Below are 56,270 nucleotides of genomic sequence, written 5' to 3'. Positions count from 1 at the left end.
GCATCCCATGGACCAGTTCACCCGCTGGTTCAAGCAGGCCGCGCAGGCCGCCGTGCAGGGCATGGTCTACGAGCCGAACGCGATGATCGTCTCCACGGCGGACGCCGAGGGCCGGCCCAGCTCGCGCACGGTGCTGCTCAAGCAGTACGACGAGCAGGGCTTCGTCTTCTACACCAACTACGACTCCCGCAAGGCCCGCGAGCTGTCCGAGAACCCGTACGTCTCGCTGCTCTTCCCCTGGCACCCGATGGCCCGCCAGGTCATCGTCACCGGGACGGCCCGGCGCACCGGCCGCGACGAGACCGCCGCGTATTTCCGCACCCGCCCGCACGGCTCCCAGCTCGGCGCCTGGGCCAGCGTCCAGTCCTCGGTCATCTCCTCCCGGGACGAACTCGACACCGCCTACGAGGAGTTGAGCGCCCGCTACCCGGAGGGTGAGCAGGTCCCCGTGCCCCCGCACTGGGGCGGCTTCCGCATCGCCCCCCAGACGGTCGAGTTCTGGCAGGGCCGCGAGAACCGTCTCCACGACCGCCTGCGGTACGTGGCGGTGCCGGACGGCGGCTGGCGGGTGGAACGCCTCAGTCCGTGAGGCCGGCGGGGCTCAGCCCAGCGCCTCGTCGAGCAGCACGCTCCACTGCGCCACCACCCGCTCCCGCCGCCCACCGTCGTCCGTGAGGAGGTTGGCGAGGCCGAGGCCGCGGGACATGTCCAGGAGGCCCTGGACCGTTTCGCGTACGCCCGGGCGGGATTCGTCGGCGGCGAGGAGTTCCACGGCGATCCGGTGGGTCTCGCGGCCGACGCGGGCCTCCAGTTCGGTGACCCTCGGGCGGAGTTGGTCCTCGTTGGAGGCGGCGACCCAGAGGTGGAGGGCGGCGCGGAAGAGGGGGCCGGTGTAGAGGTCGACCAGGGCCGCGACCACCGCGCGGCGGTCGGCGGCGCCCTGCGGGAACAGCGCGCGCAGGGCCGTGGAGCGCTCCTCGGCGACGTACTCCACCGCCGCGGTGAAGAGGTCCTCGCGGGTCCGGAAGTGGTGCTGGGCGGCGCCCCGGGAGACGCCGGCGCGCTCCGCCACGACGGAGACCGTGGAGCCCGCCCAGCCGTGCTCGGCGAGACAGGCCACGGCGGCCGCCAGCAGCCGCTGCCGGGTGGCCCGGCTGCGGTCCTGCTTGGGGACATGCGGAACACGTGGAATGCGCGGAACATGTGGAATATGTGAGGCGTCTTCCGCTTCTTCCGTCGTGCTCACACCACCCATGCGGGATCCCGTCGTTCGAGGAAGGCCGTCATCCCCTCGCGGGCCTGTGCGGAGGAGAACAGTTCGGCCGAGAGCGCGGTCAGGGCGGCCGCGTCCCGGTCGAAGGCCTCCAGCACCCTAGCCGTGAGCAGCCGTTTCGTCTCGGCCAGGCCTTGCGGAGACGCCCGGCGCAGGCCGTCCAGGACGGGGGCCAGGGTCGCGTCGGCATCGTCCCCGGCCGCCGTCAGCAGTCCCGTGCGTACCGCCTCCGCCGCGTCGAAGCGCTCGCCGGTGAGGTAGTAGCGGGCGAGGGCCCGGGGGTCCGTACGGGGCAGGAGGGGGAGGGATATCACGGCGGGCGCGACGCCTATGCGTACCTCCGTGAAGGCGAATGTGGCCTCCCGGGAGGCGATCGCCATGTCGCAGGCGCCCAGGAGACCCAGGCCGCCCGCGCGCACGTGGCCCGTCACGCGGGCCACCACCGGCTTGTGCAGCTCGACGATCTGGCGCAGCAGGGCGACGAGCGCGTCGGGGTGCGGTGGGTCGCGCAGGTCGGCGCCCGCGCAGAACGTGTTCCCGGTGTGGGTGAGGACGACGGCGCGTACGTCGCGGTCCTTGCCGCATCGGGTGAGCCCGTCCGCCAGTTCGCCCACGAGGGCGGCGGAGAGGGCGTTGCGGTTGTGGGGCGAGTCGAGGGTGAGGGTGGTGATGGCGCGGTCGTGCGCCGCGTGCACCACCGGGACAACGGTCATGACCGGCCTCGCAGTTCCCGCAGTTCCCGGCGCAGGATCTTTCCGGAGGCCGCGCGCGGCACGCCGTCGATGAAGGTGACGCCGCGGACCCTCTTGTACGGGGCGACGCGCTCGGCGACGTACATCATGACCTCTCCTTCGGAGAGGCCGGAGGAATCGGTCGCGGAATCCGTCGCGGAACCGGTCGCGGACGGCTGGCGCACCACGAAGGCGTGCGGGACTTCGTTGTTGTCCTCGTTGTAGACCCCGATGACGGCGGCGTCCGCGATACCGGGGTGGGTGAGGAGCAGGGCCTCCAGTTCGGCGGGCGCGACCTGGAAGCCCTTGTACTTGATGAGCTCCTTGACCCGGTCGACGATGAACAGCCAGCCGTCGGCGTCCACGTACCCCACGTCTCCGGTGTGCAGCCAGCCGTCCGGGTCGATCATCGCGGCGGTCGCGGCGGGCCGCCCCAGGTAGCCCTTCATGACCTGGGGCCCGCGGATGACGACCTCGCCCGCCTCACCGACACCCAGGTCCTTGTCGGGGTCGTCGAGGGAGACGATGCGCATCTCGGTGCCCGCGACGAGCCTGCCGACCGTCCCCGGAGGCGCGTCCTGGACGGCGTCCAGGGACACCAGGTGCGTACACGGGGACAGTTCCGTCATCCCGTAGCCCTGCCCGATGGGCGGCAGCCCCAGCCGCTCGGCGCAGGCCACCGCGAGCTCGGCGTCCAGGGGTGCGGCGGACGAAACGATGTACTTCAGGGACGACAGGTCGTAGTGCGCGACGGCCGGGTGCTTGGCGAGGGCCAGCACGATCGGCGGGGCCACGAAGAGGCCGCTGATGCGGTACTTCTGGATGGCCGCGAGGAAGGTGTCGAGGTCGAAGCGGGGCAGTACGACGACGGTGGCGCCCTGCCTGAGGGGCGCGTTCATCAGGGCCGTCAGCCCGTAGATGTGGAAGAAGGGCAGCACCGCGAGGATGCGCTCTCCCTCGCCCATCGGCAAGCAGGGCACGAGCTGCGCCAGGTTGGTGGCGATGGACCGGTGGGTGAGCATCACGCCCTTGGGTATGCCGGTCGTCCCGGAGGAGTACGGGAGCGCCGCGACGTCCGTCACCGGGTCGATGTCGATCTCCGGTTCGGGTGCGGTCGAACCGAGCAGGTCGATCAGCGACCGGTGCCCCGGCGCGCTGTCGCAGACGAAGATCTCCCTGACCCCGCCGGCGAGCTCGGCGGCCTGCCGCGCCGCCTCCAGGAGGGGCGACACGGTCACGATCCAGCTCGCGGCGCTGTCCCGCAGCTGCTTGGCGAACTCCTCGGGCGTGGCGAGCGGGTGCACGGTCGTGACCGACGCCCCCGCGCGCGTGGCGGCGTAGAACGCCGTCGGGAAGGCGATGGTGTTCGGGCTGTGCAGGGCGAGAACATCGCCCTTGCGGACGCCCGCGTCGGCGAACGCGGCGGCCAGCCGGCGGTGGAACCGGTCCAGTTGGCCGTAGGTGAGCGTGGTGCCGTCGACTCCGTCGATCAGCGCGGGTGTGTCGCCGCGCTCGGCGGCGCGGCCCAGGACCGCCTCGTGGATGGGTTCCTCGACGGCCGGGACTTCGGCGTACTCGCTGCGGAACACGGTTCCTCCTGGAGCGGCTCGTGGAGCAACGGGCTAGTACGACTTGGGCAGGCCCAGAGTCTGGTGGGAGACGTAGTTGAGAATCATCTCCCGGCTCACCGGAGCAATACGAGCCACGCGCGAGGCCGTTATCAATGAGGCGAGGCCGAATTCTCGGGTGAGGCCGTTGCCGCCGAGGGTGTGCACGGACTGGTCGACCGCCTTCACACAGGCCTCGCCCGCCGCGTACTTGGCCATGTTGGCGGCCTCCCCGGCGGCGACGTCGTCCCCGGAGTCGTACAGGTACGCCGCCTTCTGCATCATCAGGCGGGCGAGTTCGAGGTCGATGTGGGCCTGTGCGAGGGGGTGGGCGACGGCCTGGTGGGCGCCGATGGGCTCCTTCCAGACGGTGCGCTCACGGGCGTACTCGACGGCCCTGGAGAGCGCGTACCGGCCCATGCCGATCGCGAACGCGGCCGTCATCACCCGCTCGGGGTTGAGCCCCGCGAAGAGCTGGAGCAGGCCCGCGTCCTCGTCGCCGACGAGCGCGTCGGCGGGCAGCCGTACGTCGTCGAGGGTCAGCTCGAACTGTTTCTCCGCGCTGTGGAGTTCCATGTCGATCCGCCGCCGTCCGAAGCCGTCGGCGTCGCGCGGGACGATGAACAGGCAGGGCTTGAGGCGGCCGGTGCGCGCGTCCTCCGTACGCCCCACGATGAGCGTGGCGTCCGCGATGTCGACGCCGGAGATGAACACCTTGCGGCCGCTGAGGACCCAGTCGGTGCCGTCCCGGCGGGCGGTGGTGGTGATGCGGTGCGAGTTGGAACCCGCGTCGGGTTCGGTGATGCCGAAGGCCATGGTGCGGGTGCCGTCGGCGAGGCCGGGGAGCCATTGTTGTTTTTGGGCGTCCGTACCGAAGCGGGCGATCACCGTGCCGCAGATCGCCGGCGACACGACCATCATCAGGAGGGGGCAGCCCGCGGCGCCGAGTTCTTCCAGGACGATGGAGAGTTCGGCTATGCCGCCGCCCCCGCCACCGTATGCCTCCGGCAGGTTGACGCCGAGGTAGCCGAGCTTGGCCGCCTCGGACCAGAGTGCGTCGATGTCGTAGTCGCGGCCGTGGCGTTTGCCGAGGGCGGCTACGGCTGATCGGAGTGCCTTGTGCTCTTCGGTCTCTGTTGCCGGGCTCATGGGGGCTCCTGGGGACGTCTTGACGGTGCGGGTCGTATGTGGCTGGTCGCGCCCACGCGGCGGAGCCGCATGATGTGACAGCCCCGCGCCCCTGAAAGGGGCGCTTGTCTCACGGAGTTGGATCTACTACTGCCAGCAGAGTCCCGACCTCCACCTGTTGGCCGGGGGTGGCGTGGAGGACCGTGAGCGTGCCTGTCGTCGGCGCGGAGATCTTGTGCTCCATCTTCATCGCCTCCAGCCACAGGAGGGGCTCTCCGGCCCGTACGGGGGCTCCTGCGGCCAGCCCCTCCGCCACCCGGACGACGGTTCCGGGCATGGGGGCCAGGAGGGAACCGGGGGCCTGTTGGGCGGCGGGGTCGGGGAAGCGGGGCAGTGCGGTGAGGGCGGTGGCGTTGACGAACACCTGGTCGCCGTAGCGCGCCACCTCGAACTTCCTGCGCACGCCGTCCGCTTCGAGTACGACGAGACGCGCGTCGGCGTGCACCACGCGCACGCCGTCGGCCGTCAGGCCCTCGCGGGTGTGGTGGTAGCGGACCTCGTGCTCGGTGCCGTGCATCGAGTAGTGCTTGATCTGCGGCTGGGACGGGAGATTGCGCCAGCCGCCGAACCGGGAGCGGGAGCGGCCGTGCGCGTCCGCCAGGGCGGCCGCCAGGGGTGCGTACGGGTCCGGAGTGGGCGTCGTGAGCGCGGCGAGGTGGCGGTCGTAGAACCCGGTGTCCATGCGGGCCCGGGCGAACTCCGGGTGGCGCAAGGAGCGTACGAGCAGGTCCCTGTTGGTCGCCGGGCCGTGGATGTCGGCCCGTTCCAGGGCGCCCGCCAGCTTGCGCAGGGCCTCCGCGCGCGTGGGTGCGTACGCGATCGCCTTCGCCAGCATCGGGTCGTAGTGGACGCCGATCGGGTCGCCGTCGGTGTAACCGGTGTCCAGGCGGACGCCTTCGGGGAGGGCGAGGCGGTGCAGGGTGCCGGTCTGCGGGGCCCATGCCCGCGCCGGGTCCTCGGCGTAGAGGCGGGCCTCGATCGCGTGGCCACGCGCGCGTGGCGGGTCGTTGTCGAGGGCCGCGCCCTCCGCGACCTGGATCTGGAGCGCGACCAGGTCGATGCCGAAGACCGCCTCCGTCACGGGGTGTTCGACCTGGAGGCGGGTGTTCATCTCCAGGAAGTGGGCCTTGCCGTCCGCGACCAGGAACTCGACCGTCCCGGCGCCCACGTAGTCGACGGCTCGGGCGGCGCGTACGGACAGGTCGTGGAGGGTCTCCGTGAGGTCTCCGAGGCCGGGGGCCGGGGCCTCCTCGATGACCTTCTGGTGGCGGCGCTGGAGGGAGCAGTCGCGGGTGCCGAGCGCCCAGACCGTGCCGTGCGTGTCGGCGAGGATCTGCACCTCGACGTGCCGACCGCCCTCTACGTAGGGCTCGACGAAGACCTCGCCGTCGCCGAAGGCGCTGACGGCCTCGGCACGGGCGGCCGCCAGCTCGGCATCGAGCGAGTCGAGTTCGCGTACGACGCGCATACCGCGTCCGCCGCCACCCGCGGCCGCCTTGACGAGTACGGGGAGGTCGGCCGCGGTGACCTTCTCCAGGGGCTCAAGGCCCATCAGCTTCTTGGCGCGCGTCTTGGAGGCCATCGCCTCGATCGCCTCAGGCGGCGGCCCGATCCAGCCGAGGCCGGCGTCGAGGACGGCCCGCGCGAAGTCGGCGTTCTCGGAGAGGAAGCCGTACCCGGGGTGCACGGCGTCCACGCCGGCGCTCAGGGCCGCCTTCACGATCAGGTCGCCGCGCAGATACGTGTCCGAGGGCGCCGCGCCCGGCAGCCGCACCGCCGCGTCGGCCACGCGCGCGTGGAGGGCGTTTTCGTCGGCGTCCGAGTACACGGCGACCGTCCGGATCCCCACCTCACGGCAGGTGCGGAAGACCCGGCAGGCGATCTCGCCCCGGTTGGCCACGAGAATGGAGCCGATCAGTTGGCTGGTCACTGGACTGGTCACTGGGCTGGTCACTGAAGAGACCTCACATCCGGAAGACGCCGAAGCCGCCGCGCGCGCCCTCGTAGGGCGCCGTGTGGATCGCGGACAGGCACAGGCCGAGGACGGTGCGGGTGTCGCGGGGGTCGATGACCCCGTCGTCGTACAGCCGCCCGGACAGGAACATCGGCAGGGACTCCGACTCGATCTGCTGCTCCACCATGGCGCGCAGGGCCGCGTCGGCGTCCTCGTCGTACGGCTGCCCCTTCGCGGCGGCCGACTGCCGGGCGACGATCGACAGGACACCCGCGAGCTGCTGGGGGCCCATCACGGCGGACTTGGCGCTGGGCCAGGCGAACAGGAAGCGCGGGTCGTAGGCGCGCCCGCACATGCCGTAGTGACCGGCCCCGTACGAGGCCCCCATGAGAACGGACAGGTGCGGGACCTTCGAATTGGAGACGGCGTTGATCATCATCGCGCCGTGCTTGATGATGCCGCCCTGCTCGTACTCCTTGCCGACCATGTAGCCGGTGGTGTTGTGCAGGAAGAGGAGGGGAATGTCCCGCTGGTTGGCGAGCTGGATGAACTGCGCGGCCTTCTGGGACTCGGCGCTGAACAGCACACCCTGGGCGTTGGCGAGGATGCCGACGGGGTAGCCGTGGAGCGTCGCCCAGCCGGTCGTGAGGCTCGTCCCGTAGAGGGGCTTGAACTCGTCGAAGTCGGAGCCGTCGACGATCCGGGCGATGACCTCGCGGGGGTCGAAAGGGTGCCTCAGATCGCCGGGGACGATCCCCAGGAGGTCGTCCTCGTCGTACTTGGGGGGCTCGGCCGGGCCGGGCTCGCCGTACGCCTTGCGGTGGTTGAGGCGGGCGACGACGCGCCGTGCCTGGCGGAGGGCGTCCTGTTCGTCGACGGCGAAGTAGTCCGCGAGACCCGACACGCGCGCGTGCATCTCGGCGCCGCCCAGCGACTCGTCGTCGCTCTCCTCACCGGTCGCCATCTTGACGAGCGGCGGCCCGCCCAGGAAGACCTTCGCCCGCTCCTTGACCATGATCACGTGGTCGGACATGCCGGGGATGTACGCGCCTCCGGCGGTGGAGTTCCCGAAGACGACGGCGACGGTCGGAATCCCGGCGGCCGAAAGCCGGGTCAGGTCGCGGAAAATCGCTCCCCCGGGGATGAAGATTTCCTTCTGGGACGGCAGATCGGCGCCGCCCGACTCGACGAGGCTGATGCAGGGCAGCCGGTTGGCGAGGGCGATGTCATTGGCCCGCAGCGCCTTCTTCAGGCTCCAGGGGTTGCTGGCGCCGCCGCGCACGGTGGGGTCGTTCGCGGTGATCAGGCACTCCACGCCCTCGACGACGCCGATCCCGCTCACGAGCGACGCGCCGACCGCGTACTCGCTCCCCCAGGCCGCGAGCGGCGACAACTCCAGGAAGGGCGTGTCCGGGTCGAGCAGCAGCTCGATGCGCTCACGGGCGAGCAGTTTGCCGCGTTTGCGGTGCCGGGCCACGTACTTCTCGCCGCCGCCCGCCAGCGCCTTGGCATGCTCGGCGTCCAGGTCGGTGAGCTTGGCGAGCATGGCTTCGCGGTTCGCCGTGTAGTCGGGGCTCGTGTTGTCGAGCGCGGTGGAAAGGACGGTCACAGGAGGGCCTCCGGGATGTCCAGGTGGCGGGAGCGGAGCCATTCGCCGAGGGCCTTGGCCTGGGGGTCGAAGCGGTGCTGGGCGGCGACGCCTTCGCCGAGGATGCCTTCGACGACGAAGTTGAGGGCGCGGAGGTTGGGCAGCGTGTGACGGACGACTTTCAGATGGCGGCTTTCGGTTATCAGATCCCGAAATCTGTCAGTCGTCAGCTCGTGTGCCAGCCAGCGCCATGCGTCATCCGTGCGCGCCCAGACGCCGACATTGGCGTTCCCGCCCTTGTCACCGCTGCGGGCGCCGACGACCAGGCCGAGGGGGGCGCGTTTCGTCGGCCCCGGGGGCAGCGGTTCGGGCAGGGCGGGTTCGGGCGCGGGTTCCAGTACGAGGGTGTCCTGGGCCGGAGCGACCGGGACCCGGCGCCCGTCGTGGAGAACGGCCACATGGTCCACGGCGTCCTGGGGGACGTGGACGTCCTCGAAGACCCCGTACGGGGAGCCCTTTCCCGGTGGGGCCAGGACGTGGAAGCCGGGGTAGCTGGCCAGGGCCAGTTCGATGGCGGCGCCGCTGAGGGCGCGGCCCACCGCGTCCTGGTCCGGGTCGCGTACGACGAGGCGGAGGAGGGCGCTCGCGGTCTCCTCGGTGCCGGCGTCGGGGTGGTCGGTGCGGGCGAGGTCCCAGCGGACCTCGGCGGGGCGCGACTTGGCCGTGTCGAGAGCCGCTTCCATCTGGTCCCGGACCAGGGCGGCCTTCGCCTCGATGTCGAGGCCGGTGAGGACGAAGGCGACCTCGTTGCGGTAGCCGCCGAGGCGGTTGAGGCCGACCTTGAGGGTGGGGGGCGGGGCCTCGCCGCGTACGCCGTCGATGCGGACGCGGTCGGGGGCCTCCTGGGTGCGGCGGATCGAGTCGAGGCGGGCGGTGACGTCGGGGCCCGCGTACCGGGCGCCGGAGGTCTCGTAGAGGAGCTGCGCGGTGACCGTGCCGACGTCCACCACGCCGCCGGTGCCGTCGTGTTTGGTGATGACGCTGGTGCCGTCCTCGTGGAGTTCGGCGAGCGGGAAACCCGGATGGCGCAGGCGCGCCGGGTCGTGGTCGGTGAGCTCTTTGAAGAAGGCGTAGTTGCCGCCGGTCGCCTGGGTGCCGCATTCCAGGACATGGCCGGCGACGACGGCGCCCGCGAGCCGGTCGTACGCGTCCGGCGTCCAGCCGAAGTGCGCGACGGCGGGCCCGGTGACCAGGGCCGCGTCCGTGACCCGCCCGGTCACCACGATGTCCGCGCCCTCGCGCAGACAGGCGGCGATCCCGGCGCCACCGAGGTAGGCGTGCGCGGCGAGGCTCCTGGGGTGACTGCCGGTCAGGTCGTCGCCCTCGACGTGGGCGACGCGCACCGGTATGCCGAGGCGGTCGGCCACCTTCCGTACGGCATCGGCGAGTCCGGCGGGGTTGAGGCCCCCCGCGTTCGCCACGATCCGTACGCCCCGCTCGTGCGCAAGGCCGAGGCACTCCTCCAACTGGCCGAGAAAGGTGCGCGCGTAGCCGCCGGAGGGGTTCTTGAGGCGGTCGCGGCCGAGGATGAGCATGGTCAGTTCGGCGAGGTAGTCGCCGGTCAGGACGTCCAGGGGGCCTCCGGTGAGCATCTCGCGCATCGCGTCGAAGCGGTCGCCGTAGAAGCCGGAGGCGTTGCCTATACGGAGGGGCGCGACGCTCACTTGGCGTCTCCCTTGGACTCGCGCCCCTGTCCCGGTGGGCCCGCGAAGGCCTGCGCGATGTCCAGCCAGCGGTCCGCGTCGGGGCCGTCCGCCCGTACGGCGAGGTCGGCGCGGTGGGCCCGCTGGGTGACCAGGAGGCAGAAGTCGAGAGCGGGCCCGGTGACGCGTTGGGGGGCGTCCTCGGGGCCGTACGTCCACACCTCGCCCTTGGGGCCGATCAGTTCGACGCGGAATTCGGTGGTGGGCGGCGTGAGCCCTCGTACGCCGAACGCGAAGTCACGGGCCCGTACGCCGATCCGGGCCACGTGGCGCAGGCGGTCCGTGGGGATGCGCACCGCGCCCAGCGCGTCCGCCACGTCCTGGCCGTGGGCCCAGGTCTCCATCAGACGGCCGGTGGCCATGGAGGCGACCGACATCGGCGGGCCGTACCAGGGGAAACGGGTGCCGCCGGGGGCCGCGCGGAGTGCCTCTTCCAGGGCCGTTCGCCCGGACCGCCAGTCGGCGAGCAGCGTGGCGGGCGGCAGTCCGGCGCCCTCCTCCGCACCCTCGTCCACGAATCCGCCGGGCGAGGCCATCGCCTTCTCGACCTCCTTCGCGAAGGCCTCGGGGTCGGTCACGGCGAGCAGTGCGGAGCGGTCCGTCCAGGCCAGGTGGGCGATCTGATGGGCGATCGTCCAGCCGGGGGCGGGGGTTGCGAGCACCCAGTGGCCCTCCGTCAAGTCCCTTACCAGGAGGTCGAGTTCTTCGCTCTCCTGGTGCAGATCGTCGATCACTGACGACGGGTCGGACACGATGGAGCTCCCCTCGGGGCACGGCGGTGTGCGGAGTCTTTCCGGGTGCGTTCTGGAGCATGGCAGCGGGGGAAGAAACAAGCAAGCATGCTTGCATTATTGATTCTCATGCCCGAGAGCGCTCGCATCGTTACTGTTGGCTACGACATGTGTGTTGTTCCCACCGGGCGGTGACCGCCCATGGTCCATATCCGCGCTCTCGATCCCAGCGCCTCTCCGTTGGACCACTTCGGGGCGGAGTTGCGCCGCAAGAGGGAGGAAGCGGGACTCAAGCAGACCGAGTTGGGTGCGTGCATCTTCTGCACGGGGTCCCTGGTCGGGCAGATCGAGACGGCGAAGAAGGTTCCCACCAGGGATTTCAGCGAGCGGGTGGATGCGGCGCTGGGGACGGACGGGTCCGGAGGTGTACGTGCGCATGTCGGCGCGACCGCAGTTCCGGGACATCGTGCGCGCCGCACCACCGGGGAGCGTCGACCCCGCCCTGGACCCGGACGACGTCTTCGACATGCTCCTCGGCGCCATCCTGACCCGCACGCTTCTGCTCAGCACCACGGCGCGCAACCGCCCTGTCGAGCGGACGGTCGAGATGATCCTCCGGCTGCTACGCCCCCTCGGCTGAACCGGCGTTCTTCACGGAACCGACGTTCTTCGCCCTGCCCCGCCCCACCTGTGTCCGTACCGCCCCCATGCTCGCCGCGATCACCAGCGCGATCGCGAGCGCCCCGGTCGCGGACAGGGCCTGGTCCAGGACGAGGAAGCCGGCGGTGGCGGCGACGGCCGGTTCCAGGCTCATCAGGATGGCGAAGGTGGAGGCGGGCAGGCGGCGCAGGGCGAGCAGTTCGAGGGTGTACGGCAGCACGGAGGACAGGACGGCGACGGAGGCACCCAGAGCCACGGTGGTCGGATCGAGCAGCCGGGTCCCGGACTCGCCGATCCCCAGCGGCAGGAACGCCACCGCCGCGACCACCATGGCGAGCGCCAGCCCGTCGGCCTGCGGGAAGCGCCGGCCCGTACGAGCGCTGAAGACGATGTACGCCGCCCACATCGCGCCCGCCGACAGGGCGAAGGCGACGCCGACCGGGTCGAGGGAGCCGAAGCCTCCGCCGCCGAGCAGGAAGACGCCCCCGAGGGCGAGGCCCGCCCAGAGGAGGTTCAGGGCGCGGCGGGAGGCGATGACCGAGAGGACGAGGGGGCCGAGGACTTCGAGGGTGACGGCGGGGCCCAGTGGGATGCGGGCGACGGACTGGTAGAAGAGGCCGTTCATCGCGGCCATGGTGAGGCCGAAGGCGACGACCGTGCCCCAGTCCGCCCGTGAGTGCCCGCGCACCTTGGGGCGGCAGACGGCCATCAGCACGATCGCGGCCACCAGAAGGCGCAGGGTGACGACCCCGAGCGCGCCCGCGCGCGGCATGAGGGTGACCGCCAGCGCGCCGCCGAACTGCACCGAGATGCCTCCGGCGAGCACCAGGCCCACGGGGCCGAGGGCGCCGCCCCATCGGCTCGGGGCGCCGTCGCCCGGGGTGGGCCCGGGTGCCGTCGCCGGGGCGACCGAGGCGGGGGACACCGGGGACGCCGGGGACGCCGGAGAGGACGGGGCGGCGCTGGGCGTGTTCACGGGGCCTTCCAGGGGCTCGACTCAGGAGTCGTGCATCAAGGTGCACTTCTCAGTCCACAGTAATGGACCAAGTCAGGCACGTGAACCCCTTATACGCCTGTCCAGGGCGCCTCGTCACGGAAGAGGGGCCGACCGTCGGGCAGATAGCCCTTGAGAGGGTCCCGCAGAGGATCGGGATCAGGGAGGGGGTCGGGGAGGGGATCGGGAAGCGCGCTGGGGAACCAGGCTCCCTCCGGCCCGTACTGCCCAGCGGCCCCGTAGTACGCGTACTGCGGAGCCGCTTCCGCCACGAAGCCCCCCGCGTAATCCACATCCATACCCATATTCATATCCATATTCATCGGCACCCCTACAGGCACGCCCGTCTCCACCCCCGCCTGCGCCGCACCGCCCACGGGGACCTCCGCCTCCGTGAACAGCGGCAGCCGCAGCTCGCCCGTGTCCATCAGCGCGTTGTTCTGCGAGCGGTGCAGGCGGGCGTACGCGCCGCCGCGGGCCAGGAGTTCGTCGTGGCGGCCGGTTTCGACGACCCGGCCGCGGTCGACGACCAGGATGCGGTCGGCGTCGGGCGCGAGGTTGAGGTCGTGGGTGATCATGATCGTCGTACGGCCCTGCATCAGGCGCCGCAGCGGCTTGATCACGCGGCGCGCGGCCATCGCGTCCAGGCCGGTCGTCGGCTCGTCGAGGACGAGGACCGGGGCGTCGCGCAGGATGGCGCGGGCGATGGCGAGCCGCTGGAGCTGACCGCCGGAGAGGCGGGCCGAGTTGGGGTCGATCCTGGTGTCGTACCCCTCGGGCAGCTTCATGATGAAGTCGTGCGCGTCAGCGGCGCGCGCGGCCTCGACGAGCGCCTCGTCGCTCGCGCCGGGGCGCCCGCAGCCGATGTTGGCGCGGACGGTGTCGTGCAGGACCAGGGTCTCCTGCGGCAGCAGCGTGACGTACTCGCGCAGCCGGGCCAGCGGGAAGTCGCGCACCGGGACGCCGTCGAGGAGGACGGAGCCGGAGTCCGGGTCATAGAAGCGCAGGAGGAGCTTGGAGACGGTGGACTTGCCGGCGCCGCTGGGGCCGGTGACGATCACGAGCTCGCCGGGGCTGACCGCGAAGGACAGGCCGCGCAGGGCATCGGCCTCCGCGCCGGGGTAGCGGAAGGTGGCGTCGCGCACCTCCACGGCGCCGTCGGGGCGGCCGAGCCGGCTCTCCTCGGAGCGCGCCGGGTCGGCGACCGCGGGCCGTACGTCGAGAATCTCGATCAGCCGTTCGGCACCGGCGGTGGCGGCGGAGATGGTCAGACCGAGCTGGGCCAGGCCGCGCACGGGCGGGTAGAGGTAGCCGAGGAACGCGGCGAAGGCGAGCAACTGGCCGAGGGTCATCCGGCCACCGGAAATCTCCCACACGCCGAGCCCGATGACCGCGAGCACGCACACCGTCTCGATGACCTGGACGAGCTGCTCGTACAGCTCGTTGAGACGCCCGGAGCGCACGGAGGCCTTGAACCAGGCGTTCGCCTCCTGGTTCAGCCGCCGCCGCTCGGCGTCCCGGCGGTCGTACACCTGGGTGAGGACGATGTTGCCGAGGGACTCCTCGACGACGGAGGTGATCGCGCCGTCGGCGACCCGGCCGTCGCGCGAGACGGACTTGATGGAGCCGGAGAAGCGGCGGGCGGCCAGCCAGAACAGGGGCGCGAGGACGAAGGTCGCCGCGGCCAGATCCCAGCGCAGCCAGAACGCGGCCGCCGCGTAGAAGAGCGCGCTGAACGCCGCCGACGCGGCGCCGACGAGCCCGGACACGACCATGATCTCGATCGACTCGACGTCGCTGGTCAGCCGGGACAACAGGTCGCCCTGGCGGTGGCGTTGGAAGAAGTGCGGCGGCAACTGCTGTACGTGGTCGAAGACGTGCTCGCGCAGCCGCATCACAAAACGCTCGGTGACCCAGTTGGCGAGCGAGTTGCCCGCGTAGGCGACGGCGGCGCCGAGCACGGCGACGGCCAGCCACTCGGCGGCCGGGGCCCAGAACGCGGCCAGTGAGCCCTGTTGCAGGGCGTGGTCGGTCAGATCGCTGAAGAGGAGGATGGCGGCGGTCTCGGCGAGGGCGGCGAGCACCGTGCACAGCCAGATGGCCAGCAGCCAGCTCCGCAGCCCCTTGGTCAGGGGCCAGAAGCGGCGGAAGGCGGTACGGGCGGGGATGGTCGGGGTGTCGTGGTCGAGGTCGTCCTCATCCTCGTACTCGTCGTCCGCGTCCACGTCCACGTCCACGTCCGCGTATCCCTCGTGCCCCTGACGCTGCCTTTGCTGGGTCATGGCCCTCCTCATTGAAATTGCAGGCCGTGCCGTTGATTTTCCGTCCGCTGCCGGAATTACCCGTGGTCAGCTTTATGAAAAAGGGCCGACGGCGCACCGTCGGCCCTTTCTCTTATCGCCCGATCAGCCCTCGTTGTTGGGGAAGGGCTTGGGGAGCGGCGGGTGCGCCCTCTTGCGCGGCTTCGGCTCCGGCGGGGGCGGAAGCTGCTTCGACTTGGGCTTGGGGGGCAGGGGGGCAAGCTTCTTGAAGCTCATGCCAACTCCTTGAGGTTTCTGGCGACGCAAGTGCGAGCGCAATAGTGCGGTGGAGCGAGAATTCTCTACGGAAACGAGCGGGAATTCCTGGTCGTCACCTTGGATTTCCCTGCCGCCCGACATGAAGGAACCTACACGCCCCGCGCCCCATGGCACAGCAAAATGCAGCACATGGAGACTGTGAATCCCCTTATGAAACCTGAGAGTTGCCTAAAAACCCTGAGTATTAGTTATCCGTCGGGTGGCGGGCGGACCTCGGCGCCTGGCCTCGGCGCCGGACTCAACGCCGGGACATGTACAGGTCGAGCGCCTTGTGGAGCAGGCGGTTGAGGGGGAAGTCCCACTCGCCGAGGTACTCGACGGCCTCGCCGCCCGAGCCGACCTTGAAGCGGAGGAGGCCGAGGAGGTGGTTGGACTCCTCCAGGGTGTCGGTGATGCCGCGGAAGTCGTAGACGGCGGCGCCGAGTTCCCCTGTGTGCGGGCCGAAGGCCTCAAGCGCCTCCGTGTCCCTGGCGAGGACCTCTCGCGCGGCCCCGTCGGTCCAGCTCTTCGGCCAGCACCTCCGCCAGGTGCCGCCCCTTCCGGCCCGCCAGCTGCTCCAGCTGGGTGCGGCAGGAGAAACCGTCCGCCAGGAGCACCGTGTCGTCCGTGGCCTCCCGTACCGCCGGGAGCAGCTGTTCCTCCGCGCAGGACACCGACACCCCGTAATGGCCCTTCTCGAAGCCGAAGTTGCCCGCCAGGCCGCAGCAGCCGCCCGCCAGGGAACCGGTCAGGCCCGCCGCCTCGCGCAGGCGCCGGTCGGCGGCGTCGCCCAGGACGGCGTGCTGGTGGCAGTGGGTCTGGCCGGCCACCGGGCGGTCGAGGGACGGGGGTGACCAGTCCGGGGCGAGACGCTCCAGGGCCTCGGCGAACGTCACCACCGCCGACGCCAGACGCGCCCCGCGCGGGTCGTCGTGGAGGAGCTCCGGGAGGTCCGTACGGAGGGCGGCGGCGCAGCTCGGTTCCAGGACGACGACGGCGGGCGGCTGCGGGTAGATGTCCGGGTCCAGGAACACGCCCATCAGGTCGAGCGTGCGGCGCATCACCGTGCGGGCGCGGTCGAGCTGGCCCGTGGAGACGTACGTCAGCCCGCAGCAGACGCGGCCCCGGGAGCCCACCGACCACGGGTTGGCGGAGAGCGAGACGTTCTCCCCGGCCTGCGGCTCGCGCTCCTCCCCTACCTGCGGCTCGCGCTCCTCCCCGGCCTGCGGCTTCCGCTTCCGCATCGCCACCGTCGGCGGCAGGATCACGCCCACTCCCGCCGCCTCCAGCACCCGTACGGCCGCCTGGCCCACGGACGGTGAGAGGTACTCGGTGAAGGTGTCCGGCCAGAGGAAGGCCACCTCACCCGATCGTCCCTCGGCGCCGCCGGACTCGTACGCCCCCTCCCGCATCATCCGCAGCGCCTGTTCCTTGAACCGCCGCCTCCACCACCGGCTGAACGTCTCCGGTGCCAGGCGCGGGATCTCCCGCTCGGGCGCGATCCCGCCCAGCCGCTTGGCCACCGCCGCCAACGGCCGGACGGAGGCCAGGGCGTTGACCGGCCCGGCCGCTCTCGTCCGGGCGACCAGGCGCAGCCACACCGGCAGCCACCCCATCGTGTAGTGCGCGGCGGGGCGGCGCCGCCCCTCGTAGTGGTGGTGCAGGAACTCCGCCTTGTACGTGGCCATGTCGACGCCCACCGGGCAGTCGGACCGGCAACCCTTGCAGGACAGGCACAGGTCCAGCGCGTCGCGGACCTCGGTCGAGCGCCATCCGTCCGTGACCACCTCGCCGGCGAGCATCTCGTGCAGCAGCCGCGCCCGCCCCCGCGTGGAGTGCGCCTCCTCTCCCGTCGCCCGGAACGACGGGCACATGACACCACCGCCGGACACCGAGGTCGTACGGCACTTGGCGACCCCCACACATCTGCGCACCGCCGCCGAGAAGTCCCCGCCGTCCGCCGGATACCCGAACGCCACGTCCACCGGCTCGCGCGGCAGCACCGCGAACCGCAGGTTCTCGTCCAGCCGGTGCGGTCGTACCAGCATCCCGGGGTTGAGCAGGTCGTCCGGGTCCCAGAGGTCCTTCGCCCGCTCGAAGAGGCCGACCAGCTCCGCGCCGTACATCTTGGGCAGCAGTTCGGCCCGCGCCTGCCCGTCCCCGTGCTCGCCCGAGAGCGAGCCCCCATGGGAGACCACCAGTTCCGCCAGCTCCTGCGAGAAGCGGCGGAAACGGCCGATGCCGTCCGCCGTCAGCAGGTCGAAGTCGATGCGGACGTGGATGCAGCCGTCGCCGAAGTGCCCGTACGGGGTGCCGCGCAGGCCATGGGCCGCCATGAGGCCTCGGAAGTCGCGCAGGTACGCCCCGAGCCGGGCCGGCGGCACCGCGCAGTCCTCCCACCCCGGCCATGCCTCGGTCCCGTCCGGCATCCGGGTCGCCGTGCCGCTCGCGTCCTCGCGCAGCCGCCACAGGGCGCGCTGCCCGGCCGGGTCGGTGACCACGAGGGAGTCGAGGACGTCGGCGGACCGCACGACGGCATCCGCACGCGCGCGTGCCTCCGCCGCGTCCGCGCCGCCCGTCTCGACGAACAGCCAGGCTCCGCCCCGCGGCAGCCCCGCATCCGCCCGTACGAGGTCCGCGGCCATCCCCTCCACCGTGAGCGGCCCCAGCGGCAGCAGCCCGGCCGCCGCCTCCGCCGCCGCGCTCTCGTCCGCGTACGCCAGCACGGCCAGCGCCTGCGCGCGCGGCGCCTCGACCAGTCGTACGACCGCCTCCGTGAGCACCCCGAGCGTGCCCTCGGAGCCGCAGAAGGACCGGGCGACGTCCGCGCCCTTCTCGGGGAGCAGCGCGTCGAGCGCGTAGCCGGAGATACGGCGGGGCAGCTCCGGAAAGCCCGTGCGCAGGCGCGCCAACTCGCCCTCCACCAGGGCCCGGAGACCGGGCGGGGCGCCCTGCCAGTCACGGCCGAGCCGTACGACCGACCCGTTCCCCCTCACCACCGACAACTCGTGGACGCTGTCCGCCGTCGTGCCCCAGGCCACCGAGTGCGACCCGCACGAGTTGTTCGCGATCATGCCGCCGAGGGTGCAGCGGCTGTGGGTGGAGGGGTCGGGGCCGAAGCGCAGGCCGTGCGGGGCCGCGGCCTCCTGGAGGCGGTCGAGGACGACACCGGGCTGCACGACGGCCGTCCGGGCGTCGGCGTCGAGCGCGACGACCCGGTTCATGTGGCGGGTGAGGTCGAGGACGACTCCGGTGCCGGTCGCCTGTCCGGCGATCGACGTGCCGCCGCCGCGCGGCACGACCGGCACCCCGTGGGCCCGGCACACGGACAGGGCGGCCGCCACGTCGTCGGCGTCGCGTGGACAGACGACGCCGAGCGGGACGCGGCGGTAGTTGGACGCGTCCATGGTGGTCAGCGCCCGCGCGGTCACGTCGAAGGCGACCTCGCCGCGCACGTCCGCCACGAGGGCGGCCCGCAGTCCGTCCACATCCGGCGTGTCCGCCGCGCCCTTCGCCCCAGGATTCGCCCCACGATCCGTCATGTCTCCAGGATGACCCCGCGGACCGACGACGGTCCGTAACCGTGACGCACCGATCACCGGGCGATCACCGGTCGATCGCCCTCGGATTATGAGGCCGCTTCCCGAACCTTCCCAATACGATCACGAAGTCTCATATAGTGACCGCCAATTGAGCATCAGGTGTCGCCTCTCGCCTAAGAACCTCGCCCAGGACACGACCGAGGACACGATTCATGACCGCGCCCATCCCCTCCGGCGAACGACCCACCCTCCGCGCCATAGCCCCCGCACCCCTGTTCACCGCCGTCGCGGCGGCGCTCGCGGTCGTCGGCGCGGTCGCGATGGCACCGAATTCCGAGCGCGTACCCGTCGCCTGGGGCGCGAGCGTCGCCGCCGTGCTGCTGTGCGTCGCCGTCGCGGTCGCCGCCCGCGCCGTCCAGACGGCGAAGCTGGCCCGCCGCCGCCTCGACGCGGTGGCCCAGGACGCCGGACGGCTGCTGCAGGAACGGGCCCGGATGGCCGAGGAGTTCAACCAGGAGCGCTCCCGGCTGACGGAGGAGTCCTCCCGCGACCGCGCGCGCGTGGCCGACGCCGCGGCCCGCGACCGCGCCCTCCTCACCCAGGAATTCGAGGCCGAGCGGCAGCGCCACGCCGCCGACATCGCCGAGGAGCGGCGGCGGTTCGCCGAACTCGCCGAGGAGAAGGCCGGGCTGCACCAGCAGGTCCGCCAGGCCACCGGCGACCGGGCCGCCGCGGTCTCCGCCACCGCCAACGCGGCCGGCCGTATGCAGGCGCTGGCCACCGGCATGCTCGCCGACCTGCGCGCCATGGAGGAGAAGCACTCCGACGAGGAGGTCCTCGCCGACCTCCTCCACCTCGACCACCGCACCGCACAGGCGGGCCGCCTCGCCGACTCCGTCGCCGTCCTCGCGGGCGCCCGCTCGGGCCGCCGCTGGGCGCGCCCCATCGTCATGGAGTCGATCCTGCGCGGCGCCATGGGCCGCATCGGCGGCTACCAGCGCGTGCGCGTCCACTCCGCCAGCGACGCCGCCGTCGCGGGACACGCCGCCGAGGGCGTGATGCACGCGCTGGCCGAACTCCTCGACAACGCCGCGAACTTCTCGCCGCCGACCGCCGAGGTCCATGTGTACGTCGAGGAGGTCCCGGCCGGTGTCATCGTCTCCGTCGAGGACAGCGGCCTCGTCATGGGCGACGTCCAGCTGCGCCGCGCCGAGCGTGCCGTCTCCGGGGACGCCGAGAACACCGCAGAACTCGGCGGCCTCACCGGTACCCGGCTCGGCCTCGCGGTGGTCGGCCGGCTCGCCCGCAAGCACGGTCTGAAGGTGTCCTTCCGGCCCTCCGCGCGCGGCGGCACGGGCGTCCTGGTGCTCATCCCCCAGGACATCCTGAGCCTCCCGTCCGCCCCGGCCCCGGCCTCGGCCCAGACCCTGACCCTGCCCCCGGCCTCGACGGAATCCGAGGCCAGGCCCACTGTGCCCGCCCCGGCCGCCGCCGAGGGCGTGACGCACGCGCCGCTCGCCGAACCGCGCTCCCAGGCGTCGTACGCCGCCGCCCGCACCCCCGGAGACCTCGACCCGGACCCGGTCCCCACCCACGACTCGCCCCGGCTCGACAGCGACGCCCCGTCGACCGACACGCCGTCGACCGACGCCCCGTCGACCGGTGGCCTCCCCAAGCGCCGCCGCGGCCGCACCCTCGCGGACGCCGAGCGCAGCCGCGCCCATCTCGCGAACCAGGCCGCCCCCGAACCCCGTACCACCGACTCCCAGACCACCGCCGCCCGCTTCAGCAGCTTCCGCCAGGCCGTCCGCGGCACGGCACCGGACCAGGCTGCCGTCCAGGGCACGGTGCCCGAGGGCGACTCCGTACGGGACTCCGTACGGGACTCCGTACGGGACTCCGTACGGGACTCCGTACGGGACGAATCCGAAAACGCCGTACGAGGCGAAGAAGCCGTACGGAACACCACCCCCGCGAATCCCTCGCACGCTCCCTCGCACCCGGAAGGCGACACCACTTCATGACCGGCACCACCACCGCCGACGAGAAGCTCTCCTGGCTCATCGAGGGCCTCCTCGAGCGCACCCCGGGCGCCCGGCACGCGCTCGTGCTCTCCCGGGACGGCCTGAAGCTGTGCCGCACGCCGGAGCTCACGGTCGACCGCGCCGACCAGCTCGCCGCGATCGCCGCCGGCATCCAGTCGCTGTCCCACGGGGCGTCCGTGGAGTTCGGCGACGGCAGCGGGGGCGTGCGCTCGGCGATGACCGAGTTCTACGGCGGGGTCCTGTTCATCGTGGAGGCGGGCGACGGCGCCCACCTCGCCGTGGTCACCGCCGAGGACGCGGACGCCGGTCTGGTCGGGCACAACATGAGCGAACTCGTGGAACAGCTCGGCGAACACCTGAGCGCGCAGCCCCGGACGTCATGAGCCGTCCGGGCAGGGACGACGCGCCCGACCGGCTCTACACCCTCACCGGAGGGCGCAGCCGGTCCGCGCCCGACACCCCGTTCGACCTGGTGACGCTCGTGGTCGCCGAGTGCGATCCGGTGGTGGGCATGCAGTCGGAGCACACCGCGATCCTGCGGCTGTGCGAGCGGCCGACGGCGGTCGTGGAGATCGCCGCCGTGCTGAAGCTGCCGGTGTCCATCACCCGCGTCCTGCTCTCCGACCTCCTCGCCGCGGGCCGCGTCAGCGCCCGCCACCCGCAGAAGGCCGCTCTTCCCGATCCCGACATCCTGGAGCAGGTGCTCGTTGGACTACGCAACCTCTGACGCGAGGACTCCCGCGGACGCTTCCGCGAACGCTCCGGCGAGCGCTCCCGACAGGACTCCGCTGGGCGCCACCGCCGACAACGGCCTGAAGATCGTCGTCGTCGGCGGCTTCGGCGTGGGCAAGACGACCCTGGTCCGCTCGGTGAGCGAGATACGTCCGCTCAACACCGAGGAGACGATGACCCGGGCCGGCGAGGCGATCGACGACATCAGCGAGGTGCGCGGCAAGTCCGCGACCACCGTCGCCTTCGACTTCGGCCGCATCACGCTCGACGCCCGCAATGTGCTGTACCTGTTCGGCGCGCCGGGGCAGGAACGCTTCTGGTTCCTCTGGGACCGGCTCTTCTCCGGCACGCTCGGCGCGGTCGTGCTCGTCGACACCCGGCGCATCGACGACTCCTGGTACGCGATCGACCGCCTGGAGCACCACGGCACGCCGTTCATCGTCGCCTGCAACGACTTCGGCGGCCCGACGCACACCCCCGAGCAGATCCGCGAGGCCCTCGACCTCGACCCGCACGTCCCGCTCATCGACTGCGACGCCCGCTCCCGGGAGTCCAGCAAGCGGGTACTGATCACGCTGGTCGAGCACTTGAAGACGGTGTACGCCGCCCAAGCCGCGCAGAGCACCCAGACCACCCAGACCACCCAGAGCTCCCAGAGCTCCCAGAGCTCCCCAGCTACTGTCAAATCACCGGAGTTGGCCCTGTGACCCCCGCCCCCGTGCCCCTCAGCGGGCCCCGGTTCCAGACCGAACCCGCCGCGCTGTACCGGGAGATGCGGCGCGACCACGGTGCCGTGACGCCCGTCGTGCTGGACGGCGACATCCCGGCGTGGCTGGTGCTCGGCTACCGCGAGCTGCACCAGGTCACCGGCGATCCCGTGCTGTTCAGCCGCGACTCCGAGCTGTGGAACCAGTGGGACCGCATCCCCGACGACTGGCCGCTGCTGCCCATGATCGGCCGCAAGCAGCCCTCCATCCTCTACACCGTCGGCGAACGCCACCGCGAGCGCGCCGCGATGATCAGTGACGCGCTGGAGGCCGTCGACCCCTCCGAACTGCGCTCCCATGCGGAGAAGTTCGCCGACGAGCTGATCGACGCGGTGTGCGCCAAGGGCGAGACGGACATCGTCGGGGACTACGCCGCCCTGCTGCCCGTACGCATCCTCGCCACGCTCTACGGCTTCGCGGAGGAGCAGGGCCCCGGCCTGGTCACCGCCCTGAACGACATGGTCAACGGCCGGGAGAACGCGCTGGCGGGACAGCAGCACCTGGCCACTTCCATGGCACAGCTCATCGCCGACCGGAAGGCCGCGCCCGCGAACGACGTCGTGTCCCGCATGCTCGCGAACACGGCGGGCTTCACGGACGAGGAGATCATCCAGGACCTGATGGTCATGATGGCCGCGGGCCACCAGCCGACCGCGGACTGGATCGGCAACTCGCTGCGCCTGATGCTGACGGACGAACGCTTCGCGGCCTCCCTCTTCGGCGGCCGGCACAGCGTCGCCGAGGCCATGAACGAGGTCCTCTGGGAAGACACCCCCACCCAGAACGTGGCAGGCCGCTGGGCCTCCCGCGACACCCAGCTCGGCGGCCGCCGCATCCGCACCGGCGACCTTCTCCTCCTGGGCCTCCAGGGCGCCAACTCCGACCCCCAGGTCCGCACCGACGGCTCCGCCCTCACCGGCGGCAACAACGCCCACTTCTCCTTCGGCCACGGGGAGCACCGCTGCCCGTTCCCGGCGCAGGAGGTCGCGGAGGTGATCGCGCGGACGGGGATCGAGGTCGTACTGGACCGGCTGCCGGACATCGATTTGGCGGTACCCGCCGAGTCCCTCACCCGACGCCCCTCCCCGTGGCTGCGGGGCCTGACCGAACTGCCCGTGCGTTTCACCCCCACCCCGGCCCTTGGAGGCTCCCCCGCATGACCAGTCGTATAGCTCTGGACCCGTTAGTGTCCGACCTCGACGGCGAGAGCGCTCGGCTCCGGGAGGCGGGCCCGCTCGTCGCCGTCGAACTGCCCGGCGGCGTCCCGGTGTGGGCGGTCACCCACCACGCCGAGGCGCGCGCCCTGCTCACGGACCCCCGGCTGGTCAAGGACATCAACGTCTGGGCCGCCTGGCAGCGCGGCGAGATAGCTCCCGACTGGCCGCTGATCGGACTCGCCAACCCCGGCCGTTCCATGCTCACGGTGGACGGCGCGGACCATCGCCGGATGCGCACCCTGGTCGCGCAGGCACTCACCCCACGCCGGGTGGAGCAGATGCGCGAGCGGATCACGAAGCTGACGGAGGGCCTGCTGGACGGGCTGTCCGGCGATGTGGTGGATCTGAAGGCCGACTTCGCCTACCCCCTCCCCATGTTCGTCATCGCCGACCTCATGGGCATCGACGAGTCCCGCCTCCCCCGCATCAAGGAACTCTTCGAGAAGTTCTTCTCGACGCAGACCCCGCCCGCGGAGGTCATCGCCACGCTCACGGAGCTGGCGGGCATCATGGCGGCGACGGTCGCCGCGAAACGCGCGGAGCCCGGCGACGACCTCACCTCCGCCCTGATCCTGGCCTCCGAGGACGGCGACCACCTCACCGACGAGGAGATCGTCTCCACCCTCCAGCTGATGGTCGCGGCAGGCCACGAGACGACGATCTCCCTGATCGTCAACGCGGTGGTGAACCTCTCCACCCACCCCGAGCAGCGCGCCCTCGTCCTCTCCGGCGAGGCGGACTGGTCGGCGGTGGTCGAGGAGACCCTCCGCTACTCCACCCCGACCTCTCACGTCCTGATCCGTTTCGCTACGGAGGACGTCCCGGTCGGCGACAAGGTCATCCCTGCGGGTGACGCGCTGATCGTGTCGTACGCGGCGATCGGCCGGGACGAGAACGCCCACGGTCCGACGGCCGGGGAGTTCGACATCACCCGTACGACGGAGAACCGGCACATCTCCTTCGGCCACGGCCCGCACGTCTGCCCCGGCGCCGCCCTGTCCCGTCTGGAGGCGGGGGTCGCCCTCCCGGCCCTGTACGCCCGCTTCCCGTCCCTGGACCTGGCCGTCCCGACGTCGGAGCTCCGCAACAAGCCGGTGGTGACCCAGAACGACCTGTTCGAACTCCCGGTACGCCTGACGACCGGCTGACCCGGGCTCCGCCCCATGGAGCGGGGTGGCGGGGGGGGGCGAAGAACCCCACCGCACCCCGCTCCATCCCGTCTCACCCGCCGGACGATGTGTCCGCCACGTTTCGCACAACCGATACGCTCCCTCCGTGGCTGATATCCAGATTCCCGCTGACATCAAGCCCGCCGACGGACGTTTCGGCGCGGGCCCCTCCAAGGTGCGCACGGAGGCGCTGGACGCGCTGGCCGCGACCGGCAGCTCCCTGCTCGGTACGTCCCACCGCCAGGCCCCGGTCAAGAACCTGGTCGGCAAGGTGCGCGAGGGCGTGCGCGAGCTCTTCTCGCTCCCCGACGGCTACGAGGTCATCCTCGGCAACGGCGGCTCCACCGCCTTCTGGGACATCGCGACCCACGGCCTGATCGAGAACAAGTCGCAGCACCTGAACTTCGGCGAGTTCTCGTCGAAGTTCGCGAAGGCCGCGAAGCTCGCCCCCTGGCTGGCCGAACCCACCGTCATCGCCTCCGACCCCGGCACGCATCCCGAGCCGGCGGCCGAGGCGGGCGTCGACGTCTACGCCTTCACCCACAACGAGACCTCCACCGGTGTCGCCGCCCCCATCAAGCGCGTCAACGGCGCCGACGAGGGTTCGCTCGTGCTGGTGGACGCCACCTCCGGCGCCGGCGGCCTCCCGGTCGACATCGCCGAGTCCGACGTCTACTACTTCGCCCCGCAGAAGTCCTTCGCCTCCGACGGCGGCCTGTGGATCGGCGTCTTCTCCCCGGCCGCCATCGAGCGCGCCGAGCGCATCCACGCGAGCGGCCGCCACGTGCCGGAGTTCTTCTCGCTCCCCACGGCGATCGACAACTCCCGCAAGAACCAGACGTACAACACCCCGGCCCTCGCCACCCTCTTCCTCCTCAACGAGCAGCTGGAGTGGATCAACGGCCAGGGCGGCCTGAGCTGGTCCACGGCCCGCACGAAGGACTCCTCGACCCGCCTGTACACCTGGGCCGAGGACAGCAAGTACGCGAGCCCCTTCGTCGCCGACCCGGCCAAGCGCTCGCAGGTCATCGGCACGATCGACTTCACGGACGAGGTCGACGCAGCCGCCGTCGCCAAGGTGCTGCGCGCCAACGGCATCGTCGACACCGAGCCCTACCGCAAGCTCGGCCGCAACCAGCTCCGTATCGCGATGTTCCCGGCGATCGACCCGGCGGACGTCGAGGCGCTGACGAAGTGCGTCGACTACGTGATCGAGAAGCTGTAACCGTCACCCGTACGAGAACGGGGTCGGCGAGTCCGCCGCCTGGGACACCCTCCTCGGAAACCGTGAACACTTTGGAGGAAAGTGTTCACGGTTTCCGGTAGCTGTGCGGTGGAGCGGGCACAGCCGACCGGATTCACCCACAGCGTCGGCAGTCATCGGGACCTGTCACGGTCGGCCCGAACGCGCGCCTGGCGCAGCGCCGTCCGCAGCTCGGCTGCCGTCGCGCAGTCCTTGCCGTGGCACCGGCATTCAGCGGTGCAGGACTTCACATGATCGAGCCATGCAAGCCATTCCGGCTCCTCCTGCGCAACAGATGCGTGCACGATCTCCTCGCTCATCTCACTCATCGGGTAACTCCCCACCACCTGGGCGCCACGTCTCCCCTATGGCCTGCCGCACATACGGCCGGACAACGTCGTCGCCGCAAACGCCCAACTCCCGTTGCCAGCAGGTATCTTCGCCGGGGTGTGACATGGGTCGGCCGGTGGCGCGGGCGCGTTCGAACCAGCGGAGCCGGCGTGCGTCCCTCGGGTGCGGCAGGCGCAGCACATACGGGTCCGGGGCTCGTACGGGCCGGGCGAGGTCGCGCGGGTCCGGCGGCGCGGCGCGTCTGCCTTCTCCGCCCCGTCTGCGCGGCCGAAGCGGCAGCAACACGCAGTACAGGACGCCTGCCCACAGAACAGTGTTCTGCATGTCATGGCTCCCTGGTCTGCAGCGCCGTTGAGGAGCACGCCTCGGGTACCGGGAACGTGGCCCACACGCACTTGGCGAACCGGCGCAGATCGCACCCCCAGTTCTCCGCCAGAGCCGCCACGACGACCAGCCCTCGCCCACCCTCTTCCTGATCCCCGCAAGCACGGAGTTCGGGAATCCTCGTTCTGTCGGGATCGGACACCTCGACCAGCAGATGAGCGTCCCGGACAGAGAGAGACACCTCGATCCGGGCGAACGACACTCGGCAGTGCCGCACGGCATTGGTCACATACTCGGTGGTCACGGCGGCGACATCAGCGGCGAGTTCGTCGCCTACGCCCCAGTCCGCAAGGATCTTCCGGACCCGCGCCCGGGCTTCCGGAACGTGTCTCCCGCGCTTCAGCACGTGGAAGGTCTCCCGGCGCGGCTGTGACGCAACTGCGATGGGCATATGGGCAGTTCCCCCTGACACATAGTCAAGTTCACGCCGTGTAGCAGCGGCGCATGCCAATGAGGCTAGGCCTGGATTCCCCACTCCTGCAATCGAATCCCATGCACACGTGCACAAGAGACCACTATCGAGTGACCCGGCTCTGCGGGGCCCCAACAAACGGTCGGATTTGGCAGACTGAGGGGTCGAGAGAGGGAGGCGGCCAGATGCCCGCAGGTGGGAAGCCGACTGTGCGGAGTAGGCGGTTCGGCCGCAAGATGCAGCGCCACAGGGTCAAGGCCGGTTTCGATCAGGCACAGGCAGCGGTCTTCATCTACGGCTCACGCTCCAAGATCAGCCGCATGGAAGACGGCATCACCACAGCCAAACCCGCGGAAGTCCTCCTGCTCCTGGACAGGTACGGCGTCCACGACGAGACGGAACGCGAGCACCTTGTATGGCTCGCGAAGAACAGCAATCACCGCGGCTGGTGGCTCGAACACGCCGAGCACCTACGGCCCGACTACCTCGATCACATCGCGCTGGAGGACGACGCCACCTACATCCGGGAATGGCAGCCGGTGTTGTTCCCCGGCCTCCTGCAAACCCCGGCCTACGCGGAAGCGATCATCACGACGGGCCCCAACTACGTTGCCCCTGAACGCGTCACCCATTTGGTGAAAGCGCGGGAGGGTCGACAGGCCAAGATCGACGAAGGCGGAACCGCGTACACCGCCATCCTCTGGGAAGCGGCGATCGTGCACCCCTTGGTGAGCGTCGAGATTCACCGGGAACAGCTGTCCGCGATCCTTGAGGTGGGGAGAAGGCCGCATGTGACCGTACAGGTACTGCCGTTCACAGCGGGAGCGACAGGCTCGACTTCCGCGTTCTCCTCCTTCAGTTTCGATTCGGAACCGACTGTCGAGGCGGTGACACTGGAGAACCTGAGGGGTACGTCGGTCCTTGAGGGCGCGGAAGATCTCGCGGCTTACGCCAACGCGTTCGACCTACTACGATCGTCAGCACTGACGCCGGAGGCGAGCGCAAGACTCATCCGGCGCGTACTGCGGAGCAGTAAGGAAGACGCATCGTGACCGAGCCCATAGGCCCCTTCCGGAAGTCGTCGTATTCCGGGCAGGAGGGCAACTGCGTAGAGGTTGCCGCCACCGCCGGGGGCGGTCGTGCCGTACGCGACAGCAAGAAGCAGAACGGACCGCTGCTCTCCTTCACCCGCAACGGATGGCAGGCATTCGTCACCGGGGCGCAGGCCGGCGCGTTCAGTCACCTCACCCACCAGGGCTGACCTCCGCACAAACTCGCGAGGCGCCCGGCGATCCAGCGATCGCCGGGCGCCTTCTTCTCACGCCGCCGTACAGCTCACGCTCGGCACGGCCCCACCCCCCGGCGCTCCCCCGAACCCGAAGCTCACCGAACCGCCGACCGCCACACTCCCGTTGTGATCAGCGTTGGAGGCGGTGACCGTGGCTCCGCTCTGCGTGTAGCTCGCGTTCCACATGCTCGTGACCTGCTGCGACCCGCCCCACGTCCAGCTCACCTTCCAGGACTTGATCGCGGCCGTCCCCGTATTGGTCACCGTCACATCGGCGTTGAAGCCACTGCCCCAGTCACTGCTCACGGTGTACGTGGCGGCACAGGCGCCCGTACTGCCGCCGCCCCCGCCACCACCGCTCCCCCCACCGGTGCTCGGAAACCCGGGCGCCTTGACGCTCGCCAGATACGCGTCCTTCACCGCGTCCACAGTCACCCAGTCGTCCTTCAGAATCCCGCCCGTGTCACCGGAGTTGGGGTTCCACGACCAGAAGGTCCAGGAGATGCTGTCGGCGCCGTAGGTGGCCGTCGGCCGCAGGTAGGAGACGAGCGCGGCCAGCCACTTCTGATCCACGGTCGACTGGAGTGTCGTACCGAATTCACCGACCCACACCGGCGCGATGTTCTGCTTGAACAGATAGCCCCAGTACTTGTCCCACACGCCTGGCATGTTGTCGGGGAAGGACGGATCAGTGAACCAGCTCTGCTGGGCCACGCTGGTCGCGTAGTCGTGCGCGGAGTACACGACCCGGTTGGCGACGCTCAACTGCACCGGATACTGCCCGGCGCCCATCAGATTGCCGCCCCACCACCCGGAGACACCCGCATACGTCTGCACGCCCTCCACGAAAATCAGCAGGTCCGGGTTCACGGACAGAACGGCGTTCCCGGCCCGTTGCGCCGCGAGCCGCCAGTCCGTAGCCGTGTCCCCGCAGCCCCAACAGGCCGGATCGTGCGGCTCGTTGTGCAGATCGATGCCGATGACGGTGTTCTGCCCCGCGTAACGCGCCGCCAGGGCCTTCAGGTCGGCGATCCACGTCGACTCGGGGACGGCGGAGGTGTACCAGAGCGCGGACTGCCCGCCCGCGTCCGGCCGGTGCCGGTCGAGGATGACCTTGAGGCCGTCCTGACCGGCGTACGCCACGATCTTGTCCATGACCTGCAATGAGTTCAGCCCCTGCAGGTCGGCGTTCTTGCCGCTGGAGAAGTCGATGCTGTTGGGCACGGCACCGGCGCCCTTGAAGAGGTCGTCGCTGTACGGGAGCCGGATGGTGTTGTAGCCCAGCGACTTCATCTGGTCGATCATGCTCTTGTAGTCGCGGGACCAGAGTCCGTGAACGACGTAGTTCCCGGTCTCGAAGCCGAACCAGTTGATCCCGGCGATGCGGACGGGCTGCCCCGCCGCGTCGAGGATCTGACGGCCACTGGTGTGCCAGTACCCTGCGCCGGGAGCGGCCGCCGAGGCGGCGTGCGCCGCGTGGACGCCCGCCAGGGGCAACAGAAGCCCGGCGGCGACAGCACACAGCGCTCTTCGCAAACTGCGGAACATGTGCGGGTTCCTCTCGGGGAGGCGCGGCCCCGGAACGGATGGGAGCGCTCCCATGCACCGCGTACCCCTATGGGAACTGACATACCATCAGCAAGTCAAGGATGTCGTACGGCATTCACGCGAACGCCGGATGCGGTGGGCGCGCCCCGTCAGGGGCACGGGGAACTGTGCGACAAGCCCCCACCGGCCCGCGGACCCGAACTCCACCGCACCCCGCATCCCGCACCCCCTACGACTTACGCAGCAACCGCTTCATCCCGAACCCGACCACCAGAACAGCGGCAACGGCCAGCGCCCCCACCTTGGCACCCGAGCTCATGCCCCCACTGCCGCCCCCGTCCGCCGACGCCGAACTCCCGCCCCCGGACGGCGACTTGGAGCTCGAACCCCCGCCCGGCACGGAGCCGGGCTGGACCGGGCTGTCCTTGCCCTCGCTCCCGTACAGCAGCTTGGACCCGTCAGGGGTGTACGTGACGGACTCGCCCTGCCTCTGCAGGGGCACGTTCAGCCGCGCCTGCCGCTTGATCTTCCCGTCGTTCCAGGCGTACGCGATCCCGCCGAAGTACCCGCGTACGACCAGTTGCTTGCCGTCGGGCGAGAAGGCGCCGTCGGTGACCCAGAGATCGATGGGGGCGACGGACCGGAAGATGTTGGTGCCCGACGTGGAGAGCTGGGCGGGACCCTCGTACAGGTGGCCGCCGTCCTCGTTCTTGTCGGCGATGTAGACCCGCCCGGTCTTCGGATGGACCATGAGCGCCTCGGCGTTGCGGGGCCCGTCCGCGTACTTCACGACGTACTGCGTGGCGCGGATCGTCTGGTCCTTGAGCACCTTGGGCTCGGGCAGCTTGTAGATCCACACGTACGACCACTTGCCGCCGAGGTTGTCGCCGATGTCGCCGGCGTAGAGGTCACCGTCGGGCCCGAGGGAGATCGCCTCGACGTCACGCGGCGCACCCACCCCGCTCATGGTGACGGTGGCGACGGTCTCGCCGGTCCTGCTGTCGACGGCGTAGAGGTACGGCCCGTCGCCGCTGTCGTTGTGGGTCCAGTAGATGCCGGGGTGGAGGTGCGAGGCGGCGAGCCCACTGGACTCGGTGATCCGGGGATCCTTGATGGTGAACCCCCCGTCCCCGCTCTCGGCGAGGGCCGGCGCCGACAACGCGAGCACGAGGACGGCAGTGGCAGCGGCGGAGGCGGCTCCGGCGAGGAACGAGGGCGATCGGCGCATGGGCCAAGCCTGCCATCCCGGCGCGCCGGAGCCCGGACGCGCCTACGGGGAAACACCGACCCCGGCGTGTCCATCCTCACACCGCACGGCCCATACGACCCGTATTGATCGCCCATCCGATCATCCATGATGAGCGGATGCTCAGGTTCATGCCCGTCGGCGACTCCATGACGATCGGAAGCGCGGGCGAACACACGTGGCGTTACCGAATGTGGCAGCACCTGCGCGCGACGTACGGGGGACCGTTCCGGATCGTCGGCCCGCGCGAGACGCTGTACGACAAGGCGACGGAGTCCCCCGACTCGCACGAGTACGCGGACCCGGACTTCCCCCGCGCCCACCTCGCGGGCTGGGGCGAGGGCTGGCAGCACATGGTCCCGCTGATCGGCGAGGCGGTCCGCACCCAGCGCGCGGACATCCTCCTGGTCTCCCTCGGCCTGATCGACCTGGGCTTCTACACGAACGCCGAACAGACGGCGGCGAACGCCCGCACCTTCATCGCTCAGGCCCGCGCGGCGAACCCGCGCATCCACATGGTCCTCCTCCCGGTGATACCGAACGTCCGCGCGGAGTCCGACGTCCCCTTCGCCACCGAGGTCGCCGCCTTCAACGAGCTCCTGGAGAAGGCGGTGGCCGACCTGGACGAGCCCCGCTCCCCGGCCCTCCTCGCTTCCCCGCCCCCCGCCTACGACATCCACCTCGACACGTACGACGGAACCCACCCGAACGCGAACGGCGAACACAAGATCGCGGAGGCCTTCGCGGAGGCGATGTACCAGGCCTGGGACCTGGGCGAGCCCTACTCCCCCTGACCGGCGACGCCGACGGCCTGACCGGCGAGGGCGACGGCCTGACCGGCGAGGGCGACCGTCCGACCGGCGAGGGCGACCGTCGGGCAGCCTTCCGCGAGCCCGCCGATCACAACCTAGGACAGTCCCTGGCTAGTCCAGGCTGCGCATGGCCGCCGTGATGGCCGATTCGAGGAACTCCCGTCCGGCTCGGGCCTTCCCCATCACGCGCAGTCCCTGGATGAACGTGGTCAACAGGCGGGCAAGTTCGACGGGATTCTTGTCCGCCGAGAGTTCACCGCGGGCTTTGGCCCGTTCCAGCGCGCCGGCGATGGTCGATTCGACGAGCCGCAAGGTCGCGGAAACCTGTTCGCTCGTGCGCGGATCGTCGGCGCGTTCCGTGGCGGCGTTGACCAGCATGCAGCCCTGGTCCGGATCACACAGATCCGCTTCGACCATGGCGGTGAGGACGGCGCGCAGCGCCGGGCGCACCGCGTCGGCCGACTCCAACCGCGCCACCAGGTCGGCGGCGTTGTGAGAGGTGTACCGCTCCAGGGCACGGGCGTAGAGCTCCTCCTTGGAGCCGAACGCGGCGTACAGGCTTCCGCTGCCTATGCCGAGCGCCGACGTGAGGTCGGACAGCGACGTCGCGGTGTAGCCCTGATGCCAGAAGACCTCCATCGCCCGCTCGACAGCTTGATCGATGTCGAACTCCCGAGTGCGTGCCACGTCCGCATGGTATTCGTTGTGGATTGAATAATCAAGTATCGCTCTGCGTGTCCGGCCCATATGCGTAACCATTCTTGAATGTTTAATCCAGAACTAGTAGGGTCGGTGTCGCACGGCGGTCCGCGCCGCGCTTGTCACCGGGCCCGCAGGCCCTTGCCGAGAAACGGAAACGTCATGTCTCACCTGCTCCACATCGACTCCAGCGCACGCAGCGAGGGATCACTGAGCCGTCAGTTGTCCGCCCAGTACGTCGCCGCCTGGCAGAGCGAGAACCCCGAGGGCACGGTCACCTACCGTGACCTGGCGTCGGAGGTTCCCGCCTTGGTGAGTGAGGACTGGATCACCGGGGTCTTCGCCCCGCCGGAGCACCACAACGAGGGCAGCCGAGCGGCGGTGTCCGCGTCCGAGGCCCTGATCCTTGAGGTCGAAGCGGCGGACGTCCTGGTGCTCGGTGTGCCGGTCTACAACTTCAGCGTCCCGGCCGTCTTCAAGGCGTGGATCGACCAGATCTTCATGGCCGGGCGGACCTTCTCCTACGGCACCGACGGCCCGCGCGGGTTGCTCACCGGCAAGAAGGTCATCGTGCTCCGTGCCTCCGGCAGCGACTTCGACAACCCCGCCTTCGCCACGATGGACTTCCACGCTCCCTACATTCGCAGCGCGCTCGCCTTCGTCGGGATCGAGGACGTGGAGATCATCTCGGTCAACGGGATGGACCCCGAGCAGGTCAAGCTGGCGCTCGAGAAGGGTGCCCGAGCGATCGAGGCCTCCCTCGCGGCCTGACTTCGGGGCTCAGCGCCGGGGGGGCCGAAGGGTGACGTCCGACGGAAGATGTCGAGCGTGGGGCTGCCTGCGGCGCTGGACGGCCTCGACCAGGCACGTAACCAGGTCACCGTGCGTATCGTTGTACCGCGCGGCTGCACTCGACCGGGTTGCGGCCGGGGAGGAGCGCCACGATGACCGTCCTTGAAGACAGGATCGAGATGGCCGAGGAAAGCGGCGAACTGACTCTGGACGTCATGTTCGAGTGTCTCGAGAAGATGCCCATCCCCGAGGGAACGAAGGTCGAGATCGTCGGGGGGAACATCTTCATGTCACCGCAGCGGCAGCACCACTGGGAGATCATCCTCGACATCGTGGAGCAACTGCGTGGCAAGTACCCGCGCAAGCGGCTGGCGTCGGACGTACGCATCGACTTCCCCGGACACCTGAATGGTTTCGCCTGCGACGTGGCCGCGATGGCCGATCGATCGGTGAAGGACAGCAAGGGCCGTTGGCGCTACCAGGACGTCGAGTTCGTGGCCGAGGTGATCTCCAAGGACACCGCCGCCAACGACTACGGCCCCAAGAAGCTCACGTACGCCCTCGCCGAAGTCCCTGTCTACCTCATCGCCGACCCCTACCAGGGCAGGTGTCACCTCTTCACCGAGCCCAAGCGCGGCGACTACACAGTCGAGGCGAAGATCGTCTTCGGTGACCCTGTGGACCTCGCCACCACCGTGGTCGGCCTCACCCTCCAAACCGAAGAGTTCCCCCGCGACTGACCCGCCACACGGAGCACCTCCCTTGCCTAGAGCGCACTCCACCCCGTTGGCTAGGGAGTCATGAAGTACACGCAGCTCGGACGCACGGGACTCAAGGTCAGCCGACTCGTCCTCGGCACCATGAACTTCGGTCCGCAGACCGACGAGGCCGACAGCCACGCCATCATGGACGCGGCGCTGGACGCAGGAATCAACTACTTCGACACCGCGAACGTGTACGGCTGGGGCGAGAACAAGGGCCGTACCGAATCGATCATCGGCAACTGGTTCGCGAAGGGCGGCGAGCGGCGCGACAAGGTCGTGCTCGCCACCAAGGTGTACGGGAACATGGCCGCCGACGGCGATGCCTGGCCCAACCACGACAAGCTGTCGGCCCTCAACATCCGACGGGCCGTGGACGCCTCCCTCAAGCGGCTCCAGACCGACTACATCGACGTCTACCAGTTCCACCACGTCGACCGCCGCACTCCCTTCGAGGAGATCTGGCAGGCCATCGACGTACTGGTGCAGCAGGGGAAGATCCTCTACGTGGGGTCCTCCAACTTCCCCGGCTACAAGATCGCCCAGGCCAACGAGATCGCCTCCCGGCGCCACGGCACCATCGGTCTCGTCAGCGAACAGTGCCTCTACAACCTCGCCGAGCGGCGCGCCGAGATGGAGGTCATCCCGGCCGCGCGGGAGTACGGGCTCGGGGTCATCCCCTGGTCGCCGCTGAACGGCGGACTGCTCGGCGGGGTCATCAAGAAGGAGGTCGAGGGCGGGCGCAGGGCGAGCGGCCGGGCCGCCGACTCCCTCGCCAACACCACCATCCGCGCGCAGATCCAGTCGTACGAGGATCTGCTCGACAAGCACGGGATCGAGCCCGGCGAGGCAGCCCTGGCCTGGCTGCTGACCCGTCCCGGCGTCACCGGCCCCATCGTCGGCCCGCGCACCGCCGAACAGCTCGACTCCGCCCTGCGCGCGGTCGAGCTGGAGCTGAGCGAGGAGCTCCTGACCGGCCTGGACGAGATCTTCCCGGGCCCGGGGCCGTCCCCGGAGGCCTTCGCCTGGTAGGGCGGCAGCGAAGGGCCCCGTAGGGGCGCGAAGCTGCGGACGTATGCGGCTCCGCCGCGTGGGCGCGACCAGCCACGAACGGCCCGCAGAAAACGAGCCACCGCAGCGGTCCGTCTCACCCCGGCGGAGCGCGACGGCGGTGGCGGTCGACTACTTGACCGCCGCCGCCAGCGCCACCACGACGAACATCAGCACGAGCACACCGGCCATGATTTGGTTTCGGGTCTTCGGGTTCACGCCATCGAGGTTAACCGGCCGCCCCCGGCCGCCTTCAGTCGCCCGCCCCGTCCAACGGCCACCGCGCCACCGTCTCGTAGCGCGGCTGCTCCCCCGGTACTCCCGACCTCGGCAGATTGCTGCGTACGAGACACAGTTCCCCGGCCGTCCAGTCCCGCCCGGCGAAGGCGTTCAGGGCGGCGACGTACGGGGAGAAGTCCGCCGTCTCGCGGCTGCGGGCCACCGTCAGGTGGGCGCGGTAGCGGCGGTGCTCGCCCATCTCGACGCCCGCCTTCCGCGCCGCCGCCTCCGCCCGGTCGGCCAGCAGCCGCAGCGTACGGACGCCTCCCGACACCCCGACCCACAGCGCCCGGCCGCCGAAGTGGCCGCCGCCGTGGAGGGCGAGCGGGAAGGGGGGCGTGCGGTGGGCCGCGCGCGCCAGCCGCTCCGACAGGGCCGGGACCACGTCCTCCTCGACCTCGCCGTAGAACGCCAGCGTGAAGTGCCAGCCGGGACGGCCCGTCCAGCGCAGGCCGTCCGCGCCGGGCAGGCGGTGCAACTCGTCCACCACCGTGCCGAGTTCACGTACCGCACCCTCCGGCGGCAGCACGGCCGCAAAGAGTCTCATGCACGTCACCCTTCCAGGGAATGGATCACCGAGCCATCGTCACGGACGATGAACACGGAACACGGGTGCGCGCCCGCGCGGGCGTGCCGTCCTCACGCCACCGTGACCAGCTGCTCCTTCTGTTCCCTCTGTGCTCTCGGTACGAGGCTGACCCGGGGATGGCCGTGGTGCCAGCCCACCGACATACGCAGGCCGCCGACGCGGGCCAGGACCAGGCCGATCGTGGTCGCGGCGGCGGCCGAGACCAGACCGCCGAGGGCGAAGCCGACGCGCGGACCGTAGGCGTCGGTGACCCAGCCGACCAGGGGCGCCCCCAGCGGCGTACCGCCCATGAAGACCATCATGAACAGCGCCATCACGCGGCCGCGCATGGCGGGGTCGGTGCCCATCTGGACCGCGGTGTTCGCGGTGACGTTGACCGTCAGGCCGAAGATCCCTATCGGGGGCATGAGGAGGGCGAAGAGCCAGAGGGACGGAGCCGCGGCCGCGACCACTTCCAGGATGCCGAAGGCCATGGCCGCCGCGATCAGGATGCGCAGCCGGGCCGTGCCGCGGCGGGCGGCGAGCAGCGCGCCGGCCACCGAGCCGACCGCCATCAGCGTGTTGAAGAGGCTGTACGCGCCGGCGCCCGCGTGGAAGACGTCGTCCGCGTACGCCGAGAGCCAGACCGGGAAGTTGAAGCCGAAGGTGCCGATGAAGCCGACGAGGACGATCGGCCAGATCAGGTCGGGGCGGCCGGCCACGTAACGCAGGCCCTCACGGAGCTGACCTTTGCCGCGCGGTGCCCGCTCGACCATGTGCAGGTCACGGGTGCGCATCAGCAGCAGGCCGGCGATGGGGGCCACGAAGGACAGGCCGTTGAAGAGGAACGCCCAGCCGGTACCGACGCCGGTGATCAGCACGCCCGCGACGGCGGGGCCGACCAGGCGGGCGGACTGGAAGTTGGCGGAGTTGAGGCTGACCGCGTTCTGCAGCTGCTCCGGGCCGACCATCTCGGAGACGAAGGACTGCCGGGCCGGGTTGTCGACGACCGTGGCGAGGCCGACGGCGAAGGCCGCCAGGTAGACGTGCCAGACCTGGACGTGGCCGGAGAGGGTCAGGAAGGCGAGCGCGAGGACCGTGAGGGCCATCGCCGTCTGGGTCACCAGAAGCGTGGGGCGCTTGGGGAGGCGGTCGACGAGAACACCGCCGTACAGCCCGAAGAGCAGCATCGGCAGGAACTGCAGCGCGGTGGTGATGCCGACCGCGGCGGAGGAGCCGGTGAGGCTCAGCACCAGCCAGTCCTGGGCGATGCGCGCCATCCAGGTGCCGGTGTTGGAGACGACCTGGCCGATGAAAAACAGGCGGTAGTTCCGGATCTTCAGCGAGCTGAACATCGAGGAGCGGGAGGAACCCTCAGGGATGGTGGGCTCGGTGGTGGGCGGGGAGTCGTGGGTGGCCGGTCCGGGGGCGGAAGTTATTCCGGGTCCCGTACTCAAAAGAGTTCGCCTCCTAGCGATGGACGTCTTGGCACGCGGGCGGCGCCGCGTCTGCCACGGTGAGGTTCCGGCACGGCGATGTGTGCCGGACAGTGCGCACGGCCGTCACGGCGTGCCCCTCGCGATGCAGGGGACGCCGCGACCGGCGCACGCCCGGCGGCCGGCCGTGCGCGGGTGCGACCGCCACGCGGCGCCCGCGCCGAAGCTGCGCCTGCCGCGTGCGCGCCCGGTGGGCCCGGTGGGCCCTGCGAGGGCCCGTGTCACAGCTGTGCGAGCTTCTCGAGGACCGGGGCGGCCTCGCGGACCTTCGCCCATTCGTCCTCGTCGAGGGCCTCGACCAGACCGGCCAGGAACGCGTTCCGCTTGCGGCGGCTCTCCTCGAGCATCGCCTCGGCCTTGTCGGTCTGCGTGACGACCTTCTGGCGCCGGTCCTCGGGATGCGGCTCCAGTCCGACCAGGCCCTTGGCTTCGAGCAGCGCGACGATGCGGGTCATCGAGGGCGGCTGCACATGCTCCTTGCGGGCGAGCTCGCCGGGCGTGGCGGTGCCACAGCGGGCGAGGGTGCCGAGCACCGACATCTCGGTCGGGCTCAGCGACTCGTCGACCCGCTGGTGCTTGAGTCGACGCGACAACCGCATCACTGCGGAGCGCAGGGCGTTCACGGCGGCAGCGTCGTCGCCATGGGTGAGTTCAGCCATGTCTTTAGGGTAACTCATTACTCTCGCTAAAGAGCCGCGGGATGCCCGTGACACGGGCCACTGAAGCTTCACATCACTCATATGAGTGAGTCGCATCCAGAAAGTGACCCATTCCCCGCCGTGGTCCGGCGACCCTCGACCCCATGGGGACCAGTGTGCTCAGCCTGCGGATAGACGGGGAGCTGCTCGAACGGCTCCGGGACCATGCGGCGAAAAGGGGAATGAGCGTCCAGGACTATGTGGTCCGGACTCTTGTCCGGGACGACTTCGACGAGCGGTTCCAGACCGCCGTCGAGGAGACGGAGAAGTTCTACAAGCTTGCGTAACGCTTCTGGTCGGCACGACCAAGGCATCAGGTAGTAGGTCAATCGCTCCCTGGCCGCTATGGCCAGGCCCCGTCCGTCATGGAATCGGAGGGCCAGGTTGACCAGCTCAAGTCATCCGCGAATGGAGGTGCCATGGATGACTACGTTTCATGCAGGTGAGAAGACCCACCCCGCCGTGCTTCCTCAGCGGCGGGCTCTGGAATCCGTGGGAGCAGACACCCCTGAGAGCAGGGACGAAACGGCCCACGGACACCCCGGCGCCGCGCAGGGCACCGACATGGAACATGAGCGAGGGGAGATCTCTGGCAGCGGCACCCGCCGCCAGTGGCGTCACCCTGTTGCTCCGGCTACGGCCGAGGCCTCAGGAGAGACCAGGAACGATGACGTTCCCGTCAAGAGCAGCACCAACCGCGGAAACACGGGGGACGGACGAGTCTTCGTCCTCGCCAAGAACGGCTCACCTCTGATGCCCTGCCATCCCGCTCGGGCACGCGCACTGCTTGGCGAGGGCAGGGCGGTGGTGGCCCGCCACAGTCCGTTCACCATCCGTCTCAAGGACCGTACCCGGGAGCAGTCGGAGGTCGAGGGTGTACAGGTGAGGATCGATCCGGGCTCAAGGGCCACGGGCATCGCCATCACAGACGAGAAGAAGAAACTCGACCAGCACGGCAACTGCGTCAGCGTCCGGCGGGGACTGGTCAGCGTCGAGCTCCAGCACCGCGGACAGCAGATCAGCAAGGCACTCAAGCAGCGCTCGGGGTATCGGCGCAGGCGTCGCTCCGACAACCTCCGCTACCGGGCACCACGTTTCGACAACCGAACCCGCCCGTTAGGGTGGCTGGCCCCGTCCCTGCGGCACCGCATCGACACCACCGTGGCCACGGTCGACCGGCTACGTCGCTTCGCGCCGGTGAGAGATGTCCATCTGGAGCGGGTTTCGTTCGACGTTCACGCCATGAGCGCAGGACGAGAACTCAACGCGGCGGAGTATCAGCGCGGCACTCTCGCCGGTACTGAAGTCCGCGAATACCTACTCGCCAAGTGGAACCGCACTTGCGCCTATTGCGGCGCCACCGGGGTACCGCTGAACATCGACCACATCCAGCCCCGAAGTCGCGGCGGCAGTGACCGCATCTCGAACCTCACCCTCGCCTGCGTTCCTTGCAACCAGGCCAAAGGATCCGACCGGATCGAGGTCTTCCTCTCCGACGATTCCCGACGTCTGGCCAAGATCCTCGGTCAGGCCAAGACCACGCTGCGGGATTCCGCCGCCATGAACGCCACCAACAGGCAACTCGCCGAAGCACTCAAGACCCACGGGGCTCCCGTGTACTGCTGGTCGGGCGGCCGAACGAAGTGGAACCGCACCGCCATGGGTCTTCCAAAGACCCACACCCTCGACGCTCTTGCCGTTGGTTCTCTCGACCATGAACAGGGAGACGCCATTGTGCGCATCCCCAACCAGGTGCTCGTCATGAAAGCCACCGGCCGCGGTTCATACGCTCGCACCCGACCCGACAAGTACGGGTTTCCTCGGTTGAAGCTCACCCGCACCAAGCGGCACTACGGCTTCCAGACCGGCGATCTTGTACGGGCCACCGTGTCCACCAAAAAGCGGAGGGGCACATGGACAGGACGCGTCGTGGTGCGCGCGACGGGAAGCCATACCGTCACCACCCAACACGGACGCCTGTACACCTCCTACAAAAACCTCCGCCTCCTCCAGCGGTCCGACGGATATGCCTACGTCGTCAGGAAGGAAGCGGAGGTCTGACTCAGCGATCTACGTAAGCCCCAGCGCAGGCATGGCGTAGTAGAAACCGAACACGGCGGATACGACATACATCGCGACCGGGATCTCGCGGCCGCGACCGGCGGCCAGGCGCAGCACCACGAAGGTGATGAAGCCCATCCCGATGCCGTTCGTGATCGAGTAGGTGAACGGCATCATCATCATCGTCACGAAGGCCGGGATGGCGATCGTGTAGTCCGCCCAGTCGATCTCCTTGATCGAGTGGGACATGATCAGGAAGCCGACCGCGAGGAGCGCGGGGGTGGCGGCCTGGGACGGGACCATCGTGGCGACGGGGGTGAGGAAGAGCGCCACGGCGAAGAGCGCGCCGGTGACGACGTTCGCGAAGCCGGTGCGGGCGCCCTCGCCGACGCCCGCCGTGGACTCGACGAAGCAGGTGGTGGCCGAGGAGGAGGTAACGCCGCCCGCGGCGACGGCGATGCCGTCGACGAACAGGACCTTGTTGATGCCGGGCATGTTGCCCTGCGCGTCGGTCAGCTTGGCCTCGTCGCTGATGCCCATGATCGTGCCCATCGCGTCGAAGAAGCACGACAGCAGCACGGTGAAGACGAAGAGGACGCCGGTCAGCACACCGACCTTGCCGAAGCCGCCGAAGAGGCTGACCTTGCCGACCAGCCCGAAGTCCGGGGTGGAGACCGGGTTGCCGGGCCACTTCGGGGTGGTCAGACCCCAGGACGGGATCGTCGCGACGGCGTTGACGATCACCGCGACGACCGTCATCGTGACGATCGAGATGAGGATCGCGCCCGGCACCTTGCGCACCATCAGCGCGAGGGTGAGCAGCGTGCCCAGGATGAAGATCAGGACGGGCCAGCCGTTGAGGTGACCGTCGCCGCCGAGCTGGAGCGGGACCGTGGTCTGGGCGACGTCAGGGATGCGCGTGACGAAGCCCGAGTCGACCAGGCCGATCAGCATGATGAACAGGCCGATACCGATCGCGATGCCCTTGCGCAGACCCAGCGGCACGGCGTTCATGACCCGCTCGCGCAGACCGGTGGCGACCAGCAGCATCACGACGAAGCCGGCCAGTACCACCATGCCCATGGCGTCCGGCCAGGTCATCCGGGGGGCGAGCTGGAGCGCGACGACCGTGTTCACGCCGAGGCCCGCGGCCAGCGCGATCGGCACATTGCCGATGACACCCATGAGCAGCGTGGTGAAGGCCGCGGTGAGGGCGGTCGCGGTGACCAGCTGGCCGTTGTCCAGGTGGTGCCCGTACATGTCCTTCGCGCTGCCCAGGATGATCGGGTTCAGCACGATGATGTAGGCCATCGCGAAGAAGGTGGCGAAACCGCCGCGGATCTCGCGCGGGATGCTGGAGCCCCGCTCGGAGATCTTGAAGTAGCGGTCCAGCGCGCCCTGCGCGGGGTTGGGTCCCGGCTGCTCCGGGGCGGCGGGGGCCTTGGTGGTGGCCGAGGTGGACATGGGTGACCTCATACGTGCGGGGCCTTGCGGGCCAGGACTGGCGCCGGGCGGGACGGCGCCGGGCTGGGGAAACATGATCGAGTCTGGCTGTTACGCGATCACCAACAGGTTTCTCAGATGTTTCTGTTGGTGTTTCGTACGAACAGAAAGAGCCAGACTCAGACCGTTTCAGTATGAACATATGAGTTCGAAATCGCTATCTCCGCGCGTAGACCGTTGGTATACAAGGCCGCGCGCAGGGTCGGGCGAAGCCGGACGCACGGCCTCGTAAGCTGTGCCCATGGCGAAGTGGACCCCCAAGCACGAGGCGCCGGAGCCCCTGGAGGGGCCCGTCGTCGCCACCATCACGGGCGGCACGATCCTCTGGTTCGTCCTCTTCCTCGTGCAGCTGCCGTTCTACGGCTGGTTCGACGCCCACGGGCACCTGTGGTGGCTGTGGACCTGCCTGGCCGGAGCGGGCCTCGGCCTGATCGGCATCTGGTACGTCCGGGGGCGTGACGCCGCCCTCAAACGGGCCGCCGCGGACGCGCAGCGGTCCTCGTCCACCACTGCGGAGTAACCGGCCGCTCCTGCGGAGTGACCAGCTCCCCCTGCAACCACGGCATCACTCGCCGCCGCCCCCGTCCTCCCCTGGTCGGATCTTTGGGGCACTCGGCAGGTGAAGCCCTATTTCCGCACGTACCGTCGAATGCATGACGCACATCGACGCGGGCGCCGAACTCGACCCTGTTCACCCCGTGCCCCTGCCCGCCCCCGCGCGGGCGCTGGGGCTGTCCGCCGCCGAAGTGGCCGACCGGGTCGCGCGCGGCGAGGTCAACGACGTCCCCGTGCGCAGCAGCCGCTCCATGGGCGAGATCGTCCGCGCCAACGTCTTCACCCGGTTCAACGCGATCATCGGTGTGCTCTGGCTGATCATGCTGTTCGTGGCGCCGTTCCAGGACAGCCTGTTCGGCTACGTGATCATCGCCAACACCGGGATCGGCATCATCCAGGAGTGGCGGGCCAAGCAGACCCTGGACTCGCTCGCGGTGATCGGCGAGGCGAAGCCGACGGTGCGCAGGGACGGGGTGGCCGGCGAGGTCAGTACGTCGGAGATCGTGCTCGGGGACCTGATGGAGATCGGGCCCGGGGACAAGATCGTCGTGGACGGCGCGTGCGTGGAGGCCGACGGCCTGGAGATCGACGAGTCGCTGCTCACCGGTGAGGCGGACCCGGTGGTCAAGCATCCCGGTGACAAGGTCATGTCGGGCAGCTTCGTGGTCGCGGGCGGCGGCGCGTTCACGGCGACGAAGGTGGGGCGGGAGGCGTACGCGGCGCAGCTCGCCGAGGAGGCGTCACGGTTCACGCTGGTCCACTCCGAGCTGCGCAGCGGTATCTCCACGATCCTCAAGTACGTGACGTGGATGATGATCCCGACCGCGATCGGCCTGGTCATCAGCCAGCTCGTGGTCAAGCAGCACGGCTTCAAGGACTCCATCGCGCGGACGGTCGGCGGGATCGTGCCGATGGTCCCCGAGGGGCTGGTTCTCCTCACCTCCGTGGCCTTCGCGATCGGCGTCATCCGGCTTGGCCGGAAACAGTGCCTCGTGCAGGAACTTCCGGCGATCGAGGGCCTCGCCCGGATCGACACCGTCTGTCTCGACAAGACCGGCACCCTCACCGAGGGCGGCATGGACGTCACCGAGCTGCGGCCGCTCCAGGGCGCCGACGAGTCGTATGTACGGACGGCCCTCGGCGCGCTCGGTGAGTCGGACCCGCGGCCGAACGCCTCCCTCCAGGCCATCATCAACTCCTACCCGGACAGTGAGGAGTGGCGCTGCACCGAGTCACTGCCGTTCTCCTCGGCCCGCAAGTACAGCGGGGCGTCGTTCAGCGAGGGCAACGGCGAGAGCAGTACGTGGCTGCTCGGCGCCCCCGACGTCCTGCTGCCCGCCGGGGACCCGGCGCTCGCCGAGACCGAGCGGCTGAACGAGGACGGGCTGCGGGTGCTGCTGCTCGCCAAGGCCGCGAAGGACCTCGACGACCCCGAGGTGAAGGAGGGCGCGCGTCCCACCGCCCTGGTGGTCCTGGAGCAGCGGCTGCGCCCGGACGCGGCGGACACCCTGCGCTACTTCGCCGAGCAGAACGTCAAGGCGAAGGTCATCTCCGGCGACAACGCGGTCTCGGTCGGCGCGGTGGCCGGCAAGCTCGGTCTGAGCGGCGGGGTCGTGGACGCGCGCCACCTCCCCGACGAGAAGGAGGAGCTGGCGAAGTCGCTGGACAAGGGGACGGTGTTCGGCCGGGTCACCCCGCAGCAGAAGCGCGACATGGTGGGCGCGCTGCAGTCGCGCGGTCACACGGTGGCGATGACGGGCGACGGCGTGAACGACGTACTCGCTCTGAAGGACGCCGACATCGGCGTGGCCATGGGGTCGGGCTCGGAGGCGACCCGGGCGGTGGCCCAGATCGTGCTGCTCAACAACAGCTTCTCGACGCTGCCCTCGGTGGTCGCGGAGGGCCGCCGGGTCATCGGCAACATCACGCGCGTCGCGTCGCTCTTCCTCGTGAAGACGGTCTACTCGGTGCTGCTGGCCATCCTGGTGGTGTGCTGGCGGGTCGAATACCCCTTCCTGCCCCGGCACCTGACCCTGCTGTCCACCCTGACGATCGGCATCCCGGCGTTCTTCCTCGCCCTCGCCCCCAACACGGAGCGGGCGAAACCGCACTTCGTACGGCGGGTCATGCGGTACTCGATCCCCGGGGGCGTGGTCGCGGCCGTCGCCACCTTCGTCACCTACCTGGTGGCCCGTCACCACTACACGGGGCCGGGCGAGTTGGACGCGGAGACCAGTGCCGCGACGCTGACGCTGTTCCTGATCTCCATGTGGGTGCTGGCGATCATCGCCCGGCCGTACACCTGGTGGCGCATCGCCCTGGTCGCCTCGATGGGACTGGCGTTCCTGCTGGTGCTGGTCGTGCCGTGGCTCCAGCACTTCTTCGCCCTGAAGCTGGTGGGCGTGGAGATGCCGTGGATCGCGGTGGGCATCTCGGTGGTGGCGGCGGCCACCCTGGAGTTCCTGTGGAAGTGGGTCGACCGCCGCTTTCCCGCGTGAGGCGGTCCTACGGGGCCGGCCACATGGTCCGGCTCATGGCCGGTCCGCCCTTGCCGTCGCCGTTGCAACGTCACCCTGAACATGCCCGTGCGCGCCGGGCCCGAGCCCGGGGAGTACGACCCGGAAACCGGAGTCCGGACGAAGACCGCGGACAAGTCACGGGTGTCGAAGCTGCTCGGCATCCCGCCTGCCGGGCTGACCGACGTGTACCCGCCGGAGGACATTCACGCCGCCGAGTTCCGGCGCCTGACCGGCATCGGCCTCGAGCTGGACCGCTACGAGTACTTCCTCGACGTCGAAGCCGACCGATGCGAGGGATGTAAGGACCGAGCACGAAGGCCGGTGCCGCCCTGGCTGGGCGGCACCGGCCTTCGTCATGTCGGCCGGGGGACCTACTGCACGTCGACGTAGTCACCCGTGGCGCTGACGGCCGGGGTGGTCGTGGTGCCCGCGAAGGAGTAGCGGAAGGTGCCGTCGACGGACGCGGTGACCGTCGTCTTCAGCGCGCCACCAGTGGTCGTCATGATCGTCTTGACCGTGGTGTAGCTGGTGGCGCCCTTCTTCTTGAACTGCAGCTTCACCGGCTGACCGACGTAACCGGCGTACTTGCCGGTCTGCCAGTCGGCGCGGGTCAGGGCACCGGTGACCGTGATGGTCTTGCCCTTCTTGACCGGCTCCGGGGTGGCGTTGACGGTCAGCTTGGAGGCGCGCTGGAGCTTGGTGGTGCCGAGCCCGCCCTGCCACTTGACGGCGGCGTCGGCCGTGACCGCGACACCGCCCACGTTCCAGGTTCCGGCGTCGGCGTTCGCGATCTCGTCGACGACGGTGGGACGGAAGTACATGGTCGCCGTGCAGTTGGCCACGGTCGTCGAAGCGGCCGTGCAGGTCCCCGGTTCGTCACTGCCGAAGGCCGCGGTCTGCTCCGTCAGCGAGGAGCCGCGGTAGAAGATCGGGCCGGTGCCGAGCTTGTCGGGGCCGATGCCGACAGTGGCGGGGTGCGTCAGGGTGTAGGTGACCGTGACGCCGGTCTTCACGGTGCCGACGACAATCGCCTTGGCCTTGTTCACCTTCATGTTGGAGAAGGTGACGTTGGGCGCCGTGGCCGCGTGGGCGGCGGGCACGGCGAAGGCGGAGAGAGCGAGGGCGCCGGAGACGGCGGCCACGGTGGCGCGAATGCGCATGCGATCCCCAAGTGGAGAAAGGGGCCCCGACGGTGGTCGTTCCTCACGGTTCGTCGTCACTCGGGGCCCAGGTGATCGTGGAATCTGTTGACTCCGATGATCAGATCTGCGACGGGTGTGAATGGTTGTACGAGTGAGGAAACCTTTTTGCCCCTATGACCAAGGTCACAGCGAGGGCCCGTCGGAGGGGCGCGGACTATGGTCCGCAACCCCTCCGACGGGCCCTCCGACGGGCCTTCGGGCTCAGTCGAACCAGCGGTCGCGCGCCAGTTCCTCCGTGCGGGAGGGGTCCTCCAGCAGGGCCGCGACCTCGAAGCGGCGCGGCCACTGCCCGGCCGCCCAGGCGAGCCCGGCCGCCACGCCCTCCAGGGTGGAGGCGTGCAGCACCCCGTCCCTCGTCCGCCGCCAGTCCAATTCGGTGCCGTCGACGACGAGTTCCTCGTGTTCGACATACGAGGTGGGAGTCGAGGGGCCCAGCAGGACCCGTACGGACTCCGGTACGTCGTGCTCGGTGCCCTCCGAGGTCACCTCGCCGGTCACCGACTCGCTGAGCCGCCGCACCTGGAACAGTTCGGCGAGATCGGCGGCGCGGGACGGCCGGACGGGGAGCAGCGGCATACCGCCGGTGAAGGGCAGCAGGTCGGGCGAGTCGACGACCACGGCCTCGGCCGCGTCCACGACCGCCACCTCGCCGTCCACCACGGCCCGCAACTCGTCCGGCAGAGTCACCTGCTCGGGCTCCAGGTCGGCCAGGGCGCTGTAGAGGGCGTGCAGCTGGGCGCCGGTGACCTCACGGTCGGGGTCGGCGAGCCGGTCGAGGAGTTCGGCGGCGCCGCCGGGCTCGTCCAGGAGGGCGGCGACCGAGGTGCGTACGCCGAGCGCCCGCAGTACCTGCTCGTCGTCGAAGCCGGTAGCGTCGGCGGCGTCGTACAGGCCGTGCAGGAGGGGGTCGCTGCCCGCCGCCCGTAGACCGGCCGGTCGGCGGCCGTCGAGGACGGGGTGGCCGCGCAGCCACCAGGCCGTGTACGGCCGGACGATCTCGTGCGTGCCGTCCGGGAGCAGGATGCGCACCGGCTGGGTCAGCGCGTCGCGCAGCGGCGGCTGGGAGAGCAGCGCGAGGGCCTCCGGCCAGCGGTCGTCGTCGACCAGGTCCAGGTCCCGTACGGCGACGATCTCCGTCGCGACCGGCGGCACCGGGGCGTCGGGCAGCCGGTCGAGGACGTCCTCGCACCACACGTCGACGGCGTCCAGCAGACCCGCGTCGTCGGGTTCGGCGAAGTCGGAGTCGCGGGGCTCCAGTTCGTCGGGGTCGAGGACGACGTCGGTGGCGCGGACGAGGGTGAAGTTGGCGAGCACGCCACAGGCCGCGAGCGGCTGTTCGCCCCAGCGGTCGGCCAGCTCGGCGTCGATGAAGGCGAGTTCGTCCTCGCGCATGACCTGGGCGAAGGGGCTGCCGGGCAGCACGAGTTCACCCGCGGGCGCCGGCTCCCCTTCCTCGTCCAGGAGGGCGAGGGCGCCGAGCCAGGGCTCGTCGCCGGGTTCGAGGGCGGCGTCGCGGACGAGGGCGAGGACCAGGTCCGCCAGCTCCTCGGCGTCCGGGGCGTCCTCGTCCCACGCCCCGCCCTCGTCGTCGAGCGACGCGGCGACGGCGGCGCGCACCTGCGGGGTGGTGAGCACGGCGCGGGGGGTGGCCGGGAGGGCGCCCAGCTTCTCCAGGAGAGGGTGGGCGGCGTCCGGGTGGGCGACCTTGAGGCCGAGACGGGCGAGGGTGTCGGAGGTGGCGGCCCAGGTGTCCTCGGGAGTGGGCCCTTCGGGGAGCGGCAGCAGAATCTGCCGGGGGCCGATGGTCGTACGCCCGTCGGCGAGCGGTACGGGCAGCCCGGAGAGCCGGTCCGGGTCGACGCCGGCGAGGCTGTCGTACAGCCGCCGCCACCACCCCGGGTCCTTCTCCAGCCCGGCCAGCCGGTCCACGGCCTCGGTGAGCGGGACACGGGCGACGCCCAGCGTCCGCAGCTCCACCCGGCGTTCGAGCCCGGCGGGCAGCAGGCTGGGAAGCACCTCGGCGAGCACGCGGACGGTCTCGGCACCGGCGCCCTCGACGACCTCGGCGTCGCGGGGCCGCAGGGCGGCGGGATTCTCCGCGATGCCGATCCCGGGCTCGGTCCCGGCCCCACTCTCCGTTTCGGGCCAGTCGGCGGGGGCCTCCTGGTCCTTGTCCGGCGGGGCGGCGGGCGGCAGGAACGCGGTACGCGGCAGCCGGTCCAGGATCGCCTGCCGCAGGGCGCCGTCCAGCTCGCCCTTGCCGAGCGGGCCGGGCACGAGGTCGATGATCCCGGTGTCCACCGGGCGCCAGGCGGCGAGCAGTTCGGCGTACGCGTCCGCCGCGCGCTCCACGAGGAAGTCGGTGAGCGGGCCGGGCGCGGCGTGGCGCCGGGTCGTGTCGAGCGGGAGGGAGGCGATGAGGAGGGCCGGGACGCCGAGGGGTTCGTCGCTGGGGGTGGGCGCGTGCACGACGGGGCTGGTACGGGGCCGGGCGGGCGTGCCGTCTCCGTCCACCGGAACCGCCCAGGTGACGGACCAGTGCGGGCGCAGGCGCTCCTCGACCGGGCGGTCGGCGAGGAGGGCGGCGTCGAGGGGGCCGTGGTGGGAGACGGTGCGGTAGGGGGTGGTGCCGTGGCGGGAGTCGTCGATGGTGACGCCGTGCGGGTCGGTGCGCCGCCGCAGCGTGCGCACGCCGCCCTCGCCGCCCTCGCCGTTCCCGACCTCGACGATCACTTCCTCCAGGCCCGGGAGGGCGAGCAGGAGGGCGTCGTCGATGGTGTGCAGGAGACGCTCGGCGAGATCCTCGGCGGCGGGGTCCCGCAGCGGCAGGATCACGGCGGTGTCGTACGGGTCCGGGGCCGTGCCCTCAGCCGCGAACGGCAGCCGGAGCAGCGGTACATGGCCGTCGCGGCGGCGGATCTCGTCGCCGAGACCCGGGCTGTGCCGGGCGGTGTCGGCGGCGAGTTCACGGGCCTCGGCGAGGGACCAGCGCACCCCGCCGTGCCGGCCGACCACGGCGGGCTCGTCGGTCACCGCGAGGACGGCCGCGAAACCGACGCCGAAGCGGCCGACGGCGGTGTCGTGCGCGTCCCGCTTCGCGGAGGCACGGAGGGTGGAGAGCGATTCGACACCGGACGCGTCGAGCGGGGCACCGGTGTTGGCCGCGACGAGAACTCCTTCGCGGAGGGTGAGGCGGAGGCGACCGGGGACGCCCGCGCGGGCTGCGGCGTCGGCGGCGTTCTGAGCGAGCTCGACGACGAGTCGGTCTCGGTAGCCGCCGAGGACGAGGTCCTCCTCGGCGTTGGCGTCCTCGCGGAACCGGGCCGGGCTGGTGGCCCAGGCGTCCAGCACGCCGCGACGCAGGCGCGCCGTGCCGAACGGGTCCGCGCCCTCGGGTGCCGGCCGCACGAACTTGCTCACGGTTCAGTCTCCTTCTCGCTTCGTGCGGCCGCGAGCGCTGGGCTCGGCCGCGGCACGAAGGTACCGCGCGATCCCGCCCCCGCCGCCCCTACCCGCCGCATCCTGAGCCTGGGGCTCCGCCCCGGGCACCCAGGCGGAAGCGCCCCGCCAGGGACGCGGTGAACTGCGACTGGGACGCTGTCGGCGCATCCGCTGCGGCCGGGTAGGCGGCTGCGGGAATGTGACACTCGCCGCGCAAGTGTCACATTCTCCGGGCCACACACCGTGACCCCTGGGGCACCGGCCGGACCGCCCACCACGCCGACCGAAATCGCTACGAGTGGCCCAGTTCCGCCGAGGACTCGTCCGTCGTGATCGAGACCGAACCGGAATCCGGGGAGGGACGGAGAGGGAAGGGGTCGACCCGGGTCTCGTCGACGACCGGCGGAGCCGGCCGCGGCGTTTTCGGCATGACCGCGGCCTCGGAGTGGCCACCACAGCCGTACGAGAGGGAGACGACCCGCCCGTCCGCCGGAGAGAACTCATTGGCGCAGACACCGAACGCCTGCCCGAGCGAGCCCCCGATGGGGTTCAGGAAGCCGCAGCTGACGCAGGACGCGGGGGCGGCCTGGGCCATCGCCGTCTTGGGCCCGTACGACTCCTCCCAGCGGTCGGCCGCGACGTGCAGGCCGTAGCGGGACAGGACGCGGGCCCGGCGCAGGCCGAGTTCCTCCGCGACGGCGGCGATCGAACCGCGGCGCGGGGCGACCGGAAGGTGCGCGGGGGTACCCGCGGTGACCTCGGCGTCCTCCGCCTCCGCCAGTTCCGCCATGTCCTGGGAGACCGCGGAGTTCGGCGCGGGCTCGTCCTCCCCGGAGAAACCGGGCTCGAGGCGCAGATCCTCGGCGTCGGTGGGAAGCAGGTCCCCGGGGCCCATGTCACCGGGGCGCAGCCGCTCGCTCCACGGCACCCACTCGGGGGCGAGCAGGGCATCGGGGCCGGGCAGCAGCACCGACTCGTCGAGGGTGACGAACTTCGCGCGGGAGGCACGGGCGACGGTCACGGCCCAGCGCCAGCCGCGGTACCCGAACTCCTCGCACTCGAAGAAGTGCGTGACAACGCGGTCCCCCTCGGAGACCAGTCCCACATGCTCGCCGACGACGCCGGGGGCGGCGGCCTCCTCGGCGGCGGCGCGCGCTAGGTCGACGGCCTCGGCGCACAGGCGGTCGGGGGTGCGGCTTCGCGTTGTCGCTGCGCTCACAGGTATCGCTTCTCTCCTACGCCGTCTCACGGGTGCGCCATTCCTCGGCGGGGGTGCGGACGGAGCGGACCGGTGGGCCGCGTCGACGTCCGCGCCCGATCGCGCTCGGGCGCACCTACGTCATCCATTCTGCGGGATGACCGAGAGGCGCGCGGCCGAGAACAACCGCCGCAGGCGCGTTACGCACGCTACCTTCTCCTGGGCCCTGGGCCCACACCGGCGGGGCGCTTCCGCACGCTGCGACGGGTTTTCCGGCTGCCCCGCAGCCGCGTTTGCCCACCCCACGGCCATCTCGTACAAATCGAAAAGAACCTCGGACGACCATCTCGGTCGGCCGGAAAACACACCCCGGGCCCGTTCCCGTCCCACTCGGACCGCCACAGCGCCGCTCGGCCCTGCTCGGCCGGCCCCACTCGGCCCCACTCAGGCCCAGTACACGCGGTATACACGCGGTAACCCCACTACGCACGCCCTTCTCGGGGCACTATGGCGGAGTGGCAGCCGCAAGGTCGCCCCAGGGAACCGCCGGAATCGGTGGCGCCAAGGGGAACATCCGAAGTGGCGGATCGGGCCGGATGACCGGTTCCGTCCGCGCGGTCGGCCGTGCCCTGCAGTTCCCGGTGACGGGAACGGCGCGCGGAATCCGCAAGGCGACGCACGCGCACGGAGCGGGCGAATCGGGACTCGGCAAACTGATCGAGCTGCACGCGGTGAACGGCGCCGGCGATGTCATGATCACCGTCGCACTCGCGTCCACCGTGTTCTTCTCCGTCCCGACCGACGAGGCCCGCGGGCGCGTCGCCCTCTACCTCGGCATCACCATGGCGCCCTTCACCCTCCTCGCCCCGGTGATCGGCCCGCTCCTGGACCGGCTCCCGCACGGCCGCCGGGCCGCGATGGCGGCCTCGATGCTGGCCCGGGCGATGCTCGCGCTGCTGCTGTCGGGCGCGGTCGTGAGCGGCGGCATCGAGCTGTATCCCGCCGCACTGGGGGTGCTGGTCGCGTCCAAGGCGTACGGCGTGGTGAGAAGTGCCGTCGTGCCCCGGCTGCTGCCACCCCGGTTCTCCCTGGTGAAGGCGAACTCCCGGGTCACCCTCGGCGCGCTCCTGGCCACCGGCGTCGCCGCGCCGATCGGGGCGGGGTTGCAGGCCCTCGGCCCGCGCTACCCGCTCTACGGCGCCTTCGTGATCTTCATCGCGGGTGCGTTCCTGTCGTTCACGCTGCCGCCCAAGGTCGACTCGGCCAAGGGCGAGGCCAGGGCGCTGCTCGCGGCGGACGAGGAGCACCTGCACGGGCCCCAGGTACTGAAGAAGTCGGTGCGGCGGCCCGGGCTGCGTACGGTCGGTACGGCCGTCACGCACGCCCTCGGCGCCAACGCCTCCCTGCGCTGTCTCTCCGGCTTTCTCACCTTCTTCCTCGCCTTCCTGCTGCGCGAGCACCCGCTCACCGGCGAGAGCGCGGCCGTCTCGCTCGGGATAGTGGGCGTCTCGGCGGGCGCGGGCAACGCGCTCGGCACGGCGGTCGGGTCCTGGCTGAAATCGCGCGCCCCCGAGATCATCATCGTGACGGTCGTCGCGGGGGTGCTGGGGGCCGCGATCACCGCCGCCGTGTTCTTCGGAGCCTTCCTGGTGGCCTGCCTGGCGGCGGCCGCCGGGTTCTCCCAGGCCCTCGCCAAGCTCTCCCTGGACGCGCTGATCCAGCGGGACGTGCCGGAACTGGTCCGTACGTCCGCGTTCGCACGCTCCGAGACGCTGTTGCAGGTGGCCTGGGTGTTCGGCGGCGCGGTCGGCATCGTGCTGCCCCTCAACGGCCCGCTCGGTCTCTCGGTGGCCGCCGTGATCGTCGCCGTCGGATGGCTGACCACCGCGCGGGGGCTGCTCAGCGCGGCGCGGCACGGGGGCCCGGCGCGGCCACGCGTGGCCTGACCGCGGCACGCCGTACCCCACGTGGGGAGAGCGGTGGGCGTGCCCGATAGCCTTCGGCCATGACCTCCCTGCCCCGCGGCAGAGCCGCCAATGGACATCGCCGCCGCGCCGTTGCCGCTCTCGGCGCCGTTTCCGCCGGACTTCTCGCCCTGTCCGCCTGTGAAAAGCCGACGCCGCTGGCCACCATCACGGTCGGCAAGAACTCCGTGAGCTCCGAGACCGACTGCTACAACGACGGCAAGGAGGTGAAGACCGCGGACCTGGCCAAGTGCCTCACCAGCAAGAACATCAAGTCCATCAAGGTCGACCCCGACGAGACCGTACGGTTCGGCGTGGACCCGAAGATCGCCGACAACGGCTGGACGATCCTGATGAACGGTCAGCCGCTGACCGAATCCAGCACGAAGACGTACCGCACGATCCCGGGCAGTGTCTTCTTCAACGCTCAGTACGGCGCCAGCGGCAACTCCACGACTGTCTCCATCAAGGAGGGCGACAAGACGGTGACGGGACTGTGGTCGTTCAAGTTCAAGAAGGACGCCTGATCGCTGCCGCTGGGCTGAAGGTACTGGTGGCCACCGCGGTTCCGGCTGAACGGGACGCGGTGGCCGAGGCGTTTGCCGGGGTCCCCGAGTCCGTACGGCTCCCTGGGGTGACCCTGGAGCGGCTGTCCTTGCCCACTGCGGCAACCGAGGCGACCGAGGCAACGGCTCCCGCTCGTACGACCCTCGATCTGCTGGCCGCCGGGGTCGGGCCCGCCCTTGCCGCCGCCTCTGTCGCCGGCGCGCTCACCGCGGGTGCCCTGGGCGGTACGCCCTACGACCTCGTGGTCTCCACCGGGATCGGGGGCGGTTTTCAGCCGGAGGCACGCCTCGGGACCCTCGTCGTCGCCGACGAGATCACCGCGGCGGATCTGGGCGCCGAGACCGCGGACGGGTTCCTGCCGGTCACCGAGCTCGGGTTCGGAACCGTCAGCCACCGTCCACCGGAAACACTCGTACGAGATCTCGTGGCGGCCACCGGCGGACGCGCCGGGACCGTACTGACCGTGTCCACCGTGACCGGCAGCGCCGAGCGCGCCGCCGAGCTGCGGGCCCGGCACCCCCGCGCGCTCGCCGAGGCCATGGAGGGCTTCGGTGTGGCCGAGGCCGCCGCCGCGCACGGCGTGCCCGTACTGGAGATGCGCGCGGTCTCCAACCCCGTCGGCCCGCGCGACCGCGCCGCCTGGCGCATCGGCGACGCCCTCGCGACCCTCACCGAGGCCTTCGGGAAGCTCGCGCCCGTCCTGGAGAGTTGGAAACCCGTATGAGCCAGATGAGTCAGACGAACCAGACGAGCCAAACGAGCCGGACGACTCCTGAACAGAAGCTGCAGATCGCGTACTCGCCCTGCCCGAACGACACCTTCGTCTTCGACGCCTGGGCTCACGGCCGTGTCCCCGGCGCGCCCGCGCTCGACGTGACCTTCGCGGACATCGACATCACCAACGGCATGGCCGAGCGCGGCGAGTTCGACGTACTGAAGGTGTCGTACGCCGTGCTGCCGTACGTCCTCGACGAGTACGCGCTGCTGCCCTGCGGGGGCGCGTTGGGCCGGGGCTGCGGGCCCCTGGTGCTCACCCGGGAGCCGGAGGCGGACCTGACCGGACGTACGGTCGCCGTGCCCAGCGAGCGGTCGACCGCGTATCTCCTCTTCCGTCTCTGGGCCGCGGACACGGTCCCCGGCGGGGTCGGTGAGATCGTGGTGATGCCGTTCCACGAGATCATGCCGGCCGTGCGGGACGGGAAGGTGGACGCCGGACTCGTCATCCACGAGGCCCGGTTCACGTACCAGAACTACGGTCTGCACAAGCTCGCCGACATGGGCGAGCACTGGGAGCGGACGACCGGGCTGCCCATCCCGCTCGGCGCGATCATCGCCAAGCGCTCGCTGGGCGAGGAGCGGCTGAAGGGCCTCGCCGACGCCGCCCGCGCCTCGGTCCGCGCCGCCTGGGACGACCCGGAGGTCTCCCGCCCGTACGTCCTCGCACACGCCCAGGAGATGGACCCCACCGTCGCCGACCAGCACATCGGCCTGTACGTCAACGAGTTCACGGCCGACCTCGGCGAGGACGGGTATGCGGCGATCAGGGGGCTGCTCACCCGTGCGGCGGCCGAGGGGCTGGTGCCGCCCCTCGGCCCGCACGCGCTGGAGTTCCCGTAGAGGTGAGGGATGCGGGCTGTACGTCGAGCTACACGTCGAGTTGGTCGGCGACCGCTCGCAGCAGGCCCGCGATCTTCTTGCCGGAGGCCTTCTCGGGGTAACGGCCTTTCTCCAGCATCGGCGTGATGTTTTCGAGAAGGGTCGTCAGATCCTGGACGATGGAGGCCAGTTCGTCCGGCTTGCGGCGCTGGGCGGCCGCAACGGAGGGGGTCGGGTCCAGGAGGATCACCGAAAGTGCCTGGTCACCGCGCTGACCGGCGACGACGCCGAACTCCACGCGCTGACCGGGCTTGAGAGCGTCTACTCCGGCGGGCAGGACCGAGGAATGAACGAAGACGTCGCCGCCGTCGTCGCGGGAGAGAAAGCCGAAGCCCTTCTCGCTGTTGAACCATTTGACCTTGCCGGTAGGCACGTCTGTCCTCGTCCTCGTACTCGTCGGAAACTGCTCTGAATAGCACTACAGCGGGTCGTCGGACCCGCCGGTACCAAGGCTAATGGTCCGGGGGCCGGTGACAAGGCGTCGCCGGATTGTTCCTTCGCGCTGGGAACTACCCTGGTCCGGTGCGTGACAAAACCCAACCGAATTCCGCCGAACCAGGTGACCGGCTGATCCGTGCCGGTGCCATCGTGTTCTTCGTCGGGGCCGTGGCCACACTCGTCACCGTGGCCCCGCTCCTACTCGATACGACGCCTTTCCCGACGTACATGTTCGGCTTGAGCATGCTCATGGGCGTCGGATTCCTGATCGCCGGAGCGGGGGTGTTCCGATCGGTCGCGGCCGGGCGCCGCCAGGCCCGTGCCGCTCAGGCCCGCACCGCTCAGGCCCGGACGGCCTCGCGGTAGTCGCCGTCGCCACCGTCGTCACCCTCGTCGCCGTCCTCCACGTAGGCCCTGAGCCACGCCGGGAACTCCGTCAGGTCGGCGAGGACGACGTCCGCGCCCGCCGCGCGCAGTTCCGTGGCGTCGCACGGGCCGGTGGCGACCGCGACGGAGTACGCGTCCGCGGTGCGCGCGCCGCGGACGTCGCCGGTGTGGTCACCGACGTACACGCTCGCGCCGTACTCGCGCAGCGCCTGTGCCTTCCGCTCGGCCCACAGGTTGCCGACCACCGCGTCGGCGTCGATGCCCAGGTGCTCGAGGTGCAGCCTGGCGTTGGGCTCCCACTTCGCGGTGACGACGACGGCGCGCCCGTCCACTGCCCGTACGGCCTCGACGGCCTCGCGGGCGCCGGGCATCGCGAGCGTGCCGGTGATGGCGTGCTCGGGGTACATCTCGCGGTAGAGGCCGGCGATCGTGGGCACCTGGTCCGCCGGGAACCAGTTGACCAGCTCGTCCTCCAGCGGCGGCCCGAGCCGCGTGACGACCAGATCGCAGTCGATGTACGTCCCCGTGCGCGCCGAGAGCGCCTGATAGCAGGTGCGGATGCCGGGGCGGGAGTCGATCAGGGTCATGTCGAGGTCGAAGCCGATGGTCAGCGCGTGCGGGGTCATCGATGCG

The 56,270-nt window shown here is 70.5% G+C and carries 52 protein-coding genes and 2 pseudogenes (2 of these 54 running past the window's edge); 26 read left to right on the top strand and 28 right to left on the bottom strand.

Features of this window, described 5'->3' with window-relative positions:
* Positions 1 to 589, top strand: the 3' portion of a protein-coding gene (gene pdxH / locus OG747_RS24875) for a pyridoxamine 5'-phosphate oxidase (RefSeq protein WP_405885658.1). 50 nt of this gene lie to the left of the window's left edge; only the last 589 of its 639 coding nucleotides appear in the window; its start codon lies off the left edge, out of view; the stop codon is at positions 587 to 589.
* Positions 590 to 601: 12 nt separating this feature from the next.
* Here pdxH and OG747_RS24870 read toward each other — a convergent pair whose 3' ends face one another.
* The 8 genes from OG747_RS24870 to OG747_RS24835 all read right to left on the bottom strand — a co-directional run bounded on the left by OG747_RS24870 (position 602) and on the right by OG747_RS24835 (position 10,856).
* A complete protein-coding gene (locus OG747_RS24870) occupies positions 602 to 1,255 on the bottom strand; it encodes a TetR/AcrR family transcriptional regulator (protein ID WP_405881555.1) in 654 nt (217 codons plus the stop codon).
* The gene (locus OG747_RS24865) at positions 1,243 to 1,986 is read right to left on the bottom strand and encodes an enoyl-CoA hydratase family protein (protein ID WP_405881554.1); all 744 of its coding nucleotides are present in this window, start codon (positions 1,984 to 1,986) and stop codon (positions 1,243 to 1,245) included. The genes OG747_RS24870 and OG747_RS24865 overlap by 13 nt, the downstream gene beginning before the upstream one ends.
* Entirely contained in the window at positions 1,983 to 3,593 is a 1,611-nt protein-coding gene (locus OG747_RS24860) for a 4-coumarate--CoA ligase family protein (protein ID WP_405881553.1), read from the bottom strand. Before OG747_RS24860 ends, OG747_RS24865 begins: the two co-directional genes overlap by 4 nt.
* Before the next feature lie 33 nt (positions 3,594 to 3,626).
* Positions 3,627 to 4,760: an acyl-CoA dehydrogenase family protein gene (locus tag OG747_RS24855; protein WP_405881552.1), complete on the bottom strand. Its 1,134-nt coding sequence runs from the start codon at positions 4,758 to 4,760 to the stop codon at positions 3,627 to 3,629.
* A gap of 109 nt (positions 4,761 to 4,869) precedes the next feature.
* Positions 4,870 to 6,717 (bottom strand): acetyl/propionyl/methylcrotonyl-CoA carboxylase subunit alpha, encoded by a 1,848-nt coding sequence (locus OG747_RS24850; protein ID WP_405885656.1) that lies wholly within the window; start codon positions 6,715 to 6,717, stop codon positions 4,870 to 4,872.
* A gap of 46 nt (positions 6,718 to 6,763) precedes the next feature.
* Positions 6,764 to 8,362, bottom strand: coding sequence for an acyl-CoA carboxylase subunit beta (locus tag OG747_RS24845; RefSeq protein ID WP_405881551.1), 1,599 nt, complete (start codon positions 8,360 to 8,362; stop codon positions 6,764 to 6,766).
* Positions 8,359 to 10,065, bottom strand: coding sequence for an acyclic terpene utilization AtuA family protein (locus OG747_RS24840; RefSeq protein ID WP_405881550.1), 1,707 nt, complete (start codon positions 10,063 to 10,065; stop codon positions 8,359 to 8,361). The genes OG747_RS24845 and OG747_RS24840 overlap by 4 nt, the downstream gene beginning before the upstream one ends.
* Positions 10,062 to 10,856 (bottom strand): TIGR03084 family metal-binding protein, encoded by a 795-nt coding sequence (locus OG747_RS24835; protein ID WP_405881549.1) that lies wholly within the window; start codon positions 10,854 to 10,856, stop codon positions 10,062 to 10,064. The genes OG747_RS24840 and OG747_RS24835 overlap by 4 nt, the downstream gene beginning before the upstream one ends.
* Positions 10,857 to 11,036: 180 nt before the next feature.
* Between OG747_RS24835 and OG747_RS24830 the strand changes: the two are divergent.
* Positions 11,037 to 11,252: pseudogene (locus tag OG747_RS24830) on the top strand (multiprotein-bridging factor 1 family protein); the annotation flags it as partial.
* Between the two features lie 19 nt (positions 11,253 to 11,271).
* Positions 11,272 to 11,475 (top strand): hypothetical protein, encoded by a 204-nt coding sequence (locus tag OG747_RS24825; protein ID WP_405881548.1) that lies wholly within the window; start codon positions 11,272 to 11,274, stop codon positions 11,473 to 11,475.
* Here the strand turns inward: OG747_RS24825 and OG747_RS24820 are convergent.
* From OG747_RS24820 to OG747_RS24800, 5 genes and pseudogenes are all read right to left on the bottom strand, one after another.
* Entirely contained in the window at positions 11,458 to 12,471 is a 1,014-nt protein-coding gene (locus OG747_RS24820; protein ID WP_405881547.1) for an EamA family transporter, read from the bottom strand. The genes OG747_RS24825 and OG747_RS24820 overlap by 18 nt on opposite strands.
* Positions 12,472 to 12,560: 89 nt before the next feature.
* Complete coding sequence (locus OG747_RS24815) at positions 12,561 to 14,771, bottom strand: ABC transporter ATP-binding protein (protein ID WP_405881546.1); 2,211 nt, start codon at positions 14,769 to 14,771, stop codon at positions 12,561 to 12,563.
* A 123-nt stretch (positions 14,772 to 14,894) separates the two neighbouring features.
* On the bottom strand, positions 14,895 to 15,026 hold the full coding sequence (locus OG747_RS24810; protein ID WP_405881544.1) for a hypothetical protein: 132 nt from the start codon (positions 15,024 to 15,026) through the stop codon (positions 14,895 to 14,897).
* A 280-nt stretch (positions 15,027 to 15,306) separates the two neighbouring features.
* Positions 15,307 to 15,495 (bottom strand): annotated as a pseudogene (locus OG747_RS24805) (peptidoglycan bridge formation glycyltransferase FemA/FemB family protein); the annotation flags it as partial.
* A 22-nt stretch (positions 15,496 to 15,517) separates the two neighbouring features.
* A complete protein-coding gene (locus OG747_RS24800; RefSeq protein ID WP_405881543.1) occupies positions 15,518 to 18,589 on the bottom strand; it encodes an FAD-binding and (Fe-S)-binding domain-containing protein in 3,072 nt (1,023 codons plus the stop codon).
* 212 nt (positions 18,590 to 18,801) lie between these two features.
* Here OG747_RS24800 and OG747_RS24795 point away from each other — a divergent pair, with 212 nt between their 5' ends.
* The 7 genes from OG747_RS24795 (at position 18,802) to serC (ending at position 25,744) form a co-directional block, all read left to right on the top strand.
* The gene (locus OG747_RS24795) at positions 18,802 to 20,613 is read left to right on the top strand and encodes an ATP-binding protein (protein ID WP_405881542.1); all 1,812 of its coding nucleotides are present in this window, start codon (positions 18,802 to 18,804) and stop codon (positions 20,611 to 20,613) included.
* Positions 20,610 to 21,017 carry a roadblock/LC7 domain-containing protein gene (locus OG747_RS24790; RefSeq protein WP_148008979.1) on the top strand — a complete coding sequence of 136 codons (408 nt, stop codon included), beginning with the start codon at positions 20,610 to 20,612 and terminating at the stop codon, positions 21,015 to 21,017. Before OG747_RS24795 ends, OG747_RS24790 begins: the two co-directional genes overlap by 4 nt.
* Complete coding sequence (locus OG747_RS24785) at positions 21,014 to 21,361, top strand: DUF742 domain-containing protein (RefSeq protein WP_405881541.1); 348 nt, start codon at positions 21,014 to 21,016, stop codon at positions 21,359 to 21,361. The genes OG747_RS24790 and OG747_RS24785 overlap by 4 nt, the downstream gene beginning before the upstream one ends.
* Entirely contained in the window at positions 21,342 to 22,073 is a 732-nt protein-coding gene (locus OG747_RS24780) for a GTP-binding protein (protein WP_405881540.1), read from the top strand. Before OG747_RS24785 ends, OG747_RS24780 begins: the two co-directional genes overlap by 20 nt.
* Positions 22,070 to 23,293, top strand: coding sequence for a cytochrome P450 (locus OG747_RS24775; protein WP_405881539.1), 1,224 nt, complete (start codon positions 22,070 to 22,072; stop codon positions 23,291 to 23,293). Before OG747_RS24780 ends, OG747_RS24775 begins: the two co-directional genes overlap by 4 nt.
* Entirely contained in the window at positions 23,290 to 24,498 is a 1,209-nt protein-coding gene (locus OG747_RS24770) for a cytochrome P450 (protein WP_405881538.1), read from the top strand. Before OG747_RS24775 ends, OG747_RS24770 begins: the two co-directional genes overlap by 4 nt.
* Before the next feature lie 127 nt (positions 24,499 to 24,625).
* The gene (serC, locus tag OG747_RS24765) at positions 24,626 to 25,744 is read left to right on the top strand and encodes a phosphoserine transaminase (protein WP_405881537.1); all 1,119 of its coding nucleotides are present in this window, start codon (positions 24,626 to 24,628) and stop codon (positions 25,742 to 25,744) included.
* A 152-nt stretch (positions 25,745 to 25,896) separates the two neighbouring features.
* Here the strand turns inward: serC and OG747_RS24760 are convergent, their stop codons facing one another.
* Both OG747_RS24760 and OG747_RS24755 read right to left on the bottom strand, forming a co-directional pair.
* The gene (locus OG747_RS24760; RefSeq protein WP_405881536.1) at positions 25,897 to 26,082 is read right to left on the bottom strand and encodes a hypothetical protein; all 186 of its coding nucleotides are present in this window, start codon (positions 26,080 to 26,082) and stop codon (positions 25,897 to 25,899) included.
* Positions 26,083 to 26,438: 356 nt separating this feature from the next.
* Positions 26,439 to 26,888, bottom strand: coding sequence for an ATP-binding protein (locus OG747_RS24755; protein ID WP_405881535.1), 450 nt, complete (start codon positions 26,886 to 26,888; stop codon positions 26,439 to 26,441).
* A gap of 206 nt (positions 26,889 to 27,094) precedes the next feature.
* Between OG747_RS24755 and OG747_RS24750 the strand changes: the two genes are divergently transcribed.
* Positions 27,095 to 27,961, top strand: a complete 867-nt coding sequence (locus OG747_RS24750) for a helix-turn-helix domain-containing protein (protein WP_405881534.1) — start codon at positions 27,095 to 27,097, stop codon at positions 27,959 to 27,961.
* Positions 27,958 to 28,170 (top strand): DUF397 domain-containing protein, encoded by a 213-nt coding sequence (locus OG747_RS24745; RefSeq protein ID WP_405881532.1) that lies wholly within the window; start codon positions 27,958 to 27,960, stop codon positions 28,168 to 28,170. The genes OG747_RS24750 and OG747_RS24745 overlap by 4 nt, the downstream gene beginning before the upstream one ends.
* A 57-nt stretch (positions 28,171 to 28,227) precedes the next feature.
* Here OG747_RS24745 and OG747_RS24740 read toward each other — a convergent pair whose 3' ends face one another.
* On the bottom strand, positions 28,228 to 29,745 hold the full coding sequence (locus OG747_RS24740) for a cellulase family glycosylhydrolase (RefSeq protein WP_405881531.1): 1,518 nt from the start codon (positions 29,743 to 29,745) through the stop codon (positions 28,228 to 28,230).
* A gap of 229 nt (positions 29,746 to 29,974) precedes the next feature.
* On the bottom strand, positions 29,975 to 30,973 hold the full coding sequence (locus tag OG747_RS24735; protein ID WP_405881530.1) for a WD40 repeat domain-containing protein: 999 nt from the start codon (positions 30,971 to 30,973) through the stop codon (positions 29,975 to 29,977).
* 137 nt (positions 30,974 to 31,110) lie between these two features.
* On the opposite strand from OG747_RS24735, the gene OG747_RS24730 reads away from it, so the two are divergent.
* Complete coding sequence (locus OG747_RS24730) at positions 31,111 to 31,785, top strand: SGNH/GDSL hydrolase family protein (RefSeq protein WP_405881529.1); 675 nt, start codon at positions 31,111 to 31,113, stop codon at positions 31,783 to 31,785.
* Here the strand turns inward: OG747_RS24730 and OG747_RS24725 are convergent.
* Complete coding sequence (locus tag OG747_RS24725; protein ID WP_405881528.1) at positions 31,773 to 31,895, bottom strand: hypothetical protein; 123 nt, start codon at positions 31,893 to 31,895, stop codon at positions 31,773 to 31,775. The two genes, OG747_RS24730 and OG747_RS24725, sit on opposite strands and share 13 nt — an antisense overlap.
* A gap of 19 nt (positions 31,896 to 31,914) precedes the next feature.
* On the bottom strand, positions 31,915 to 32,490 hold the full coding sequence (locus OG747_RS24720) for a TetR/AcrR family transcriptional regulator (RefSeq protein WP_405881527.1): 576 nt from the start codon (positions 32,488 to 32,490) through the stop codon (positions 31,915 to 31,917).
* Between the two features lie 174 nt (positions 32,491 to 32,664).
* On the opposite strand from OG747_RS24720, the gene OG747_RS24715 reads away from it, so the two are divergent.
* The 3 genes from OG747_RS24715 (at position 32,665) to OG747_RS24705 (ending at position 35,087) form a co-directional block, all read left to right on the top strand.
* Positions 32,665 to 33,273 (top strand): FMN-dependent NADH-azoreductase, encoded by a 609-nt coding sequence (locus tag OG747_RS24715; RefSeq protein WP_405881526.1) that lies wholly within the window; start codon positions 32,665 to 32,667, stop codon positions 33,271 to 33,273.
* 173 nt (positions 33,274 to 33,446) lie between these two features.
* Positions 33,447 to 34,034: a Uma2 family endonuclease gene (locus OG747_RS24710; protein ID WP_405881524.1), complete on the top strand. Its 588-nt coding sequence runs from the start codon at positions 33,447 to 33,449 to the stop codon at positions 34,032 to 34,034.
* A gap of 60 nt (positions 34,035 to 34,094) precedes the next feature.
* Positions 34,095 to 35,087 (top strand): aldo/keto reductase, encoded by a 993-nt coding sequence (locus OG747_RS24705; protein WP_405881523.1) that lies wholly within the window; start codon positions 34,095 to 34,097, stop codon positions 35,085 to 35,087.
* A 271-nt stretch (positions 35,088 to 35,358) separates the two neighbouring features.
* Here the strand turns inward: OG747_RS24705 and thpR are convergent, their stop codons facing one another.
* From thpR to OG747_RS24690, 3 genes are all read right to left on the bottom strand, one after another.
* Positions 35,359 to 35,931 carry an RNA 2',3'-cyclic phosphodiesterase gene (gene thpR / locus OG747_RS24700; RefSeq protein ID WP_405881522.1) on the bottom strand — a complete coding sequence of 191 codons (573 nt, stop codon included), beginning with the start codon at positions 35,929 to 35,931 and terminating at the stop codon, positions 35,359 to 35,361.
* Between the two features lie 92 nt (positions 35,932 to 36,023).
* Entirely contained in the window at positions 36,024 to 37,307 is a 1,284-nt protein-coding gene (locus OG747_RS24695) for an MFS transporter (RefSeq protein ID WP_405881521.1), read from the bottom strand.
* A 362-nt stretch (positions 37,308 to 37,669) separates the two neighbouring features.
* The gene (locus OG747_RS24690) at positions 37,670 to 38,107 is read right to left on the bottom strand and encodes a MarR family winged helix-turn-helix transcriptional regulator (RefSeq protein WP_405881520.1); all 438 of its coding nucleotides are present in this window, start codon (positions 38,105 to 38,107) and stop codon (positions 37,670 to 37,672) included.
* Positions 38,108 to 38,250: 143 nt separating this feature from the next.
* Between OG747_RS24690 and OG747_RS24685 the strand changes: the two genes are divergently transcribed.
* Positions 38,251 to 38,433 carry a ribbon-helix-helix protein, CopG family gene (locus tag OG747_RS24685; protein ID WP_405881519.1) on the top strand — a complete coding sequence of 61 codons (183 nt, stop codon included), beginning with the start codon at positions 38,251 to 38,253 and terminating at the stop codon, positions 38,431 to 38,433.
* A 136-nt stretch (positions 38,434 to 38,569) separates the two neighbouring features.
* Positions 38,570 to 40,207 carry an RNA-guided endonuclease IscB gene (gene iscB / locus OG747_RS24680; protein WP_405881518.1) on the top strand — a complete coding sequence of 546 codons (1,638 nt, stop codon included), beginning with the start codon at positions 38,570 to 38,572 and terminating at the stop codon, positions 40,205 to 40,207.
* Positions 40,208 to 40,216: 9 nt separating this feature from the next.
* On the opposite strand, the gene OG747_RS24675 is transcribed toward iscB, so the two are convergent.
* Positions 40,217 to 41,671, bottom strand: coding sequence for an NCS2 family permease (locus OG747_RS24675; protein WP_405881517.1), 1,455 nt, complete (start codon positions 41,669 to 41,671; stop codon positions 40,217 to 40,219).
* A 280-nt stretch (positions 41,672 to 41,951) separates the two neighbouring features.
* On the opposite strand from OG747_RS24675, the gene OG747_RS24670 reads away from it, so the two are divergent.
* The 3 genes from OG747_RS24670 to OG747_RS24660 all read left to right on the top strand — a co-directional run bounded on the left by OG747_RS24670 (position 41,952) and on the right by OG747_RS24660 (position 45,174).
* Positions 41,952 to 42,230, top strand: coding sequence for a DUF2530 domain-containing protein (locus OG747_RS24670; protein WP_405881516.1), 279 nt, complete (start codon positions 41,952 to 41,954; stop codon positions 42,228 to 42,230).
* A 133-nt stretch (positions 42,231 to 42,363) separates the two neighbouring features.
* Positions 42,364 to 44,763 carry a cation-translocating P-type ATPase gene (locus OG747_RS24665; RefSeq protein WP_405881514.1) on the top strand — a complete coding sequence of 800 codons (2,400 nt, stop codon included), beginning with the start codon at positions 42,364 to 42,366 and terminating at the stop codon, positions 44,761 to 44,763.
* 81 nt (positions 44,764 to 44,844) lie between these two features.
* On the top strand, positions 44,845 to 45,174 hold the full coding sequence (locus OG747_RS24660; protein ID WP_405881513.1) for a hypothetical protein: 330 nt from the start codon (positions 44,845 to 44,847) through the stop codon (positions 45,172 to 45,174).
* On the opposite strand, the gene OG747_RS24655 is transcribed toward OG747_RS24660, so the two are convergent.
* From OG747_RS24655 to OG747_RS24645, 3 genes are all read right to left on the bottom strand, one after another.
* Positions 45,156 to 45,944, bottom strand: coding sequence for a hypothetical protein (locus OG747_RS24655; protein ID WP_405881511.1), 789 nt, complete (start codon positions 45,942 to 45,944; stop codon positions 45,156 to 45,158). The genes OG747_RS24660 and OG747_RS24655 overlap by 19 nt on opposite strands.
* A 243-nt stretch (positions 45,945 to 46,187) precedes the next feature.
* Complete coding sequence (locus OG747_RS24650; RefSeq protein ID WP_405881510.1) at positions 46,188 to 49,406, bottom strand: sacsin N-terminal ATP-binding-like domain-containing protein; 3,219 nt, start codon at positions 49,404 to 49,406, stop codon at positions 46,188 to 46,190.
* Positions 49,407 to 49,719: 313 nt separating this feature from the next.
* Positions 49,720 to 50,646: a DUF3027 domain-containing protein gene (locus OG747_RS24645; RefSeq protein ID WP_405881509.1), complete on the bottom strand. Its 927-nt coding sequence runs from the start codon at positions 50,644 to 50,646 to the stop codon at positions 49,720 to 49,722.
* 494 nt (positions 50,647 to 51,140) lie between these two features.
* Between OG747_RS24645 and OG747_RS24640 the strand changes: the two genes are divergently transcribed.
* The 4 genes from OG747_RS24640 to OG747_RS24625 are packed head-to-tail and all read left to right on the top strand — an operon-like array spanning position 51,141 to position 54,773.
* Positions 51,141 to 52,571, top strand: a complete 1,431-nt coding sequence (locus OG747_RS24640) for an MFS transporter (protein WP_405881508.1) — start codon at positions 51,141 to 51,143, stop codon at positions 52,569 to 52,571.
* Between the two features lie 59 nt (positions 52,572 to 52,630).
* Complete coding sequence (locus OG747_RS24635; RefSeq protein WP_405881507.1) at positions 52,631 to 53,116, top strand: DUF2771 domain-containing protein; 486 nt, start codon at positions 52,631 to 52,633, stop codon at positions 53,114 to 53,116.
* A 26-nt stretch (positions 53,117 to 53,142) separates the two neighbouring features.
* Entirely contained in the window at positions 53,143 to 53,880 is a 738-nt protein-coding gene (locus OG747_RS24630) for a futalosine hydrolase (RefSeq protein ID WP_405881506.1), read from the top strand.
* A 5-nt stretch (positions 53,881 to 53,885) separates the two neighbouring features.
* The gene (locus OG747_RS24625) at positions 53,886 to 54,773 is read left to right on the top strand and encodes a 1,4-dihydroxy-6-naphthoate synthase (protein ID WP_405881505.1); all 888 of its coding nucleotides are present in this window, start codon (positions 53,886 to 53,888) and stop codon (positions 54,771 to 54,773) included.
* A gap of 28 nt (positions 54,774 to 54,801) precedes the next feature.
* On the opposite strand, the gene OG747_RS24620 is transcribed toward OG747_RS24625, so the two are convergent.
* Positions 54,802 to 55,185, bottom strand: a complete 384-nt coding sequence (locus OG747_RS24620) for a cold-shock protein (protein WP_405881504.1) — start codon at positions 55,183 to 55,185, stop codon at positions 54,802 to 54,804.
* Positions 55,186 to 55,334: 149 nt separating this feature from the next.
* On the opposite strand from OG747_RS24620, the gene OG747_RS24615 reads away from it, so the two are divergent.
* Positions 55,335 to 55,616, top strand: coding sequence for a hypothetical protein (locus OG747_RS24615; RefSeq protein WP_405881503.1), 282 nt, complete (start codon positions 55,335 to 55,337; stop codon positions 55,614 to 55,616).
* On the opposite strand, the gene OG747_RS24610 is transcribed toward OG747_RS24615, so the two are convergent.
* Positions 55,592 to 56,270, bottom strand: the 3' portion of a protein-coding gene (locus tag OG747_RS24610) for an HAD family hydrolase (protein WP_405881502.1). It continues 8 nt past the right edge of the window; 679 of the gene's 687 nt are visible here — the last part of the coding sequence; its start codon lies beyond the right edge, outside the window; it ends in the stop codon at positions 55,592 to 55,594. The two genes, OG747_RS24615 and OG747_RS24610, sit on opposite strands and share 25 nt — an antisense overlap.

Origin of the sequence: Streptomyces sp. NBC_01384 (assembly GCF_045040035.1) — a bacterium.
Lineage (GTDB): Bacteria > Actinomycetota > Actinomycetes > Streptomycetales > Streptomycetaceae > Streptomyces.
Note: the sequence above shows the minus strand (reverse complement) of the source record. Positions and strands in the feature narration are given on the sequence as shown.

Bases quoted from the DNA above. Each gene is read 5' to 3' on its own strand.
- OG747_RS24870 (WP_405881555.1), bottom strand. From the start codon at position 1,255: ATGGGTGGTGTGAGCACGACGGAAGAAGCGGAAGACGCCTCACATATT.
- OG747_RS24865 (WP_405881554.1), bottom strand. From the start codon at position 1,986: ATGACCGTTGTCCCGGTGGTGCACGCGGCGCACGACCGCGCCATCACC.
- OG747_RS24855 (WP_405881552.1), bottom strand. From the start codon at position 4,760: ATGAGCCCGGCAACAGAGACCGAAGAGCACAAGGCACTCCGATCAGCC.
- OG747_RS24825 (WP_405881548.1), top strand. From the start codon at position 11,272: ATGTCGGCGCGACCGCAGTTCCGGGACATCGTGCGCGCCGCACCACCG.
- OG747_RS24815 (WP_405881546.1), bottom strand. From the start codon at position 14,771: ATGACCCAGCAAAGGCAGCGTCAGGGGCACGAGGGATACGCGGACGTG.
- OG747_RS24810 (WP_405881544.1), bottom strand. From the start codon at position 15,026: ATGAGCTTCAAGAAGCTTGCCCCCCTGCCCCCCAAGCCCAAGTCGAAG.
- OG747_RS24800 (WP_405881543.1), bottom strand. From the start codon at position 18,589: ATGACGGATCGTGGGGCGAATCCTGGGGCGAAGGGCGCGGCGGACACG.
- OG747_RS24795 (WP_405881542.1), top strand. From the start codon at position 18,802: ATGACCGCGCCCATCCCCTCCGGCGAACGACCCACCCTCCGCGCCATA.
- OG747_RS24790 (WP_148008979.1), top strand. From the start codon at position 20,610: ATGACCGGCACCACCACCGCCGACGAGAAGCTCTCCTGGCTCATCGAG.
- OG747_RS24785 (WP_405881541.1), top strand. From the start codon at position 21,014: ATGAGCCGTCCGGGCAGGGACGACGCGCCCGACCGGCTCTACACCCTC.
- OG747_RS24770 (WP_405881538.1), top strand. From the start codon at position 23,290: ATGACCAGTCGTATAGCTCTGGACCCGTTAGTGTCCGACCTCGACGGC.
- OG747_RS24760 (WP_405881536.1), bottom strand. From the start codon at position 26,082: ATGAGCGAGGAGATCGTGCACGCATCTGTTGCGCAGGAGGAGCCGGAA.
- OG747_RS24755 (WP_405881535.1), bottom strand. From the start codon at position 26,888: ATGCCCATCGCAGTTGCGTCACAGCCGCGCCGGGAGACCTTCCACGTG.
- OG747_RS24750 (WP_405881534.1), top strand. From the start codon at position 27,095: ATGCCCGCAGGTGGGAAGCCGACTGTGCGGAGTAGGCGGTTCGGCCGC.
- OG747_RS24740 (WP_405881531.1), bottom strand. From the start codon at position 29,745: ATGTTCCGCAGTTTGCGAAGAGCGCTGTGTGCTGTCGCCGCCGGGCTT.
- OG747_RS24735 (WP_405881530.1), bottom strand. From the start codon at position 30,973: ATGCGCCGATCGCCCTCGTTCCTCGCCGGAGCCGCCTCCGCCGCTGCC.
- OG747_RS24730 (WP_405881529.1), top strand. From the start codon at position 31,111: ATGCTCAGGTTCATGCCCGTCGGCGACTCCATGACGATCGGAAGCGCG.
- OG747_RS24715 (WP_405881526.1), top strand. From the start codon at position 32,665: ATGTCTCACCTGCTCCACATCGACTCCAGCGCACGCAGCGAGGGATCA.
- OG747_RS24710 (WP_405881524.1), top strand. From the start codon at position 33,447: ATGACCGTCCTTGAAGACAGGATCGAGATGGCCGAGGAAAGCGGCGAA.
- OG747_RS24705 (WP_405881523.1), top strand. From the start codon at position 34,095: ATGAAGTACACGCAGCTCGGACGCACGGGACTCAAGGTCAGCCGACTC.
- thpR (WP_405881522.1), bottom strand. From the start codon at position 35,931: ATGAGACTCTTTGCGGCCGTGCTGCCGCCGGAGGGTGCGGTACGTGAA.
- OG747_RS24695 (WP_405881521.1), bottom strand. From the start codon at position 37,307: ATGTTCAGCTCGCTGAAGATCCGGAACTACCGCCTGTTTTTCATCGGC.
- OG747_RS24690 (WP_405881520.1), bottom strand. From the start codon at position 38,107: ATGGCTGAACTCACCCATGGCGACGACGCTGCCGCCGTGAACGCCCTG.
- OG747_RS24685 (WP_405881519.1), top strand. From the start codon at position 38,251: ATGGGGACCAGTGTGCTCAGCCTGCGGATAGACGGGGAGCTGCTCGAA.
- iscB (WP_405881518.1), top strand. From the start codon at position 38,570: ATGACTACGTTTCATGCAGGTGAGAAGACCCACCCCGCCGTGCTTCCT.
- OG747_RS24675 (WP_405881517.1), bottom strand. From the start codon at position 41,671: ATGTCCACCTCGGCCACCACCAAGGCCCCCGCCGCCCCGGAGCAGCCG.
- OG747_RS24670 (WP_405881516.1), top strand. From the start codon at position 41,952: ATGGCGAAGTGGACCCCCAAGCACGAGGCGCCGGAGCCCCTGGAGGGG.
- OG747_RS24665 (WP_405881514.1), top strand. From the start codon at position 42,364: ATGACGCACATCGACGCGGGCGCCGAACTCGACCCTGTTCACCCCGTG.
- OG747_RS24660 (WP_405881513.1), top strand. From the start codon at position 44,845: ATGCCCGTGCGCGCCGGGCCCGAGCCCGGGGAGTACGACCCGGAAACC.
- OG747_RS24655 (WP_405881511.1), bottom strand. From the start codon at position 45,944: ATGCGCATTCGCGCCACCGTGGCCGCCGTCTCCGGCGCCCTCGCTCTC.
- OG747_RS24635 (WP_405881507.1), top strand. From the start codon at position 52,631: ATGACCTCCCTGCCCCGCGGCAGAGCCGCCAATGGACATCGCCGCCGC.
- OG747_RS24625 (WP_405881505.1), top strand. From the start codon at position 53,886: ATGAGTCAGACGAACCAGACGAGCCAAACGAGCCGGACGACTCCTGAA.